This is a genomic window from Allobosea vaviloviae (genome assembly GCF_001298265.1).
GTDB lineage: Bacteria > Pseudomonadota > Alphaproteobacteria > Rhizobiales > Beijerinckiaceae > Allobosea > Allobosea vaviloviae_B.
The window spans coordinates 169144-223613 of sequence record NZ_LGSZ01000047.1 but is presented as its reverse complement, the minus strand read 5'-3'; the positions used below and the strand labels follow the sequence as shown (position 1 = coordinate 223613).

Below are 54470 nucleotides of genomic sequence, written 5' to 3'. Positions count from 1 at the left end.
ATCGTCTGGGGCTTTCCGCGCCGCCCGCACGGTACGATCACCACGCAGATCGAGCGCTCGAACAAGAACCGCGAGAAGATGATGGTCGTCGGCGAGGAGCGCGGGCGCGAGGCGATCACGCATTTCACCGTGATCGAGCGCTATCCGCCATTGCTGAAGGGCACTGAAGAGACCGAGCCGCTGGCAAGCCTGGTCGAGTGCCGACTGGAAACAGGGCGCACCCACCAGATCCGCGTGCATATGAGCCATCTCGGCCATCCGCTGCTCGGCGACGCGCTCTACGGCTCGGGCTTTGCCACCAAGGCGAGCCGCCTGCCCGAGGCGGCGCGTGACGCGCTGACCGCGCTCGGACGTCAGGCGCTGCACGCCGCGGTGCTCGGCTTCGAGCATCCGGTCACCGGTGAGGAGCTGCTGTTTGAATCCGAACCGCCAGCCGAGTTTGCAAATCTGCAAGAAGCGCTCGCGAGGCTGTGAGCCGATCTGGCCTGCCTGCCCACTTTCCGCCAATCTGTCTTGGGATATACTGACTGTCGGATGCGGATGGCCAAGGGGGCGCCGCTAATGACCGGCCTGGCCCGAACCTATGAAGGGTTCCCGCGTTGGGTCTGGTCATGACATCCGAACCTGCGCGAAGGTTGATCGCGCGGTGGGTTTGCCGCGAAGCGGGAGCCCGACAAGGAGAACGAGCATGGCGAGTGCCTCGCTGCCCGTCCTGTCCGCCGAGGGTGGACTTTCACGTTATCTCGACGAGATTCGCAAGTTCCCGATGCTGGAACCGAATCAGGAATTCATGCTGGCCAAGCGCTGGCGGGAGCATGGCGACCGCGAGGCGGCTCACAAGCTCGTCACCTCGCATCTGCGGCTCGTCGCCAAGATCGCCATGGGCTATCGCGGCTACGGCCTGCCGATCGGCGAGGTCGTCTCCGAGGGCAATGTCGGCCTGATGCAGGCGGTCAAGCGCTTCGAGCCCGACAAGGGCTTCCGGCTCGCGACCTATGCGATGTGGTGGATCAAGGCCTCGATCCAGGAGTACATCCTGCGGTCGTGGTCGCTGGTGAAGATGGGCACCACCGCCAACCAGAAGAAGCTGTTCTTCAACCTGCGCAAGGCCAAGAGCAAGATCTCGGCGCTGGGCGAGGGCGATCTGCGCCCCGAGCAGGTCAAGGTGATCGCCACCAAGCTCGGCGTCAACGAGCAGGACGTGATCGACATGAACCGCCGCCTCGGCGGGGATTCATCGCTGAACACACCTTTGCGCGAGGACGGCGAGGGCGAATGGCAGGACTGGCTGGTCGACGACAGCGAAAGCCAGGAGCGCCGCCTCGCCGATTCCGAGGAAGCCGACAACCGCCATTCGGCGCTGCGCGAGGCGCTCGACGTGCTGAACCCGCGCGAGCGCCGCATCTTCGAGGCGCGCCGCCTCGCCGACGACCCGATCACGCTGGAGCAGCTCTCCGAGGAATTCGGCGTGTCGCGCGAACGAGTCCGCCAGATCGAGGTGCGTGCCTTCGAGAAGGTGCAGGACGCGGTCAAGAAGGCGCTGGTGCGGATTGAATCGCCGCGGGCGGCTTTGCCGGCGGCTTGACGGCTTCAGCTTCTGGTCGAGTTTAAGGGGCGCGGTTTCCGCGCCCCTTTTTCTTGGGCGTCCCGCCTGTGATGGTGGCAATCCGAAAGCGCGCCGTCATCCCGGGCGCAGCGCAGCGGAGACCCGGGATCCATTCCGGAACTTCTCCGATCGGCGTTCCGGAATGGATCCCGGATCGGCGCCGCTTCGCGGCTTGTCCGGGATGACGGTGGGGTTGTTGTTCCCGCCCTTCAATACAGCGCCGGCAGGGGTTGGAGCGGCAGGCGGATCGGGCCGAGATAGACGCGGCCCTCGCGCAGGACCACGGGCGGCAATGCGGTGAGGCCGGGCGCTGCACCGGGCAATTGCGCGCTCAGGCGGCCGCCGAGCAGGCCGCCGAGACCGGCCGCGATGCCGCCGACGGGGATGCCGGCAATCTGGCGGATTCCTGCCAGCGAGGCCTGGATCTGGCCGGCCGGGCGATGGGTCTGGTCGATCAGGAACTGGCCGGTCGCCTCGATGCGGGCCGGGCCTTTGATCGAGACCAGTTTGGTGAGTTCGATCTGCCCGGCGCCATTGCGCCAGGCTTCGAGCGCGTCGGGATTGAGCCCGATCCTGAAGGCTTGGGTCTGCGTCAGCGTCGCCTGGATGTCGACGTCGCCAGGCTCTGTCGTGCCCATCAGTGCATCGAGCGCAGGCAGGACCGAGCCCTTGGCGGCGATGGCGAGATCGACGGCCTGGTCGGCCGCCGGCCGCGTCGGGTTGCGGCGCAGATGCGCCTCCAGCGAGGTTGCCCGCCAGGTCTCGGGGCTGAGCCCCGGTGCGGTGAGGCTGGCGTTGGGGTCGGCGACCACCAGCGAAAGCCGCTCAGGGTCGCCGGCATTGTGGGTCAGGCTGGCCTCAAGGCGCGACCAGGCGAGGTCGAGCTTGCGGCCTTCGGGCAGCGTCGCCTGCAGCGGGCCGGTGATCTGCGCGATGACGAGGTTGGGCGTGTAGATCTGGCCGACCGCCAGTGCCGGGCCGGTCTGGACACGAACGGCCTCGCCCCAGCGCGCCGAGGACAGCGAGAGCGCACCGCAGCGCAGTTCGACCCGGAAGGGGAAGCCACCGACGCTACGGTTCGTGCAGTCCCAGCTGCGGCCGAGCCCTGCCTCCTTGGCCAGCGCCGTATCGACGGCGTCGATGACGCGGCCGCGCACGACGAACCAGAAACCGGTCCAGGCGGCGGCGACCAGGGCGAGCGCGATGAAGGGGGCATAGAGCCAGGCACGGCTGCTGCGGCGTCTGGGGGCGATATCGGTCATGCGGTGGCGGTCCATTGCGCTGATGCAGGGAGATTGTTAGCTCCCGCCTGGGACGGACGCCAGCCGACCGTTTCGGGCAGCAACGGGTATCAAGCAGGCCGACAGGGCCAAATTATGGGATGCGCGAGGGATGAGCCACGCAAAGACATCCGAGTTCGGCGCATCGGAGATCTGGGTCTTCGGCTATGGATCGCTGATCTGGCGGCCGGGTTTCGATTTCGAGGAGAGCGTGCCTGCGCGCCTGCACGGCTATCACCGCTCGCTGTGCATCTTCTCGCATGTGCATCGCGGCACGCCGGAGCGGCCCGGCCTCGTCCTCGGCCTGGATCGCGGCGGCGTCTGCCGGGGGCTGGCCTTCCGCGTCGCGGCGGATCGTGCGCAGGAGACGGTGGAGTACCTGCGGGCCCGCGAGCAGGCGACGGCGGTCTATCTCGAACGCCACATGCCGGTGCGTCTGGAAGATGGCCGCAACGTCAAGGCGCTGGTCTATGTCGCCGACCGCCGGCACCTGCAATATGCCGGGCGCCTGCCGCGCGAACAGCAGCTCGAACTGGTGCGCCATGGCCGCGGTAGCTCGGGCGAAAATCCCGATTATGTCCTGCTGACCGACGAATCCCTGCGCAAGATGGGCATCTTCGATCCCGTCCTGGCGGGGCTTGCACAGGCGCTGGCGCCGGGTGCAGCGCCGCGCCCGAAGCTTTAACGCCCTCGCGACGGCTTGGCCGTCATTGCGAGCGTAGCGAAGCAATCCAGGGGCCGTCGGGCCCTGCGGCCCTGGATTGCTTCGCTGCGCTCGCAATGACGATGAGGCCGGAGCAACCAAGCATACCGGGCTCACACCTCGGGCATCAGGTCGAGCAGCGCGGCTCGGCGGCTGATGCCGTCTTCGGCCAGGAGATGGACGTGGATCTCGCTGGCGCCGGCCGCTGCGACCGATTGCTGCCAGCGGGTCAGCGCGGCCTCGATGCCGAAGGGGCCGCTGTCGCGCGCCGCCAGGATGCGCCGGTCGGCCGAGACCGCCAGCAGCACGGCGTCGGTGAAGCCGAGCGCGTGTCCGTCGCCGATCGCGAAGATCGAGGCGACATAGCGTTGGCCGGAGCGGCCGCGCCAGGCGGTGAAGCGACGCTCGCTCAGCCCAGCGCTGCTGCGCATCGGGATTTCGCGCGCCGTCGGCGCTTCATCCTGCTCGGCAAAGAGGTCCTCTGCAAAGCGTCCCTGTGAGATGGGGGCCTGCGCGAAGAGATCGTTCTGGCGCAGATCGTGGTGGCGATAAGCGAGGGCAGCCATATCGTTCCTCCTTTGTTCTGAAAACAAAATGAGAACGAACGGGCTTCAAGTCAAGGTCCGCAGGTAGCTCTCTGAGCGGCGGGGATCAGGCCTGCTGCCGCGATGTGTCAGGAGTGTTGGCCAGCGGGTCGAGACCGAGCTGGGCGAGTTCGGCGCGGCCCTGGGCCAGCAACCGGTCGCTGGTGGTCTCGATGCGCTCCTGCAACAGGGCTTGGAACGCCACCTTGTCCAGTCCGGGCGCAATCGGCGGCAGGATTTCGAGGCGGATCGTGCCGGGCCTGCGCAGGAATTTGCGGCGCGGCCAGTACAGTCCGGAATTCAGTGCGATCGGAAGGCAGGGTAGTTTCAATTCGCCATAGAGATGGGCGACGCCGAACTTGTAAGCCGGCGGCGCTCCGGCCGGGCGGCGGGTGCCCTCCGGGAAGATCAGGAGCTGGCGGTGGTTGTCGCGCAGTTCGATCTTGGCGCGGCGCGTGACCTGGGCGAGCGCACGCGCCTTGCCGCCGCGATCGACCGGGATCATCCGGAACTTGTAGAGGCACCAGCCGAAGAACGGGATCCGCATCAGTTCGCGCTTCAGGATGAAGATCGGATCTTTGAAAAGCGTCATCAGCACGAAGGTTTCCCAGAAGGACTGGTGCTTCGCCGCGACGATGATGCCGCCCTGGGGAATGTTCTCGCGCCCGTGGATCTCGTATGTCGTCCCGGCGACCACCCGCATCAACCAGAGCGCGGTCGTGGCCCAGCCGACGGTGACCGCAAGCAGGGCCCGGCGCGGCAGCAGCAGCGCGGGAAACGCCGCCAGCACCAGCCAGAGGGCCAGGTTCACATAGAACAGGATGTTGAAGACGAGCGAGCGCAGGATCAGCATGGCGCGCAAAGACCTCGCCGGCCCGCCGCCGTCAAGCGCGGAGCACGGTGTCAGCCGTCGTGGCGGCCGTTTTTCAACTGGCTGCGTCTTTCCTGCTCCGGCCCCATCAGCTCCGCGGGCTTCTGCGAAACCGGCTTGCGGCCGCCGATGATGATCGAAAGCCGGGAGGTTTCCGGGTCGCTCTCGACCATGCTGCGCAAGCGGGCTGCGAGATATTTGCCGTATTCGGGCACGAGGACCCTGATCGTGCTCCAGCGGCTCCACCAGCCGCTGGTGTCGATCTGGTCCGTCACCACCGGATGAGGCACGAGCCGCACGCCGGGCATGGCATGGGCGAATTCGGCGATGACGCGCGGCATATGATAGTTCGAGGTCACGACGAGCAGCGAGCGGAAGCTGTGCTTGCGCAGCCAGCGGCGCGCCTCGATGGCGTTGCCGATGGTGTTGCGGGCGCGATAGTCGAGATCGACGCAGCAGGCGAGGAGCTCGCGTGCCGAGGGGTTGAGCTTGGCCAGCTCCTCGCGGCCGGTCTTTTCGTTGACACCCGATATGAGCAGGCGCGAACCGCGATCGGCTCCGAGCAGGCCTATCGCGTCACCGACACGCTGCGAACCGCCGGTGACAACGACGATCGCGTCGGTGCGGGGCACGGCGACCGGCTCGCGCCCGACGATGCCCGAGGCGAAGCGGACATAGCCGAGACACAGCACGATCGCAGCGGCGCCGGGCAGGAGCAGCATGGCCCACATGACGGCGCGCCAGACATTCGGGCGTGGGCGTGGAGCAACCGTCGCCGAAGCGACGGGCGTCGATATCTTGCCGCGCGCGGCATAGGCCACTTGCTCGTGCCTCGTTCCGATCATCGCCATGACATCCGCAGCCTAGAGCGGCAATCTGGCATAAGAACGGCAGGGCATGGGGCTGCCCTGCCTGAAAGCGTCAGCCGCTGCCGTGCGTGCCGGGTCATGCCGCCCCCCAGGCCAGCACGCGCAGATGATGCCTGACGGTGAAGCGCGAGACGAGCCCTGAGATGGCGGCCACCACCATCGCCACCAGAATGACCGCGATATAGCCGGACCAGCCGATTTCGAAGGCCCCGAACATCGCCTGGAGCTGCTCGGCTTCGGGTGCGGCGCTCCAGCGCGAGGACAGGAAGCCCATGATGGCGATGACGGAAATCGCGGCGAGCCCGCCGATGGCTCCGCCCCTGAGGCCGAGCCTGACGAAGCGGTTCTGGAATTCGCGCGCGATGAAAGCATCATCCGCACCGACGAGATGCAGGACCTCGACGCTGTCGCGGCTGCCGGCCATGGCGCCGCGCGTGGCGAAGGCGACGGCGAGCGCGGCTGCCGCCAGCACGAGCAGCACGATTGCGGCGCCGGACAGGATGATGGTGCTCGCCATGGTCGATAGCCTGCGGACCCAGAGGCGGTGATCGTCGAGGATCGCGGTCGGAACCTCGCGCCGCAGCGCCGCACTCAGGGCAGCAAGATCCGGGCCGGACCCTGATCTGAGCCTCAGCACGATCAGCCGGGGCACCGGCAGTTCGACGAGATCGAGCCCGGTGCCGAGCCAGGGTTCGAGCAGCTTGTCCGATTCGGCCCGCGGCACGGCGCGTACGCTGTCGACGCCCTGCGTGGCCTGAGCCATCGTCACGGCGCGGGCGATATCGGCCTCGATGTCGCGGCGGGAATCGGGTCGGATCTGGATCGTCATTTCGTTGGAGACCGCGCCGCGCCACTGCTCGGAGGCGCGGGCGGCGAGCACGGCGGCGCCCGCGCTCAGTGCCGCGAGGAAGGTCAGGATCGCGATCACCGCCATCAGCGCCCGTCCGGCCACCGTATCGACCGGGACCAGCGGCTGCTCGCGCCGCAGATTGCTCGGCAGCGCCCGCTCTGGCGGCTCGTATTCGAGGTCGCCCGATCCTGGATCCGACATGGCGTCCTGATTCGACATGGCGTCAGGAATCGACATGGAGATGGCCGTCGGCGAGGACGAGGCGCGGCGCGTCGTAGAGCTCCATCAGGCCAAGATCATGGGTTGCGATGATGACGGCAGTGCCGAGCGACTGCAGCTCCATGAACAGGCGCAGCAGCCGGCGGCCAAGGCCTGGATCGACATTGCCGGTCGGCTCGTCGGCCAGCAGCAATTCGGGGCGGCCGATCAGGGCGCGTGCGATCGCGGCGCGCTGCTTCTCGCCGCCCGACAGCACGGGCGGCACGGCATGCATGCGCTCGCCCAGGCCGACCCAGCGCAGGAGCTCGACGACCTCCGCCCGGTAGCTCGCCTCCTCCTTGCCGAGCACGCGCAGCGGCAGCGAAACATTCTCGTAGACGGTCAGGTGATCGAGCAGGCGGAAATCCTGGAAGACCACTCCCATGCGGCGGCGAAAGGCCGTCAGCGTCGCCGCGTCCAGCCGCGAGACGTCCTGCCCGAACAGGTTGACGAGGCCGCGCGTCGGCTTCAGCGCCATCAGGATGAGGCGCATCAGGGTCGTCTTGCCGGCGCCGGACGGCCCGGTGAGATACTGGAACGAGCGCGGCTCGATGCTGAAGTTGATGTCCTTCAGCACCTCCGGGCCCATGCCATATCGCAGGCCGACATTTTCGAACCGAACCAATCTCGATGTCCCTGCGCGTGCACCTCGCGAATCCGAAGGATCCGCGAATCTCAAGCCTCCGATCCTACACCTCTTGCGCCGCCGATCGGAAAGCCGGCGCATGCGGAGCATGGTGCAGAGTTCTTCACGGGGCGTTAACCATAAACCACGCCAATGAAGCAGGCCTCCACGGCAGCGGGCGTCGGCACCTGAACCGGCTGCCGGCTCGGTGAGGGCTCAAGCCACGATGCCCGCTCATGCGGGGCCTTCCACAACGCCAAAGGAGCCTGCGGCGACCGCCATGCTCATCGTCTGCCCATCCTGTGCCAGCCGATATGAACTCGATGCGGCCAAGCTCGGTCCCGACGGCCGCAAGGTCCGTTGCGCGAGCTGCCAGACGCTGTGGCATGTCATGCCCGAGGCCTTTCCGGACGCTCCGACCGCCGAAGAGACGCAGGCGCTGTTGAACGAAGAGCTCGCGCAGGCGGCTGCGATCGAGGCGGAGGTCTCGGCCGTCGCGGCCGAGAAGGGCGACGACATCGAGATCGACGCGGCGCCCGCCCCCGCGCCACGCAAGCAGGGAACCGGCCGTTCCGGCCGCAAGCCCTCTTTGAAAGGCGCAAAGACGCGTCTCGCCGGCGCCGCCATCCCCGCCATGCTGGGGCTCGCCGGGTTTGCCTTGCTCGGCCTCCTGGTCTGGCAGCGCGAACGCGCCGTGCGCAGCGCGCCGCAACTTGCCTCGGTTTTTGAGGCGGTCGGGCTTCCGGTGAACGTCCGCGGCCTGAAGCTGGGCGCGATCGAGAGCGGCCTGATCGAGGACAGCGGCGGCCGCTTCCTCGTGGTCGAGGGGGATGTGACCAACATCGCCCGCGTCAATACGGCGGTGCCGCCGATCGAGGTCTCGGTGAAGGATGGCGCCGGGCAGACGCTCTACAGCTGGAAGACCGACCCGCCGCGCGCCGAGCTGGAACCATCCGAGCTGATGCGCTTCAGGGCCAGGCTCGCGGCGCCGCCCGCGACCGGTCAGACCGTGCTGGTGCGCTTTGCCGCATCGGGGGCGGTCGGCGCCGCCGGCACGCATTGATGCTTTTCGCCTGACGCTGACATGCCCTTTCGGCGTGAAGGCCTATCCAGTTCCCGTCAAGCGCTCTAAATCTGCTGACAGGGCGAACCCGCCAATGAACCGCACCATGTCCCACGGCTCTCACAGGCCGGGCGGCGACGTGCCGCGAAAGGACGACGAGACCATGCCCGAACCCAGGCGCATCAGGGTGCTTTACGACGAGGCCGCGATCGCGCGCCGCAACGAGGAGATGGCGCAGGCCATCGCGGCGACGGCGCCCGCGGATCTGCTCGTGGTGGCCGTGCTCAAGGGCAGTTTCATGTTTGTGGCCGATCTGATCCGCGCCATGCACCGGGTCGGGATGACGCCGCAGGTCGAGTTCGTGCATCTGTCGAGCTATCGCGCCGCGACCGTATCGTCGGGCCAAGTCGAGATCCTTCGGGACGTGCAGAGCGATGTGCGCGGGCGCGAGGTGCTGCTCGTCGACGACATCCTCGAATCGGGTCGCACGCTCGCCTTCGCCAAGGACCTGCTGGCGGCGCGCGGGGCGGCGAAGGTGTCGTCCGCCGTGCTGCTGGAGAAGCCGGGCAAGCGCGCCGTCAACATCACCGCCGACTATGTCGGCTTCGAATGCCCGGATTATTTCGTCGTCGGCTACGGCATGGACGTCGCGCATGCCTACAGGCAGTTGCCCTTCGTCGGCGTCATCGAGACGGCCGACCAGGCCGGCCTGCCCGGGATCTGAGCCGATGTCGCGCATTCTGGTCGTCGATGACGAGGAACCGCTGCGCACGCTGGTGGCGCGCGGGCTGGGGCTGGACGGGCATAGCTGCCTGACGGCCTCCGACGGTGCCGAGGCGCTTGACATGCTGATCGCCGAGGGCGGACGCTTCGACCTGTTGCTGACCGATATCCGCATGCCGCTGATGGACGGAATCGCGCTGGCGCTCGCCGCCAAGCAGGCCTTTCCCGACCTGACGATCATGCTGATGACCGGCTATGCCGAACAGCGCGAGCGCGCCCGCAGCCTCGAGGCGATCGTCTCCGAGGTGATGACCAAGCCCTTCACCATCGCCGATCTCAGGGAAACGGTGATGAAGGTGATCGAGCGCTCGATCGGCTGACGCCAGGCGGCGGCCTCAGCGATTCAGCCACCAGATCGAGGCGTTGAGCAGGGTCGCGAACGAGACCCAAGCGAGATAGGGCCAGAGCAGCAGCGCCGCGAGCCGGTCGATCGGTCTGAAGGCCGCAATCGTGACGAGGATCATCGCCAGCAGCGGCAGGATGACCAGGATGCCGCCGAGCGGACTGTTCAGGCCGAAGAAGACGCAGGACCAGGCGAGGTTGAGCGCAAGCTGGATGTGATAGGCGACGAGCGCCCAGCGCTTGTCGAGCGGCTGCCTGAGGATGCGAAAGACTGCATAGGCCATCATTGCGAAAAGCGTCGTCCAGACCGGCGCGAAGATCCAGTTCGGCGGATTGAAAGGCGGTTTGGCGAGGCCCGCATACCAGCCCGGTATCTGCGGGACTGTGGCCGCGCTGCCCAGTAGCGATGCCGCGACGACGGGTAGAATTGCAAATATCAACGCCACCCAGGGCGAAGAGCGGAGTTCGGACGGCTGTCTCGGGAGTGTTTTCATGTTCTGAAGATGATGCCGGTCCGGTTGGCCGGCAAGACTGGTGGGCCTGAGTTGCACGGGGCTCCGGACGGTAGGCCTTCGGATACGGAACTTTCCCGAGACCGAGGATGGCCGACTTGAGTTCGCTGGCCTTGCGTATGCCGGCCTAGTTGTGCCGTCCAGGGCGGACCACCGCGGCGGCGCGAACCCGGCCATTCTGCCTTGGCCCGACCACTTCGCGCATGGCGACATAGGTGTAGAACGACGCGACATTGGGATCGTCGTGAAAGACCTCGCGCGCAAAGGCGGCATAGGCTTCCATGCTTTCCATCTGAAGCTGGAGGACGAAATCCGCGCCTCCGGTCACATAGGAGGCTTGCCGAATCTCCGGCCGCGAGCCCAGTTTGCGCGCGAACTCGTCGGCGAGCTGCGAACCCCGCACGAGCGAAATCAGCACATGGATCGTGACGGGTACGCCGAGCACCGCCGGGTTCACGATCGAGATATCGGCGGTGATGATCTTTTCGGCCCGCAACCGGCGCAGGCGTCGCAGCACCGCGCTCTGCGACAGCCCGACACGCTCCGCCAGGATGCGCGCAGGAGTCTGGTTGTCGCGCTGCATTTCCTCCAGCAGCGCATGATCGAAACGGTCGAGGGTGGCGATTTTCGTCACAGTGAATTTCTCCGTGACGGAAATAGTCGTCTTCCGGTGAAAAACGCCAATTAAAATCGCTGCCTTTCGCTAGAGTGCTCGGGGCCGCTCGTGCAGGCGGGATGGCCGCATCCGGCGAGGACGATTTGGAGAGATCATGAGCAGCAAGAATTGGAGCCCGCGGAGCCTCGCCGCGCAGGCGATGGGCAAGATCGATCCGACGACCAAGGGCGTGGTGCCCCCGATCCATATCTCGACGACCTATATCCGCGACGAGGACAATGGCTATTCCGGCGGCTTCGTCTATGGCCGGCCCGACAACGAGACGACGCGCGAGGCCGAGAGCGTTCTGGCCATGCTGGAACAGGCGAAGGCCGGTGCGCTGCTGTTCGGCTCGGGGATGGCTGCGGCCACCGCCGTGTTCCAGGCGCTGTCACCGGGCGACCATGTCGTGGCGTCCAAGGTGATGTACTGGGCGCTGCGCTCCTGGCTCCTGACCGAGGCGACGCGCTGGGGCCTCGTCATCGATTTCGTCGAAACCGATGATCTGGCGGCGCTGGCCGCCGCCGTGAAGCCCGGCAAGACCAAGCTGGTCTGGGCCGAGACGCCCTCCAACCCGCTCTGGACGATCACCGACATCGCCGCCGCAGCCGAGATCGCCCACAAGGCAGGCGCCAAGCTTGCGGTCGATTCGACCTGCGCTTCGCCGGTCCATACGCGCCCGCTGCAACTGGGTGCCGACATCGTCATGCACGCCGCGACCAAGGTCCTGAACGGCCATTCCGACGTCGTCGCAGGCGCGCTCTGCGCCCGCGAGGACGACGAATTCTGGAACCGCATCAAGACCGTGCGCAAGGGCCAGGGCGGGATTCTCGGGCCGTTCGAGGCCTATCTTTTGATGCGCGGCATGCGCACGCTGCATGTCCGGCAGGAGCGCCAGAGCGCCTCGGCGATGACGCTGGCGCAGAAGCTGTCGGCCCATCCGCTGGTGGCGCGCGTGCTCTATCCCGGCCTGCCGCAGCATCCAGGCCACGACATCGCCGCGCGGCAGATGGAGGGCGGCTTCGGCTACATGCTCTCTGTCCAGGTCGTCGGCGGCGAGGCGGCAGCGGTGAAGGCGGCGGCGCATGTCGAGCTCTACAAGCGCGCGACCTCGCTCGGTGGCGTCGAGAGCTTGATCGAGCATCGCGCCTCGATCGAGGGCGCCGGCTCGCCCTGCCCGCCGGACCTTCTACGGCTCTCCACCGGCATCGAGGATATCGAGGATCTCTATGCCGATCTGGACCAGGCACTGAAGGCGGGACACGCATAGGGCATCAAGCGCGTCATGGTCGGGCCCGACCCGACCATCTCGGAAACCAGCAGGCTGGTCTAAGAGATTCTCGGGTCTGCGCTTCGCTCCGCCCGAGAATGACGGCCTTAAGTCAAACCCAGATCGTCTTCGCGACGGCCAGCAGCCGCGTGCGATTGGCTAGGCCCGTGCGGCCGCCATTGATCAGCTTGGTGACTCGCACGACGTCGTCGGCGTCGGCCGCGACATTGATGTCTCGCTCGCGCCAATAGGCGAAGGCGATGGCAAGCGAAATCGAAGGCTCCATCGCGCGGTCGGGATCGTGTTCGAGATCGACGCCGATCAGCGCGCCATAGCGGCGGTAGTTGAAGCGGCCGGGCAGTTGGAAGATGCCGCGGCCATGATAGCGCGCGCCATCGCCGGGCATGGTGTTGCCGAGATCGCGGCGGCCGTCATAGCGCTTGAAATAGGCCGGGCCGCCATATTCCGTGAGCGTGTGGAAGCCGTCGCTCTCATGCGCCGCCTGGGCGAGGAAATGACAGAGGCGCAGGCGCGTGGCGATGTCGTAGCGGGCCGCGAGCCGGTCGAAGCTCTCCGCGATCGGCGCGATGATGGCCGGCTTGCCGGAGGGTACAAGCCGCCGCAGCCGGTCCGCGGTGACGGCCAGCGGGCCGGAGGGCGGCGCGACGGGCGCCGTCGGCCCCCTGCTTCCTCGCATCGACATGGATGGTTCCTCCTCGAAAGGAGGCCATCTTCGCGGCGGGAGCAGATGCGGGGATAAGCGCTGGCGCTTGTCCCCGTGAGCGGAGCGGTTTCAGCCGCCGATGGCGGTATACTGCGTCTCGATCGAGGAGGCGTGGGCCTCGTGATCGAAGCCGTAGATGTGGATCGAGATCGCATCGCCGGTGCCGAGATTGCGCATGCGGTGAATGTTGGGGCCCGTGGGCAGCATGCAGGCGACATAGCCGGCCTGGCGTTCCTGCTCCTCGGTCGGCACGGCGCGCTTCGCGTCGATGGCGCGATACGCGGTTTCCGTCACCGTGCCGCTGACGACGCCGAAGCAGCAGGAGCAGTGATGGTCGTGGATGCAGGTGGTCGCACCTGCCGCCCAGACGATCGCCCAGACGCTGACCGCATCGTTGCCGGCAAGCAGGTTGCGGGTATAGCCGCCGGCTTTGCGTTCGAGCGGCAGGCGCTGGACGAGGTCGGGCATCGCGACGAGTTCGCGCAGGACCTCGCTGGCGGCGGCGAGATAGTCGCGCGAGAGCGTGCCTTCATCCGTCCGCAGGCTGCGCAGGACGGCGCCCCGCCGATCCTCGTTCAAAAACCCCTGCATACCGTCACTCTCCTCGACCTCATCACCCGACAAGGATAGCGGAGCGGCGCGAAAGCGGTTTGCGATCTCGGCGTCATATCGGCGGGACGCGAAATCGATTGCCAATCTGAACAAGAAAGTTAGAAAATTATTGCGCCCATAGGCTCGCGGGCGGTGTTTGCATTCCGAATCGAATGGAGGGCCACATGGCCAAGCTGGACGCCTTCGACCTCCGCATTCTGGCGCGGCTGCAGGCGGATGCCAGCCTGCCGCTGGCGGAACTGGCCGAGGCGGTCGGGCTGTCGTCAACGCCCTGCTGGCGCCGGGTGCAGAAGCTGGAGGCGGCGGGCTATATCCGCAAGCGTGTCGCGCTGCTCGACCGCGCCAAGCTCCAGGCCGGCGTGACGGTCTTCATCGCCGTCAAGACGGCGCGGCATTCGATGGAATGGCTGGAGCGCTTCCACGCCGCCGTGCATGATTTGCCCGAAATCGTCGATTTCTACCGGATGAGCGGCGAGATCGATTATCTGCTCAAGGCCTGCGTGTCGGATATCGCCGCCTATGACGCGCTCTACAAGAAGCTGATCTCGCGGATCGACCTCAACGACGTGACCTCGATGTTCGCGATGGAGGAGCTGAAGTCCACCACTGAAATCCCTCTGGGATTCGCGAGCGGGCAGGGCTGAGGGCAGACACGAAAAAGGGAGCGGCGAACCGCTCCCTTCCTCCCCCAGCCGCATACCGTCAGTTCAGAAGCGATAGGTGATGCCGGTGCCGATCAGCCAGGGGTCGATCTTGACCTTGCCGGAGATGAGGCCGTTGTTGACCTTCACCTTGGGCTCGAGGAAGATCTTCTTCACGTCGAAGTTGATGCCCCAATGTTCGTTGAGCATGTAGTCGAAGCCGACCTGCAAGGCGAGGCCGAAGGTGTTCTGCAGGTCGAAGCTGGTGAAGCCGCCCTTGGCCTTCTCGTTGAAGAAGACGGTGTAGTTCACGCCGGCGCCGACATAAGGCTTGAAGGCGCCAAGACCGGTGAAGTGATACTGCAGCATCAGGGTCGGCGGCAGCAGCCAGGCGGAACCGATGCGGGTGCCTGCGAGCGTGCCGGCGCCCTTCACATTATGCGGGGTCACGCCGAGGACGAGTTCGACGGCGATGTTCTGGGTGAAGAAGTAGCTGATGTCGAGTTCGGGGACGACAGAGTTCGAGATGTTCACGTCCCCACCGACGATCGGGGCGCCGCCGAGCTTGAGCCTGGCGTCCTCCTGCGGGACCACGACGAGGGCGCGGCCGCGGATCATCCACGGGCTCCACTGGGTCAGGATCGGCGCGAGCGGCGCCTTCTTGGTGGACGGCAGGTCGGCGGCCTGTGCCGACGTCAAGGCCGTGCCGGCAAGCAGTGCGGCGCAGACGGAAAGACGGATGGTGCGTGACATGGCGAAGCCCCCAAGGATCGAGAGCGCGATGCGCGAGGGCGCGCCCGCAGCTCATGTCCTTCAACAGCCGCAATGGCGTCCGCATTGATTTGATCGAGATCAAAAACGGTGGAGCTGGCGCCGGCCTGTGACATTCGCGTCACAGTCGAATCGGGTCATTCAGGCCTTGGCGACCTTCTGGTAGTCCTTGATGTCGGAGAAGGTGACCTCCGGCGCGCGTTCGGCGTCGTATTTCAGCGTGAACTGGCTGGACGCCATGAAGACCGGGTCGCCGTCGAGATCGTCGGCCATCGATGACGGCTTCAGCCCGACGAATTTCTGCAAGGCCAGCTTGTCGTCGCTGGAGACCCAGCGCGCGATCGAGAACTGGCAGGGCTCGAAATCAACGGGAAGCGAATACTCGACATCCATGCGCTCCTTGAGCACGTCGAGCTGCAGCGCGCCGACGACGCCGACGATGGCGGGCGCGCCGTCATGGGGCAGGAAGATCTGGACGACGCCTTCCTCGGCCATCTGCTGCAGCGCCTCGCGCAGCTTCTTGGCCTTCATCGCGTCCTTCAGCTTGACGCGCCTCAGGATTTCCGGCGCGAAGCTCGGCACGCCCTTGAAGACCACATCCTCGCCCTCGGTCAGCGTGTCGCCGATGCGCAAGGTGCCGTGGTTGGGCAGGCCGACGATGTCGCCGGCATAGGCTTCCTCCGCGATCGAGCGATCGCGGGCGAAGAAGAACTGCGGCGCGTTCAGCGGCATCGGCTTGCCGGTGCGGACGAGCTTGGCCTTCATGCCGCGCGAGAGCTTGCCCGAGCAGACGCGCATGAAGGCGATGCGGTCGCGGTGGTTGGGGTCCATGTTCGCCTGGATCTTGAAAACGAAGCCGGTCATCTTGGCCTCGTCGGCCTGGATCGCGCGCTTGTCGGCGATCTGGGCGCGCGGGCTCGGCGCCAGCGCACCCAGCGCGTCGATCAGGTCGCGCACGCCGTAGTCGCGCAGCGCCGCGCCGAAGTAGAGCGGCGTCAAATGGCCCTCGCGGAAGGATTCGAGGTCGAAGGGCTTCAGGCCCTCGCTCGCCAGGAAGACCTCCTCGCGCCAGACATCGGCTGCGCCATTGGGCAGGAGCTCGTCGAAGAGCTTGTCGTCGGGGCCGGAGACCGCGAGGTCCTGCGCGCTCTCGTCGCCCTTCTGGTTGCGGCGGAAGGTATTGGCCTTGAGATCATAGGTGCCGACGAATTCGCGCCCGCGCCCGACCGGCCAGGTCATCGGCGCGACGTCGAGCGCCAGCGTGGTCTCGATCTCGTTGATCAGGTCGAACACGTCGCGCGTCTCGCGATCGACCTTGTTGATGAAGGTGACGATCGGGATGTCGCGGAGCCGGCAGACCTCGAACAGCTTCTTGGTGCGCGCCTCGATACCCTTGGCGGCGTCGATCACCATCACCGCCGAATCGACCGCCGTCAGCGTGCGGTAGGTGTCCTCCGAGAAGTCCTCGTGGCCTGGCGTGTCCAGCAGGTTGAAGACGTGGCCGCCATATTCGAAGGTCATCACCGAGGTGACGACCGAGATGCCGCGCTGGCGCTCGATCTTCATCCAGTCGGACGACGTCTGCCGGCGGCCGGCCTTGGCGCGGACTTCGCCCGCGAGCTGAATCGCGCCGCCGAAATAGAGCAGCTTCTCGGTCAGCGTGGTCTTGCCGGCGTCGGGGTGCGAGATGATCGCGAAGGTGCGGCGGCGCGCATGGGGGGCGGCGGCCGTCGCGGACGCGTCGAGGGTCTGGCTGTCGGTCATGGACGGTTGAGAACAGGATGGAGCCGGTGAAGTCAATCGGCGTCGATGCGATGGACGGCGCACCACCCAGCAGGCCGGGTCAGCAGGCCTTAACCCTTTGAGGGCATGATGGCGCCGGGACGGGGATGTCCATGCGCCCCGACCGGGAACTTTCTTCGCGATGTTTGGCCCACGCAAGATTTCGACCCAGATCTTCGGTGCGTTCGCCGTGTTCGCGCTGGCCGCCGGGCTTGCGGTCGCCATCGGCGTCCAGACGCTCGGCCGCTACGCCGCCATGACGACCGACATGGAGGCCGTCTCGGACCGCATCCTGCTGGCCGAGCGCATGAACGGTCTCGTCAATGCCGTGGTCATGGATTCGCGCGGGATTTACATGAGCGCGGATGCGACCGATGGCGAGCGCTTCGTCGCGCCTTTGCTGGGCAATCTTCTGGAGATATCAGACCTCGTCAAACAATGGCGCCGGCTGCCGGGCCGCGACGACCATGCGGCCTTCGAAGCCGTTGCGGTCCAACTCGAGACGTTCATTCGCTTCCGGAGCGATCTCGTCCGGCAGGCGCGCGAGCGAGGTCCCGCCGCTGCCAACGAGATCGGCAACAACGAGCACAGCCGAAAGGCGCTGAACGTCGCGTTGAGGCAAGTCGCGGCGCTGAACGAGAGCCGGAGCTACAGCACCGAAGCAGAGCGGGATCACCTGCAGCGTTACAGCATGTGGCTCCAGGCCGCAGGCGGGGCGGTTTTGATCGTGTCGGGGCTCGGCGTCGCACTGGCGCTGGTCCATTTTCGCGTCGCGCGCCCGCTGCGCCGCCTTGCCGCGGCGATGCATGGTCTGGCGCACTCCGAGGAGGTGACGGACATTCCCGGTGTCGGCCAGCGCGACGAGATCGGCGACATGGCGCGGTCGGTCGTCGTCTTCCGGGACAATGCCCGGGCGCGCGAGGCGCTCGAGGCCGAGAAGGGTGCCGTGGAGTCGGCCAGGGTTCAACGCCAGGCCAGGCGAGAGCAGCTGATCGCCGATTTCAACGAGAGGATCGATGCCGTCCTCCATACGGTTCGCGGCAGCGCAGCCGAAATGGAGCAGACGGCGCGCAGCCTGAGCGGCGTTGCCACGGCCGCGACGTCCCAGGCGAGCGAGGCGCGCGGAGCGGCCCTCGACGCCTCCGACAACGTCCGCGCCATCGCCGCGGCGTCCGAGGAGCTGTCTGAATCGATTGCGGACATTGCTGAACGGATCGGGCAGGCCGATGGCGTCGTTCGAACCGCCGCGCGCGATGCGATGCAGGCCAGCGGCAACGTCGCCAATCTCATGGAGGCTGCCGGCAGCATCGCCAAGGTCGTCGGCCTGATCCGCGACATCGCCGCGCAGACCAATCTGCTCGCGCTCAACGCGACGATCGAGGCCGCGCGTGCGGGCGAGGCCGGGCGCGGCTTCGCGGTGGTCGCCGGCGAGGTCAAGCTGCTGGCGAGCCGGACCGCGCAGGCGACCGACGAGATCGCCGACCGGATCACCACCTTCGAGAGCGAGACGCAAGCCGCGGTCGCGGCGATCGAGACGATCGCCAGCGTCATGGGCAATGTCGCGCAGCATACGGTCGCGATCGCAGGCGCGACGGCCCAGCAAATGGCTGCGACCTCCGAGATCGCCGGCGCGGCTCAGGCGACCGCGTCAGGCACCGCCAGCGTCGCACGGCAGATGGAGGGCGTGACGGCGACCTCGCAGACGGCGATGCAGTCGGCAAACCAGGCGCTGTCGACCGCCGAGAACCTGGCGCGGGAGGCCGAAGGGCTGCGCATCGCAGTCGGCACGTTCTTCGCCGACATGCAGGCGGCCTGATCTGATTCGTCCCGATCTCCCGCTGCCATTGGTACGGCATCGGACGCCCAACATGATTCAAAGCCCGATGGAGCGGATGACAACCCTCAGTTCTTCAGCCGGTAGCCGGTCCTGAAGATCCAGCCGACCACGGCGATGCAGGCTGCGAGGAAGACCAGCGTCATGCCGAGGCTGACGGCGACGCCGACATCGGCCTTGCCGAAGAAGCTCCAGCGGAAGCCGCTGATCAGGTAGACGACCGGATTGAACAGCGCGACCGTGCGCCAGAGCGGCGGCAGCATCTCGATCGAGTAGAACGAGCCGCCAAGGAAGGCGAGCGGCGTCACCACCAGCAGCGGGATGACCTGAAGCTTCTCGAAGCCATCGGCCCAGATGCCGATGATGAAGCCGAACAGGCTGAAGGTGACGGCGGTCAACACCAGGAACATCAGCATGAAACCGGGATGCTCGATCCGCAGCGGCACGAAGAAAGTCGCGGTGAGCAGGATGATCAGGCCGAGAACGATCGATTTGGTCGCGGCCGCGCCGACATAGCCGATCACCACCTCCCACCACGCCACGGGCGCGGAAAGCAGTTCGTAGATCGTGCCGGTGAATTTCGGGAAATAGATCGCGAAGGACGCGTTGGCGATGCTCTGCGTCAAGAGCGTCAGCATGATCAAGCCGGGCACGATGAAGGCGCCGTACTGGACATCGTCGATCGCCTGCATGCGCGAGCCGATGGCCGCGCCGAAGACGACGAAATAAAGCGAGGTGGAGAGCACCGGCGACACGACGCTCTGCAAGGGCGTGCGCAGGGTGCGGGCCATCTCGAAGCGGTAGATCGCGGCGATCGCCGGCCAGTTGATGCCGGGAGGGCTCGTGTCGAGCGTTTTCATGGGCGATCCCTCACCAGGCTGACGAAGATGTCCTCGAGCGAGCTCTGGCTCGTGCGCAGGTCGCTGAAGCGGATGCCGGCCTCGCTCAGGGCCTGGAGCAGGGTCGTGATGCCGGTGCGCTCCGCCTTGGTGTCGTAGGTGTAGGTCAGCTCCTCGCCATCGCCTGACAGCGCCAGATCGAAGCTGGAGAGCGTTGGCGGAAGCTCCGCCAGCGGCGCCTGCAAAGTCAGGGTGAGCTGCTTGCGGCCGAGCTTGCGCATCAACTCGACCTTGTCCTCGACCAGGATGATCTCGCCCTTGCTGATCACGCCGACACGGTCGGCCATCTCCTCGGCCTCCTCGATGTAATGCGTCGTCAGGATGATGGTGACGCCGTTGTCGCGCAGGCGGCGCACGAGCTGCCACATGTCCTGCCGCAGCTCGACATCGACGCCGGCGGTCGGTTCGTCCAGGAAGAGGATGCGCGGCTCATGCGCCAGCGCCTTGGCGATCATGACGCGGCGCTTCATGCCGCCCGAGAGCGTGCGGATCTGGCTGTCGCGCTTGTCCCAGAGCGAGAGGTCCTTCAGCACCTGCTCGACCAGGCCTGCATCCTTGCGCTTGCCGAAAAGGCCGCGGCTGAAGCCGACGGTGGCGCGCACCGTCTCGAAGGCGTCGGTGGTCAGCTCCTGCGGCACCAGCCCGATCGCGGCGCGGGCGGCGCGGTAGTCCGTGACGATGTCATGGCCGTCGGCCTGCACCGCCCCCGTCGTCGGATTGACCAGCCCGCAGATGATGCTGATCAGCGTGGTCTTGCCGGCGCCGTTGGGGCCGAGCAGCGCGAAGATCTCGCCCTTGCGGATGTCGAGATCGACCGACTTCAGCGCCTGGAAGCCCGACGCATAGGTCTTGGTGAGGCCCGATACCGAAATGATCGGCGAAGCCGTGATCCGAGAGGGCGCGATATGGGAGGGCGTAATCTGAGACATGGCCGGCATATAGGGCGGTTCCCGCGACGTTGCGATGGCAGGCAGACGCAACCCGACGATGCGCCCCGTGTGCGGGTGGCATGAAGCGATGTGCTGTCAGAACGTGTCGGCATCGCCAGACCTTGCGGCGAACATGCCTTGTCAACGAACATGGCCTGCAAACAAACATGGCCGGGACGAGCCCGGCCATGTCGATAGTGCTGAGAACCGATGAGGCTCAGCGAATGAAGAACCAGAGCAGGATGATGATCGGGATCGGAACGCCCAGGAGCCAGAGAGCAATCGAACGCATTGGTGCACCCCCATTTTGCAGTGTGTGACAAGACTGCGGGGGCAACGCGATTGCTGTCGGAAAGGTTCCTGACGGGACCGGCTGAAGATGCCGACCGGTCTCGTCAGGCGCCGGGGTGCCAGAGCGGGCGGTAGCCGCAGGCGAGGGCGGCCAGCGTCGAGGGCGGCGTGAGCACCCTTGCGATGCCCTGTGGCGGCTTCAGCCGCTCGACATAGCCGGACGGTGACCAGAGCAGCGCATGCCCATCCTTGAGCGCGAGGAAGCCTGGAGCGTCCTCGCGCAGGATCATGCTCCCCGCGGGAAGATCGACGACAGGCACGAGGTGAAACCTCGGGTTACGTCCGTCGCGCCGCTCGGCATCGAGGCGGCGGTCGATCTCGGGAAAGGAGGGTGTGGCGGCCAGCCCGGTGCCGCGCATCATCGCGGCGCGATAGGCAAGCGCATCGCTGCGGCGGCATTCCATGCAGGGGCGGTGGCCGGCGGCGAGCGCCGTGACCTCGTCGCAGAAGAACAGCTCGGTATAGCTTTGGCCCCAGACCTGCCTGCGGCGGCCCTTGAAGGCGAGGACGCAGCAGATCCATTGCCGGCTTACATAGGTGCGCTGTGGCAGGTCCTGCGTCTGAGGATCGTGGAAGCGCCCGCCGCGATTGCCGAAGAGCAAGCCGCGCGCCGGGTCGGCGAAGAGGCGGCCGTCAGGGGCGACGCGATTGGGCAGGGGCATGGATCGAGTCCGGCTACGGCAGTGCGGGGGGGGCCATTTTAAACGTCGGCCCGTCTCCACGCGACAGGGGCGTGCGTCGACAATCGCGCTGCGGCATCGTTGGGACTGGCTCCCCCGGCGCGGATGGCGCAAGCTCACCTCCAAGCGAGGCCGAATGGCCGGCGGGAGGATCTTGCATGGCAGGGGCGGGTCAGGACAGGGGGGTGCAGCTCGTCGCGCATCACGAGCGCGGCGCCATCCTCGGCGAGGTTCATGCCCGGCCCTTCGCGCCGCTGGAGACGCCGCGGCGGCTGCTGCATTTCGCCTTCATGACCGATTCCCGCCAGGCGGCGGCCGATCGTGCGGCGCTCGGCCGCTTCTGCGCCGAGCGCGGCGTGCCGGGGCCTCTCGACGAAGCCAAGCACCACCGCGCCCGCTTCGGTGAAACCAGCCTTCGCTGGGAGCAGCACAGCGAGTTCACCACCTATAGCTGGGAGCTGCCTGGCACGGAGGCGACGCCCTTCCTGCCGCCGACCGGCGCGCTGCCGCATGGCATGCGCGGCCTGCCGCAGCCGGGGCCGCATCTGGTCTCCGCCGACCTGCATCTGATGCCGGCCGCGGCCGAGCCCGATCTAGGGGGCCTGTTCGATCCCGCGAGCCTGGCTGCTGCACTGGTCGATAATGGCGGTGCGATCGCGGCGACGGATTTCCGGGCGGGGGCAGACGGCTTCGTGCGCATTCTGGTGCTCGACCGCGAACTGACCCCGGCGCGGGCGGGCGCGCTGGTGCAGCGCATGCTCGAGATCGAGACCTATCGCACGCTCGCTCTTCTCGGCATGCCGGAATCGCAGCGGATCGGCCCTTCCGTGCGCAGCGCAGAGGAGACGCTGGTGCGCATCGCCGGCACCATGACGCAGACCGACGGGCTGGCTGCCGACAATGCGTTGCTCGACGAGATGACAGCACTCGCCTCGCGGCTGGAGGCAGAAGCGGCCTCCGCGAACTACCGTTTCGGGGCGAGCCGCGCCTATGACAACATCGTCCAGCAGCGGCTGGTCGCGATCGGCGAGCAGGGCCATGGCGGCTGGCCGACCATCGCCGCCTTCCTGGCGCGACGGATGGCACCGGCGATGCGCACCTGCCAGATGCTGCAGGAGCGCCAGGCCGATCTGGCGACCAAGCTGGCGCGCGCCGCCAACCTGCTGCGCACCCGCGTCGACGTTGCGCTCGAACAGCAGAACCGCGACCTGCTGGCGGCGATGAACGAGCGCACGCGGCTGCAATTGCGGCTGCAGCAGACGGTCGAGGGGCTCTCCGTCGCGGCGATCGCCTATTACATCGTCAGCCTGTTCGGCTATCTCGCCAAGGGGGCCAAGGATGCCGGCTGGCTCAAGATCGAGCCCGGCCTCGCGACCGCGCTGTTCGTGCCGGTCGCGCTGCTGGGCGTCTGGGCGGCGGTGCGGCGCATCCGCCGGGGCCATGGCGAGGGCTGAGCACCCCCGCCGCCCCGCCTCAAACCTCCTTGAAGCCGTAGTCGGGAATGCCCTGTTCGTTGCCATAGTATTTATAGGGCAGGAACTTGCCGGACATGCCGATCTTGACGCGGTCGCCCTTCGGGTTCGGCTCGCGCTCGAACTCGATGTTGAAGTCGATCGCCGACATGATGCCGTCGCCGAACTCCTCCTCGATCAGCGCCTTCCAGGCGGGACCGTTGACCATCACCATCTCGTAGAAGCGGTAGATCAGCGGGTCGGTCGGCGGCATCGGCGTGCCCGTGCCGCGATAGGGCACCTCGTTGAGCATGCGCTTTTCGTTCTCGGTCAGGCCGAAGAGGGCGGCGGCCTTCTCGGCCAGCGGCTTGACCAGCTTCATCTGGCCGAGCAGCGCGCCGACGATCAGCACCTCGGACATGCCGCCGATCTCTTCGGTAATGTATTTCCAGCTCCAGCCCTTCTCGCGCTTGATGTCGAGGATCTTCTCGGTGAGCTCTTCGCGCTTCATGGGGTCGGTCTCCTTGGCGTGTTTGTTGTCGTTCGAGTCGAAAGTCGCGCCGTCATCCCGGACGCAGCGAAGCGGAGATCCGGGATCCATGCCTGAACGGTTCCGGCATGGATCCCGGGTCGACCTGCGGTCGCCCGGGATGACGCCGCGTATGTACGGGCGGTCATCACGCCGCCTTGCGGCCGGCGTCGGGGCCGCTGCCACCCGCGGTCGGCCGCACCACCGGCGGGTGGCGGCGGTCGTAGCCTTCGGGAACAGCGTCCTTGAAGGTCTTCGAGCGGCTGACGAGGAAGTCGATCAGGTGGTTGCGGATGGCGTAGTAGTCGGGGTGATGATGCACCTCCGTCCGCACGCGCTCGCGCGGCAGCGGGTTCTCGACGATCTCGGCGATCATCGCCTGGGGGCCGTTGGTCATCAGCACGATGCGGTCGGCGAGATAGATCGCCTCGTCGACGTCATGGGTGATCATGAAGGCGGTCTGGCCGGTCTCCAGGCAGATGCGTCGGACCTCGTCCTGCAGCGTGCCGCGCGTCAGGGCGTCGAGCGCCGAGAAGGGCTCGTCCATCAGCATCATCTTGGGCTCGATCGAGAGCGCGCGGGCGATGCCGACGCGCTGCTTCATGCCGCCCGACAGTTCGGAGGGCTTCTTCAGCTCCGAGCCCTTGAGTCCGACCTTCTCGATGAAGGCCATGGCGTGGGCATCGACCTTCGCCTTCGGCCAGTCGCGGTGCCGGGCGGCAACGGCGTACGCGACATTGCCGAGCACGGTCCGCCAGGGCAGGAGCGAATGGCCCTGGAAGATCACGGCGCGGTCGAGCGAGGGGCCCTCGATCGCCCGGCCGTCGACGATGGCCGCGCCGTCATCGGGCGCATCGAGCCCGTTGAGGATGTTGAGCACGGTCGTCTTGCCGCAGCCGGAATGGCCGATGATGCAGGCAAACTCGCCCTTCTTCATCGAGAACCACAGGTCCTCGAACACCGTCGTCATTCCGCCGCCAGCTTTCGGATAGCGACGAGCGATACCCTCGATCGAGATGAATTTCGGGTTGGGCGTGGGATCGGTCATCGCATCAATCCGGATAGGTCACGGCGCGCTGCAACCACGCCAGGGTCTGGTCGAGGATCATGCCCATCACCCCGATCACGGTGATGGCGACGATGACGTTTGTGATCGAGAGGTTGTTCCACTCGTTCCAGACGAAATAGCCGATGCCGGTGCCGCCCACGAGCATCTCGGCGGCGACAATGACCAGCCAGGCGATGCCGATCGAGATGCGCATGCCGGTCAGGATCGTCGGCGCCGCCGCCGGGAGGATGATGGTGAAGGCGCGCCTGATCGGGCCGACCTCCAGCGTGCGGGCGACGTTGAGCCATTCCTTGCGAACGGCGGAGACGCCGAAGGCGGTGTTCAAAAGCATCGGCCAGACCGAGCAGATGAAGATGACGAAGATCGCCGAAATACCGGAATCCTTGATCGTGTAGAGCGCCAGCGGCATCCACGCCAATGGAGAAATCGGCTTCAACACTTGGATAAACGGGTCGAGCGCCTTCGAGATCAGCGGCGACATCCCGATCAGGAAGCCGAGCGGAATTGCCAGCAGCACGGCGAGCGCATAGCCAAGCAGTACGCGCGCCAGCGACCAGGCAAGCTGGATGCCGAGCCCCTTGTCGTTGGGGCCCTTGTCGTAAAACGGGTCCCTGAGATGGCCCCAGATCGTGCTGATGACATCGAGCGGCCCGGGCATCGCCGATTTGCCCTGCGTGGCCTGCTGGCCCAGCAGCTTGGCGTATTCGGGGTCGTTATTGCTCGCCGCTCCGCTGCTGCCCGATTGCACGGCGACATGCCAGCCAAGGAGAAAGACGACGAGGATCGTCAGTGACAGCAACGCCGCCCTGAGGTTCAGACTGGCGCTCACAGGCCGAGCTCCGTCAGGCCGGGATGGTCAACTGGCCGGGCGCCGAGCGGCCAACGGAACAGCCGGTTGACCTCGCTAATGGAGACGTCGTTGATCGAGGCCTCGCGGCGGGCCATGCGGCCATCTTCGGCGAACTGCCACTGCTCGTTGCCATGGGAGCGGAACCAGGCGCCGGCCTCGTCATGCCATTCATAGGCGAAGCGCACCGCGATACGGTTGCCATGAAAGGCCCAGACCTCCTTGATCAGCCGGTACTCCTGCTCGCGCGCCCATTTCCGTTCCAGAAAGGCGGCGATCGCCTCTCGCCCCGAGAAGAATTCCGAACGGTTGCGCCAGCGGCTGTCGGGCGTATAGGCGGCGGCGACCCTGGCGGGATCGCGGCTGTTCCAGGCGTCCTCGGCGCCACGCGCCTTCTGGGCCGCGCTCTGCGCGGTGAAGGGCGGCAGCGGCGGGCGCGGCGGTTCGGCTTGAGGTTGCGTCACGGCTCAGCTCCGCTTGATCGCGAAGCTCTTGATGTAGTCCTCCGGCTTGGCGGCATCGAAGGTCTTGCCCATCACGACGATGGTCTTCGAGCCTGATGCCGGCGGGGTGAGCCCGACCTCCTGCATCAGCTTTGCCGTATCGGTCTGGAGGAAGACCTCCCGGGCGACCTTGGCGTAGTCGACCTCGCCCTTGATCTGGCCCCAGCGCTTCATCTGCGTCAGAATCCAGACGGCGAAGCCTTCCCACGGGAACGGGTCGAAATCGATGCGCTTGGGGTCGCGCTTGATGTTGCCGAGACCGTCCGCATAGGTCCCGGTCAGCACCTGCTCAACCACGGTGACCGGCTGGTTGAGGTAGTTGGCCGGCGCGATGGCTTCGGCGATCTGCTTGCGGTTCTCGGCCTTGGAGGCAAAGGCGGTCGCGTCGATGATCGCCTTGAGCAGCGCGGCATAGGTGTTGGGCGTCTGCGTCACGAATTCGCGCGAGGCCGCGAAGGCGCAGCAGGGATGCCCGTCCCAGATCTCCTTGGAGAGAATGTGGATGAAGCCGACGCCGTCAAAGACGGCGCGCTGGTTCACCGGATCGGGCGCGAGGAAGCCGTCGATATTGTCGGCGCGCAAATTGGCCACCATCTCCGGCGGCGGCACGGCGCGGATCTGGACGTCGGTGTCAGGGTCGATGCCGTTTTCGGCAAGATAATAGCGCAGCAGGTAGTTGTGCATCGAATAGTCGAAGGGCACGGCGAATTTGAAGCCCTTCCACGACTTCGGATCGCGCTTGTCCTTGTGTTTCATCGCCAGCGTGATCGCCTGGCCGTTGATGTTCTCGACTGCCGGCATCGTATAGGGGATCGGGTTCGAGCCCGCGCCCATCGAGATCGCCAGCGGCATCGGCGAGAGCATGTGCGCGGCGTCGTATTCCTTGTTGATCGTCTTGTCGCGCACCACGGCCCAGCCGGCGGTCTTGATGACTTCGACGTTCAGCCCATGCTTGGTGTAGAAGCCCATCGGCGAGGCCATGATGATCGGCGTCGCGCAGGTGATCGGGATGAAACCGACCTTGAGATCCTTCTTCTCCGGCACAGCCTGGGCGAAGACCTCGGTTGCCGCCGCGATCGGGAACAGGCTCGAGATCGCCGCCATCGCGGTGGAGGCGCCGACCTGCTTCAGGAAGAAGCGGCGCTGTTCGTCCTGCGGAAACAGCGCCCGCATCACCGCATTCTCGACCACGCGGGCATAGCGACCGTCCTCGCTGGCGGACACCTCGACGGCTTCAGCGCGGATCGCGCGCTCATGCGCTGACTGGCTCTCATGGCGGCCGCAATCGCAGCCCCTGCGGATCAAACGGCCGGCGTCGTACGGGTTCTTGAACAAGGCCATGGGCATGTCCTCCGGGTCTGATCAAATGAGCTGCTGGTCGGGTGATTTGGATTAGCAAGCAGCGGGCCAAGCCTGCCGGGTCGAACAGGCGTCGAGAAATCAAAGGCTTGCCGACATTCATTGCTTGACGAATTCTCGTAAATAACGAAAATCCGTGAGGTGATTAACGATATTTCGGGAAATCGGACCTGTGAGCGCTCATCCGCAGACCACCTGGCTGTTCGAGAGCATGGTCGATGCCGCCTTGGCCGTGGACGTGCTGTCTGGCCGCATCCTGGCGGCGAACGAGCAGGCGAGGCGGCTGCTCGCGACGCCTGACCGGGATCTCGTCGAGAGCTCGATCATCGCCATCTTTCCCGGCCAGGCGGCGGCGCTGACGGTGTTCACCGAAGCGGTGCTGCACAAGGGCAGCTATTGGACGCGTTCGCTGACGCCGCTTGGCGCGGATGGCGCGCAGATTCATGTCGAATGCATCGGCTCGCGGCTTTTGAGCCTGCCGGACCCCTCCATCCTCCTGACCTTCTACGATCTCGAACAGCGCCACCGGCGCGATCTCGATGCGCAGGCCGACGACCATGTCCGTGGTGGGATCGCGGAATGGCGACGCACCGAGCGGCTGTTCCAGGAGATCGAGCGCAGCAACCAGCTCATCCTGAGGGCTGCCGGCGAGGGCATTTTCGGCGTCAACGCCGAGGGCAAGACGACCTTCGTCAATCCGGCCGCCGAGGCCATGCTGGGCTGGGAGACCGGCGAGTTGATCGGCCGCGACATGCACGCCTCCGTTCATCATCACCGTCCCGACGGCAGCCATTACCCGCACCAGCAATGCCCGATCTACGCCGCCTTCCGGGATGGGGCGGTGCACCATGTCGAGGACGAGATGTTCTTCCGCAAGGACGGGACGGGCTTCTGGGTCGCCTACACCTCGACGCCGATCCGCGACCGGGGCCGGCTCGCAGGCGCGGTGATCATCTTCCGCGACATCAGTCAGCGCCACGAGGCCGACGAGCGCCTGCGTGCAGCGCTGGCCGAGGTCGACAGGCTGCGCGAACGGCTGCAGCGCGAGAATGCCTATCTGCAGGAGGAGATGGCGCTGGAGCGCAACCATCGCGGCGTCATCGGCCGCTCGGGCGCGATCCGGAAGATCCTGAGCCAGGTCGAGCTGGTGGCGAAGACCGATGCCGCCGTGCTGGTGACCGGCGAATCCGGCACGGGCAAGGAGCTGATCGCCAGCGCCATCCATGAGGCGAGCACGCGCAATGCCCGCCCGCTGATCCGGGTGAATTGCGCCGCGATCCCGCGCGAGCTGTTCGAGAGCGAGTTCTTCGGCCATGTCAGGGGCGCCTTCACCGGGGCGCTGCGCGACCGCGTCGGCCGCTTCGAGCTCGCCGATGGCGGCACGCTCTTCCTCGACGAGGTCGGGGAGATCCCGTTGGAGCTGCAGGGCAAGCTGCTGCGGGTGCTGCAAGAGGGCCAGTTCGAGCGCGTCGGCGAGGAGCGGACGCGGCATGTCGATGTCCGCATCATCGCCGCCACCAACAAGGATTTGCGCCGCGAGGTCCGCGAGGGCCGTTTCCGCGAGGATCTGTATTTCCGGCTCGACGTGTTCCCGATCGTCTCGGTGCCGTTGCGCGAGCGCGTCGAGGACATCCCGCTGCTGGCGCTGCATTTCCTCAGCGGGGCGGGGCGCAAGCTCAAGGTCGAGGGGCTGACGCTGAGCGAGGGCGATGTGCAGAAGCTCTGCGCCTATGATTGGCCGGGCAATGTCCGCGAATTGCAGAATGTCATCGAGCGCGCGGCGATCCTGGCCCGCAACGGGCGGCTGTTCATCGCGCTGCCGGAAGGCGGGCGCAGCGCTGCGGCGAGCCCGGCGCCCGTCCCGCTCTCGGGGGCGATCCTGACCGAAGCGGGGCGGCGCGAGCGCGACCGCGCCAGCATCCTGGCGGCCCTGGCGAGCGCGGGCGGCAGGGTGAGCGGGCCGAATGGGGCGGCGGCGATCCTGGGCATACCGGCGACGACCCTGGCCTCCCGGATCAAGACGCTGGGGATTTCCGCGCGCGACTGGACCGCGCCGGCTCCTGGAACTGCGGCTGATTGACCGGGTCTTTCCGACATCCCGTCAGCATCGTCTTAACGTTACGCCGAGGTAAGACCTATGGCGCAACCCAATTGAAGTATTTTCCCGGTCATCCAAAGGCCTGCGACATGCCTGTCGGAGATGTGAGGAAATGCTTCAGCGCCGATGAATGCCTATATTCCCCTGATCCTGTTCACGGTGCTGACCAATGCCGCAGCCCAGCTCATGCTGAAGCGCGGCATGACCGGCGTGGGTGCGCTTGACGTCGCCGGCGACGGGCTGGTCGCGACCGTCTTCCGGGTCGTCTTCAACCCCTTCGTCTTCGCGGGGCTGTGTACCTTCGTCGTCAGCATGGCCTCGCATCTCGTCGTGCTGTCGAAGGTACAGATCTCCTACGCCTACCCTTTCCTGAGCCTCGCCTATGTCGTGGTCGCGGCTTACGCCTATTTCGTCTTCAACGAGGACATGAGCGCCGCCCGGATCGCGGGCATCGGCTTCATCGTGCTCGGCACCATCTTCATCGCACAGAGTTGAGGGACGTCATGGATCTGCTCGTTCGCCTGTTCCTGCGCCTCGGCGCCCTGCTCGAGCCCAAGCGGGTGCTTGTTCCGATTCCCGTGCGGGTGCGCGATCAGCGCCCGCGCCTGCCGCGTTGAGCCGAAGAGACAGCGCGTGAAACACATCATCATCGGCGGCGACGGCTTCGTCGGCTCGCATCTGGCCGCCGATCTCTGCGCCATGGGCGAAGAGGTGCTGGTCGCGGATATCGTCAAGGGCCATCACGCCCATTACGCGACGGTGCCGTTCCACCAGATCGATGTGACGGATGCCGCCAGCGTCGCCTCGATCCCGCTCGACAAGGACGACCTCGTCTACAACCTCTCGGCCAAGATGCTGTCGCCGATCGTGACGCGGGCGGAGCGGCATGATTTCTTCTGGCCGGTGAACTATCACGGCACGCAGAACATCCTGACATGGATGGAGAAGGCGGGCGCCAACAAGCTCGTCCACTTCACCACCGACATGATCTACGGCCATTCGGTGACGGTGCCGCAGGACGAAGACCACCCGGCCCGGCCGCTGGGCGAATATGGCGAGAGCAAGCTCGCGACCGAGACGCTCGCGCAGAGCTATCGCGACAAGGGCTTCCAGATCCCGATCTTCCGGCCGCGGCTGATCATCGGGCCGGGGCGGCTGGGCATCCTCGTCAAGCTGTTCAAGCTGATCGACCTCAACCTGCCGGTGCCGATGATCGGATCGGGCAAAAACCCCTACCAGTTCATCTCAGTGTTCGACTGCGCCAGCGCCTGCGTCGCGGCGTGGAAGGCGGGCTTCCCCAACAGCGCCTATAACCTCGGCTCGGACGATCCGCCGCCGGTTCGCAAGCTGCTCGGCGATCTGATCAAGCATGCCGGCTCGAAGTCGATCCTGCTGCCGACGCCGGCTGCGCTGGTGAAGCTGACGCTGAACGCGCTCGATGCGATCAACATGCCGATCATGGACCCCGAGCAATACATGATCGCCGACGAGATCTGCATCCTCGACACCACCAAGGCCAAGCGCGAGCTGGGCTGGAAGCCGCTGCACCGCGACGAGGACATGCTGCTCGCCGCCTACACCGAATATCGCCGGGCCAAAGCGCCCTCCCAGCCCGCGCCAAGGAGTGTCGCCGCATGAGCATGCCCGCTTTCAAGCCCGCAGATGTCGCGATGACCGCGCCGGCCCGCCCGAAGCTCTACAGCGTCGAGGACGCCAAGCAGCTTGACGTGCAGACGGTCAAGCAGCTCTTCACCGACCACATCAATCCCGGCCAGGTGCATTTCCTGAAGCTGCTCGGCTTCGACAAGATCCTCGTCGATCGCGCGCAGGGCATGCACTACATCACCAGGGACGGCCGCAAGATTCTCGATTTCTTCGGCGGCTTCTGCTCGGTCGCCTTCGGCCACAACCATCCGCGCATCGTCGCGGCCCGCAAGAAGTTCCAGGACGAGGACCGCCATGAGATCTGCATGGCGTTCATGTCGCAATACGCCTCGGCGCTCGCGGCCAATCTCGCCGCGATCTCGCCCGGCGATCTCGACATGGTCTTTCTCGGCTCGACCGGGTCGGAGGCGATGGAGGCTGCGCTGAAGGTCGCCGAGCAGGCGCAGGGTCCCGCCAAGTCGAAGATCCTGCACGCGACGAACTCGTTCCACGGCAAGACCAAGGGCGTGCTCTCGGTCACGGATTCCCAGCTCTACCAGTCGCAGTTCAAGCTGGTCGAGAACCGGGTCAAGGTGCCGTTTGGCGATATCGAGGCGGTGCGCCAGGCGCTGGAGAGCGACCCGTCGATCGGCATCGTGGTGATGGAGACGATCCAGGGCGGCGGCGGCATCATCGAGGCGCCGCTCGGCTTCTGGCGCGAATTGCGCGCGCTCTGCGACAAGCATGGCGTGCTCTGGGTCGCCGACGAGGTGCAGTGCGGGCTTGGGCGCACCGGCCAGTTCTTCGCCTTCGAGCGCGACGGGGTGGTGCCGGACGTGACCGCGCTCGCCAAGGCGCTCGGCGGCTCCAAGGCCGCGATGGGCACGATGATCGCTCGCCGCGAGCTCTACATGAAAGCCTATGGCAAGCCCAAGACCGCGCTGATCCATGCCCAGGCGACCTTCGGGGGCATGGGCGAGGCCTGCATCTCGGCGATCGAGGGGCTGAACGTGCTCTATGAGGAAGACCTCATGGGCAACGCCCAGCGCCAGGGCGACTACCTGATCGCGCGGCTGAACGAACTGCGCCTCAAGCATCCGAGCCTGCTCAAGGAGATCCGCGGGCGCGGCCTGATGATCGGCGTCGAGTTCAACGACATCAGCGAGACGATGCCGTTTGGCCTCAAGCACATGGTCGCGCTGCTCGACGACAAGCTGAAGGGTTCGCTCTGCGGCTTCATCGGCGCGCTCCTGCTGAAGGATTACGACGTGCTCGTGGCCTTCACCGAGTACAACCGCAACGTCATCCGCCTCGAGCCGCCGCTGATCGCGACGCGGGAGGATTGCGACACCTTCATCAATGCGCTGGACGATCTGCTCTCGCGCGGCATCACGCGGATCGTGACGGATTACCTGCGCAAGGTGGCGGTGGCGAAGGGCTGACGCGCTTCGCAGGCATGTGTTGGGGAAGGGCCGGTTTGCCGGCCCTTTTTCGTTGCAGGTTGTGAATCAGAAGCGGCTCCCCGGATGACCGGAGAGCTGTTCTGCGATCGATTGGGTCTGCGAAAGCTCGTCCGAGGCGTGCGGTCCTGCGGGTTCCTGGCCCCGGGCCGCCGCGCCTCGATGCCTCAGTAGTAGCCGCAGACCCGGCGGTAGCCGACGACCTCGCCGTAGTGGTTGATGCGCTCGACCATCTCGCAGCTGCGGCCGCCATAGTAGCCGCTGTAGCCATAGGCCGGGCGGGTGGCGCCGGCGATGATGGCGCCGGCTGCGAGCGCGCCGACGATGCCGGCGCCCGCGCCCCAGCCATATCCGCGGCGGCCCCAGTAGCCGGCTTCGGCGGAGGTGGCGCTCAGGGTGGTGCCGAGCGTCAGGGCGGTCAGGGCGGCCATCGCGAGGGTCTTGAAGCGGGTCATCGTCTTGATCTCCCAAGAATGTGTCGGGGGCGAACCATTCGCCCTGCATGACCGTTGGTCGCGGCGGGCGGCGGAAAGGTTCAAGGCGATGCGACGATTTTTTGGGGCCGTTCAGCCCTCATCCTGAGGAGGTCGCGCAGCGGCCGTCTCGAAGGATGTTCCAGGAGGTTCCGAGTCCGCTGGAGCATCCTTCGAGACGCGCTCCTGCGGAGCGCTCCTCAGGATGAGGGCTGGGGCGAGGTCCGCGTCCTCGGCACGACCTCAGCTGCCGGTGACCCGGCGCCAGAAGCTCGACGAAAATCCCGGATCGATATGCGCCGCGAAATCGCGCCAGTGCGGGAACGAGGCCTCGAAGACGGCCTGCGACATGCGGGCGTCCTTGTAGGGGTTCACGCGGCCGCCTGCAGCGAGTGTGATGCGATCGAGCTCGGCGAGCAGCGTGTCGGTGCGCGGACCGCGGTAGGGGAAATCGAGCGTCAGGGTCGCCCCGGCCAGCGGGAAGGACATCATCCCGGGGGAGGGAACGTCGCCGAAGAGCTTGAGCACGGTCAGGAAGGACGCCTCGCCGGAGGCAAGCGTCCGCCGCAGCATCTCCTCGACCGCGACGCGGGCATGGGGCATCGGGATCGCGCATTGGAACTGGCGCAGCCCGCGCGGGCCATAGGCTCGGTTCCAGTTCCTGATCCGGTCGAGCGGATAGAAGAACGGGCGATAGGCGATGCGCCGGAGCTCCGGCGAGCGTGGCTGCATCGCGCGATAGAGCAGATTGAAGGCGCGCAGCGTCAGGCCGTTGATCAGCGGGACAGGCGGCGTGAACGGAAAGGACAGGCTGCGGCGCGGGCGGCTTTGAGGCTGATCGCTCGCCGGCGCGTGGTTGGCGCGGAAGAACACCCCGCGCCCGAAGTTGGCGCCCGACGCCAGCGCGTCGATCCAGGCGACGGTGTAGTCATGCGTCGCGTCAGATTGCGCTGCGATGGAAAAGAAGCGGTCGAGACCGTCGAAATGGATGGTTTCCTGCAGCATCTGCGCTGATGCCACTGGCATGAGCTGGAGCGTCACCTGCGTGATCAGGCCGGTCAGCCCCATGCCGCCGATCGTGGCGGCGAAGAGATCGCTGTTCATGTCGCGCGCGCAGGTCAGAACCTGGCCGTCCGAACGGGTGAGCTCGAAGGCGCGGACATGGCGGCCGAAGGTGCCGGCGCGGTGATGGTTCTTGCCGTGGACGTCGTTGGCGAGCGCGCCGCCGATCGTGACGAAGCAGGTGCCGGGCGTGACCGGCGGAAACCAGCCGGCGGGCATGACCAGCGCGAGCAGGTCGTCGAGCAGGACGCCGGCCTCGCAGGTGACGAGCCCGCTTTCGCGGTCGAAGGCGAGGATGCGGTCAAGGCTGCGCCCCAGGATCAGGCGGCCACCGTCGTTCAGGCAGGAATCGCCATAGGACCGGCCATTGCCGTAAGCCAGGACCGGCCCCTGCTGCGGTGCCGGCTCCGCCATCCAGGCTTGCGGCGACACGCGGTCGCTGCCGCGTGCGGTCAGGCCGCCCCAGGAGCGTATGTCCGGCGAGGGGGGACTCACGGCAGCAATGTCGCCGCGATCATGATCAGGACGACGCTTGCTCCGGTGACCTGGCTGCGCCAGTCGCGGATCATGAAGACGAGCGGGTCGTCCGGCATCTGGCCGCGCCGCGCCAGAAACCAGATACGGGCCATCTGGTAGAGGATGATCGGGCAGACCAGCCAGATCAGCTCAGGGTGGCGGTAGAGTTCCTTCACGGCGGCGCTGTCGACGTAGAGCGCCATGATTAGCGCGCAGGTGCAGCCCGAGGCCATGCCGAGTTGGGACAAAGCCTCGATGTCCTCGGCATGGTAGCCGCGCCCCGCCTTCTTCAGGCCGGACTGGTCCTGCGTCAGGCGAAGCTCGGCATAGCGCTTCACCAGCGCCAGGCTCAGGAACAGGAACATCGAGAAGGCGAGCAGCCAGGACGAGATCGGGATCGCGGCGGCCGCGTTGCCGGCGAGGATGCGCAGCGTGTGCAGGGCGGCGAGGCCGAGCACATCGACCAGCAGCTTGCGCTTCAGCACGAAGAGATAAGCCAGTGCCAGGACGAGATAGGCCCCAAGCGCCAGCAGGAAGAGACGCGGCTGGGGCAGCAGCCAGGACAAGGCGAAGGCGGCCGTCAGCAGCAGCGGCACGGCGGCATAGGCCTGTCGCTCGGTGATCTCGCCCGCCGCCAGCGGGCGCGTGCATTTTGTCGGGTGGCGACGATCGGCCTCGACATCGACGATATCGTTGAGGAGATAGATCGACGACGCCATCAGGCTGAACGCCACGAAGGCAACGATGCCATGCTGGAGGGCGGAGAAATCGAAGACGTCGTGATTGAGCAGGATCGGGATGAAAACCAGCCCGTTCTTAAGCCAGTGATGCGGCCGCATCGCCCTGATCATCGCGAATAAAGGCATGTCCTTGTCTCTTCTTCCCTTGCGCCGTTATTGTTTTCGGCCGAACGATGACAAGGTCCCGACCAGCGCTGCAAGGCAGCAAGCCGTTCTGGCCCTCCGTCTTCTTCGACGATAAATCCTAAATCCGGGTGGATGCTCGGCGCGTGGCGCACGCATTTCGCGGCCATGATTAACAGCCGGCTGAGGCCACGCTTAGATTGCCGATCCAGGCGGCCCGGGAAGGCCCTGCATGGCGCCGGCTTCCTAGCCGCCGCTCGCAAAAAAGCCCTGCCGCTGGGGGGCGGCAGGGCGTCGGTCTCGACGGGGCTCGGTGGATGCTGGGCGAAGTCGGCGCGTCAGACCTTCGCCGAGCTGGCGGCCGCGTCGATATTGGCGACGAGCTCCGCATCGAGGCCGAGCGAGCCTGCGAGGCCAGCGAGAAAGTCCCGCTCCTTGGGCGTATCGGGATTGATGGCGATCCGCGCCGCCGTGTAGATCTGCGCCGCCAGCTCCGGGCTTTCGGCGCCCTCGACCAGGGTTTCGACAGAGGCCGGGTTGGCCATTTCGTTGGCGAGCCATTCATTCGCCTCGGGGTCGAAGCCGGCTTCGCGCAGGCCGCCCAGAATGGCTGTGCGCTCGTCTGCATCGATCGCGCCGTCCGCCGCTGCGGCGGCGATCATGGCGCGGATGAAGACGAGGGCCGTCGCCTCGCTGGCGGCTTCCGGCTCGAAGCCGGTGCCGGCCGGCGCTGGCAGGAGCTCGGGGCTTCCGGCATCGAGGATCGGCTTGCCGGACTGATAGTTCTGATAGGCCTTGTAGGCGAGGCCGCCGATCAGGGCTATGCCGCCCAGGCGGGCGGCGGAGCCGACGACGGCGCGGCCGGTGGACGAGCCGAAGACGAGCGCGCCGAGGCCGCCGAGCACGGCCGTCGCCATCGCCGGGTTCTTGTCGAACATCGCCTTGGCTTGGGCGAGAACATCCTGCGCCGAGCGCCCGCCGGTGACCTGGTTCAGTGCATCGCCAGCCTTCTGCTGGACGCCGGTCTGGCGTGCGGCGTCGCCGACCCCTTGCGTGGCCTGCGTCAGGATCTGGCCCGCCATCCCCGCAAGCCCGCCAATGCCGCCGCCACGCTGCACCTGCTCGGCCAGACCGCCCAGGATCGCGCCGAGCCCGCCGGTCTGGCCCTGCCCGCCGGGCTTTCCGGCCTGCGTGCCGGCGCTGACCAAAGCATCAAGAAGGGATTTGGCGTTGAACATCAGGCTTTCCTCTTTGAACGCGGCCCCGGGGGCCGACCGCATCTAGGAACGACCGCGTCTGATCGCCAGTCATGATCCCCGAGACGGACGTCCCGCTCCTGACCTTGCGGCAAGGAGATGGCGACGACAATCTGAACCAATGGACAACACTGTCGGGCTGTTCGGATCGACCGGCGCCATCGACATCGCCCGCGCATGGACCCGCGGCAGCGCGATCAGGCCGTGCGGCGGTTTCCGCCTGGGCTGTCGAGCATGTGGTCATCTGGCCGTCACGGCAGCTTGCGCATCAGCAGCGGCGCGCCGACCGCGGGGTCCTTGCGCCATTGCCCGTTCTCGAAGACGAGGTCGGTGGTGTGGCCCTTGCGCGCGACGAGCGAGAGCCGCCCGGCGCTGTAACGCCAGCCGGCGGGATCGAAGATCGTCAGGCCGGTGTCCTGGCAGGAGCCCTCAAAAGCAGCACGCCCGCCGGCTGCCGAGCCCGGGCCAAGCACGAGCCGGCAGGCCTCGCGGTTTTGCTGGCGCATCACCGAATAGCGCCCTGGCAGCGTGTCGGCGGCCGGCGCCCGGCCGGAATCGACGATCGTCGGCCTCTGGGCCGCCGAGGCGGCCTGTGTCGCTGCGGTGGCTGCCGATTTGGCGCTGCGGGGATAGGATTTCGGGTCGAGGCGGTAGTCCCGGCCGTCGCCTCCCTTGGCCTGAAGCACGGCGGTCTGGCCGCTGCCGTCGAAGCCGAGCACGATCTTGCCCTGCGCATCCGCCAGAACCGGCAGGCCTTTGGCCGTGACGGTCCAGGTCGAGACCTCCGCCAGGATCGGCATGGCGCGGCGGCAGGTCGCGGGAAAGCGGACCTGGCGGCCGCCGCCCGCCGTTTCCGCACCTAGTATGATGGTGCAGCGGCGCGGCTGGTCGACCGCCTCCAGATCCCAGGCGCCCAGCAGTGGGCGAAGCGCGTCGGGCGCCTGATCGGCTCCCCGTGGCGGCATGGTCGTCTGCGCGCCCGCCGGGGCGAGCGAGAGGCAAAGCCCTGCCGCGACAAGCGGGAGGCGCAGACGCCGGCCCGCCATGCTCAGGCCTTCCAGGGGGTTTCGGCTACCGGCGTCAGCGGGCCCTTGCCGTCGAACCAGGACAGAAGGTTGTCGACGACGAGCTGGCCCATCTGTTCGCGGGTGTGGACCGAGGCCGAGCCGACATGGGGCAGCAGAACCGCATGCTCGATCGCAATGAGCTCGGCCGGCACGCGCGGCTCGTCCTCGAAGACGTCGAGACCGGCCGAGAGGATGGTCTTGTTCTGCAACGCCTCGACCAGTGCCTTCTCGTCGATCACGGTGCCGCGGCCGACATTGACGACGATGCCGTTGGGGCCGAGCGCCTTCAGGACCTCGGCATTGATGATGTGATGGGTCGAGGCGCCGCCCGGCGCGACCGAGATCAGCGTGTCGACATCCTGGGCCATCTCGACCAGCGAGGGATAGTAGCGGTAGGAGACGTCGGCCTGGCGCGTGCGGCCGTGATAGCAAACCGGCAGGCCGAAGGCCTCGACCCGGTGCGCCACGGCCTTGCCGATGCGGCCGAGCCCGACGATGCCGACCGTGCGCTTGCGCAGCGAGGTGGTCAGCGGATAGGGCGCCTTCAGCCATTTGCCCTCGCGCAGGTAGCGGTCGACCTGCGGCAGCTGCCGGACGGTGGCGATCAGCAGGCCAATGGCGAGGTCGGCGACCTCGTCGGTCAGCACGTCGGGCGTGTTGGAGACGACGAGGCCGCGACGGCCGGCTTCGGCGGCGTCGACATTGTCATAGCCGACGCCGAAATTCGCGATCATCTCCAGCTTCGGCAGCGCATCGAACAGCGCGCCGTCGATGCGGATATGGCCGCCGCCGGCGATTCCGCGCACGCGGCCGGAAATCTCGCGCAGGAAGGCCGCCTTGTCCTCGGCCTTCCAGAGTTCGTGGACAGTGAAATTCGCCTTCAGCTGCTCAGCCGCATAGGCGATGAGAGGGCCGGTCATCAGGATTTCAGTGGCATTGGGCCGGGTCATGGCGAGCGTTTCCATAGGCTTCTGTGGGATGGACGGGCGGCTTGATCAGAGGAATATGAATCGATTAAATGGTCGATATGGCGACGGAGACAAAGTTGCCAGCCGGTAGGATGGATGCTCGGCATCCCACCACGTCGCGTGCTGCCCGAAAAGCGCCGCTGACGCATATATAATATGACTTAATCACGCGGTTTTGTGGATCGTCGCCGATGTCGATGGCGTCAGGAAGGCGAGCGTGGTGTTCAGGCTGTCGATCACCAGCGCCGTCATCCGGGCCGATGCGAGATCGCCGTCGCGCTGGATGATCGCGTCCAGGACGCGTTCGTGATCGACCAGCGAGGTGATGAAGACCTCGCGGCCGTCGACCGATTTGAGCAGCATGGACCACTGCACGGTGGCTGCGACCGCACTCGCCAGGCATTGCAGCGTGGCATTGTGGGAGGCTGCGAAGACCGCCTCGTGGAAGGCGAGATCGGCGCGGATGGTGGCGTCCGCAAAGGGCGGGTTGTCGGACATGCCGCGATAGGCCGCCTCGATCCGCGCGATGTCGGCCGGCGTGCGGCGCAGCGCCGCCAGCTTTGCCGCCGCAGGCTCGGCGAAACGGCGCAACTCGAAGAGATCGCGGATGAATTTCTCGTTGGGGTCGGCCTCGAAATGCCATGACAGGACATCGGGGTCGAGCAGGTTCCAGCTGTCGCGAGGGGCAGCCCGCGTCCCGCTCTTGGGCCTGGCCTCGACCAGTCCCTTGGCGGTCAGCACCTTGACGGCCTCGCGATAGGCGGTACGCGAGACCGAGATGTCGGAGCGCAGATCGTCCTCGTTGGGGAGCAGTTCGCCGGCCTTGACGGCGCCGGTGATGATGGCGACCGCGAGCTTCTGGGCGACCTGGCCGAAGAGGCGGTCGGGGTTGAGGGTCGTCGGTCGCGAATAGTCGCGCACCCGCATCGTCTGGGGCCTCTCCCTGTGCGGCAACGTTGGTAACCCCGACTTTCTGCCGTGCGTCCAGCGCTTGACACGCCTGTCTATATCGTATGACTTTATCGCGGATGAAATCCGATGCAAGGCGCGGCGCTTTTCACCGAGAGCGCGGGGCCTGTCGTCGGCAAAGCTTCATCGATCGGTCGCAACAGACCAATACAGGATGCGATCCGGACTCTGCCCGAAGCGGCGGACCACCGGGTCCACGGGAAACGAAGCTTAGGAGAGGGCCCACATGGCCTCAGTGCAGATTGCCGACGTGCGCAAGGCCTACGGCGCGACGCAGGTCATTCACGGTGTCGACATCGACATCGACGACGGCGAGTTCGTCATCCTGGTCGGGCCGTCGGGCTGCGGGAAATCGACGCTGCTGCGCATGATCGCCGGCCTCGAGAACATCTCCGGCGGCGAGATCCGCATCGGCCCGCGCGTCGTCAACGATGTGCCTCCGAAGGAGCGCGACATCGCGATGGTGTTCCAGAACTATGCGCTCTATCCGCATATGACGGTCGCCGACAACATGGCCTTCTCGATGAAGCTGCGGAAGGCGCCGAAATCCGAGATCGACGAGCGCGTCGGCAAGGCCGCCGGCATCCTGGGCCTCGACAAGCTGCTCGATCGCTATCCGCGCCAGCTCTCGGGCGGCCAGCGCCAGCGCGTCGCCATGGGGCGCGCGATCGTGCGCGATCCGCAGGTCTTCCTGTTCGACGAGCCGCTCTCCAACCTCGACGCCAAGCTGCGCGTGCAGATGCGCACCGAGATCAAGGAGTTGCACCAGCGCCTCAAGACCACGACGGTCTATGTGACCCACGACCAGATCGAGGCCATGACCATGGCCGACAAGATCGTCGTGATGCATGACGGCATCGTCGAGCAGATGGGCGCGCCGCTCGAACTCTACGACCGGCCGGCCAATCTGTTCGTGGCGGCCTTCATCGGCTCGCCCTCGATGAACCTGCTGAAGGGCAAGATCACGGCCGGCGGCTTCGAGACCGAAGGCGGTGTGGTCTGGCCGATCGGCCAGCACCCGGCCGACTCGAATGGTCGAGCCGCCGTGTTCGGCATCCGTCCCGAGCATATCCAGCTCGATGCGAACGGCTTGAAGGCCGAGGTCGTGGTCGTCGAGCCGATGGGCTCGGAGACGCAGGTCGTGGTCCGCTGCGGCGGCCAGAACCTGACCTGCGTCTTCCGCGAGCGGATCACTGCCAAGCCGGGCGAGACGATCACGATCACGCCCGACACCAATGTCACGCATCTGTTCGACGCCGCGACCGGCAAGCGGATCGACTGAGGCGGAGTGGTTGGCGACGCGCATTGCGCTTTGCCGGCAGGAGACGAACCGAACAAGCGACGAGACGAACAGACAACGAGGCCCGCGCCATCCCAGAGACGGACGGGCCTCGAAACCGAAAACCGGACAGTCCGGTTCAAGACGGCCGACCCAAGAGCCGAAGAACCCAAAATCCCCAGGGAGGATACAGATGGACCTGAATCGCAGATCACTGATCAAGGGCGGCGCGGCGCTCGGCATGGGCGCCGGCACGAACCTGCTCGCCTATGCCAAGGCCTGGGCCCAGGCCTCGCCCTTCAAGGTCGAGCCCAACGCCAAGATCAACCTGATGCGCTGGAAGCGCTTCGTCGAAGCCGAAGACGTCGAGTTCATGAAGCTCGTCGCGGCCTTCGAGGCTGCCACGGGCGCCAAGATCACCGTCACCAACGAATCCTACGACGACCTGCAGCCGAAGGCGTCGGTCGTGGCCAACACGGGGCAGGGCCTGGACCTGGTCTGGGGCCTCTACTCGCTGCCGCACCTGTTTCCGCAGAAGTGCCTCGATCTCACCGACGTCTCGAAGTATCTCGGCGAGAAGCATGGCGGCTGGTTCCCGTCGGCCGAGGCCTACGGCAAGCTCGGCAACAAGTGGATCGGCATCCCGATCGCGGCCAGCGGCGGTCTGATGAACTATCGCATCTCCTCGATGAACAAGGCCGGCTTCAAGGAATTCCCCAAGGACACCGCCGGTTTCCTCGAACTCTGCAAGGCATTGAAGGCGAACAACACCCCGGCCGGCATGGCGTTCGGCCATGCGTCCGGCGACGCCAATACCTGGATGCACTGGCTGCTCTGGAGCCATGGCGGCAACCTTGTCGACAAGGGCAACAAGGTCATCATCAACTCTCCGGAGACCGCCAAGGCGCTCGAATACGGCAAGGCGCTCTACGAGACCTTCATCCCCGGCACGGCCTCGTGGAACGATTCCTCGAACAACAAGGCCTTCCTCGCGGGTGAATTGCACACCACCGTCAACGGCATCTCGGTCTATGTCGCGGCCAAGAAGGAAAAGCCCGAGATGGCGGCCGACATGGACCACGCCTATATGCCGATCGGGCCTGTCGGCAAGCCGACCGAACTGCATCTTCCCTTCACGATGCTGGCGTTCCAGTTCACCAAGGTCCCCAATGCCTGCAAGGCGTTCATCGCCTTCATGATGGATGCGCCGCAGTTCAACCCCTGGATCGGCGCGGCTCAGGGCTACCTGTCGCATTTCCTCGGTGAATACGACAAGAACCCCGTCTGGACCGCCGATCCGAAGACGACGCCGTTCCGCGACGTCGCCAAGCGCACGCTGACGCCGGCGGGGCTCGGTACGCTGGGCGAGAACGCGGCGGCAGCCATCGCCGACTTCGTCGTGGTCGACATGTTCGCGAACTATGTGACGGGTCGCGAGGACATCAAGGGCGCCATCGCCGGCGCCGAGCGGCAGGCCAAGCGCATCTATCGCTGAGCCGCGACAGCTGACGAAGGCGGCCCGCTTCGGCGGGCCGTCCTTCGCATCTCTTTCGCCAACGACATCACAGCCCGGCCTCTGGCCGGACCGATCTCCCGCATGAAACCGGATTCGCGATGGCCAACTCCGCAGCCGAGATGCCGGCCCGCCAGACTTCTTTCAGAAGCGAGCGCACGGCCTGGCAGAAACTGAAGGCCAGCCCCAACTGGCTTGGCTTCTGGTACATGGTGCCGGCCATGGGCATCCTGATCCTGTTCCTGGCCTATCCGCTGGGGCTGGGCGTCTGGCTGTCCTTCACCGACACGAAGATTGGCAGGGCTGGCGTCTTCATCGGGCTGGAGAACTACATCTGGCTTTGGGAAGACCGCGTGTTCTGGACCTCAGTGTTCAACACGCTGCTCTACACGACCGTCGCCAGCGCCGCGAAGTTCGTGATCGGGCTTTATCTGGCGCTGCTGCTCAACAAGCACCTGCCGTTCAAGGCGATGATCCGCGCCCTCGTGCTGATCCCCTTCATCGTGCCCACCGTGCTGTCGGCGATCGCCTTCTGGTGGATCTACGACGCGCAGTTCTCGATCATTTCCTGGTCGCTGCGCCAGCTCGGCTGGATCGACTACAACATCAACTTCCTCGGCGACGTCTGGAACGCCCGCTGGTCGACGATCTTCGCCAATGTCTGGCGCGGCGTGCCCTTCATCGCGATTACGCTGCTGGCCGGGCTGCAGACCGTTTCGCCTTCGCTCTACGAGGCCGCGACGCTGGACGGGGCGACGCCCTGGCAGCGCTTCCGCCACATCACCTATCCGCTGCTGACGCCGATCATCGCGGTGGTGATGACCTTCTCGGTGCTGTTCACCTTCACGGACTTCCAGCTGATCTGGGCGCTGACGCGCGGCGGCCCGGTGAACGCGACCCATCTGATGGCGACGCTCTCCTACCAGCGCGCGATCATCGCCGGACAGCTCGGCGAGGGCGCGGCGATCTCGACGGCGATGATCCCCTTCCTGCTCGCGGCGATCGGCATCGCCTGGTACGGGCTCCAGACACGCAAATGGCAGCAGGGTGGCAGCAATGAGTAACGTCGGAGCCATCCAGGACAGCGCCGGCCGCCAGGCCACGGCCGGCAGCACGGTCACGGCCGACCACAGCGAGGGCATGGGTTATCTGGAGACGCTGCCGCGCCGCGTCGTCACGACCTATATTCCGCTCCTCCTGATCCTGTTCGTGCTGCTGTTTCCGTTCTACTGGATGGCGCTGACGGCGGTGAAACCCGACCATCAGCTCATCGAGATGGACAAGGTCAGCCCGTTCTGGACCTGGGAGCCGACGTTCAAGCACATCCACAAGCTGCTGTTCGAGAGCGATTATCCGCGCTGGCTCTGGAACACGATGTTCATCGCGACCTGCGCCACCTTCATCTCGCTGGTCGCCAGCGTGCTGGCCGCCTATGCGATCGTGCGGTTGCGCTTCAAGGGCGCGGTCACCGTCGGGGCGCTGATCTTCCTGGCCTATCTGGTGCCGCCCTCGATCCTGTTCATTCCGCTGGCGACGGTGATCTACAAGGTCGGGCTGTTCGACACGCCGCTGGCGCTGATCCTGGTCTATCCGACGATCCTGATCCCGTTCTCGACCTGGCTCTTGATGGGCTACTTCAAGACCATCCCCTACGAGCTCGAGGAATGCGCGCTGATCGACGGCGCGACCCGGGCGCAGATCCTGATCAAGATCATCCTGCCGCTGGCGGTGCCGGGCCTGATCTCGGCCTTCATCTTCTCCTTCACCCTGTGCTGGAACGAGTTCATCTACGCGCTGACCTTCCTGTCCTCGACGCAGAACAAGACGGTGCCCGTGGCGATCGTGAACGAGTTCGTCGATGGCGACATCTATCGCTGGGGGTCGCTGATGGCAGGCGCGCTCGCGGGATCGCTGCCGCTGGTCATCCTCTACGCCTTCTTCGTCGAGCATTACGTGTCGGCGATGACCGGGGCCGTGAAGGAGTGAGCCTTCCCGGTTATCATCGCCGTCCGTTCCAACCGTGCCGTCATCCCGGACAAGCGGCGTAGCCGCGCAGATCCGGGATCCATGCCTGAACGGTTCCGGCATGGATCCCGGGTCTGCGCTTCGCTCCGCCCGGAATGACGGCGGAGATTTGAAAGCCCAAGCGAGATGCCGACCCAACCCACCTCCATCGCCTTCGTCGGGCTCGGCGCCATGGGCGCGCCGATGGCCGAGAACCTGGTCAAGCGCCAGTTCCGCGTCACCGGCTTCGACATGCGGGCGAGCGCACGCGAGGCGCTGGTCGCGGCCGGCGGACATGCAGCCGACAGTGCGAAGGCTGCGGCCGAAGGCGCCGAGGTGCTGGTGCTGATGGTGGTGAATGCCGCCCAAGCCCGTTCCGTGCTGTTCGAATCGCAGGCGATGGACGCTCTGGCGCCCGGCGCGCTGGTCATCCTGATGGCGACCTGTCCGCCGGGCGAGGTCGAGGCCATCGCCGCCGAGGTGGCCAGAAGCGGGCGGCATCTGATCGATGCGCCGGTCTCCGGCGGCGTCAACGGTGCGCGCGGCGCGACGCTGACGATCATGGTCGGCGCGCCCCAGGACCGTTTCGACCAGGCGCGCCCGGTGCTGGATGCGCTCGGCGACAAGGTCTTCCATGTCGGCCAGAAGCCGGGCCAGGGCGCGACGGTGAAGACCGTTAACCAGCTGCTTTGCGGCGTGCATATCGCGGTCGCGGCCGAGGCGTTGTCGCTTGCCGAGAAGGCCGGCATCGACGGCAAGCTGCTGTTCGAGATCATGGGCGGCTCGGCCGCCTCGTCCTGGATGCTCAGGGATCGCGGGCCTCGCATGCACGAGCCCGACCCGCCTGTCGCGAGCGCCGTCGACATCTTCGTCAAGGATCTCGGCATCGTGCTCGATGCCGGGCGCGCCGCCAAAACAGCGCTGCCGCTGGCGGCCGCCGCCCACCAGATGTTCCTGGCGTCGTCAGGGCTCGGCCATGGCGGACGCGACGATTCGCAGGTGGTGCGCGCCTATCGCGCGCTCAACGCCAAGCCGGCGAATGATGCGTGAGACGCCGGACTGCGCCTCAGCGTCGCGGTGGCGTGGTCGTGCCCCGGATGACGAGCTCCGGTTTGAGCAGCAGGCGGCGGGGAGGGGCGTCCGGCTCGGCGATGCGGCTGATCAGGAACTCAGCGGAGGTGCGCCCCATTTCGTCCTGAAAATTGCGGATCGTCGTCAGGGCCGGATACCATTGCGAGGCTTCCTGAACGTCGTCGCAACCGATGATCGAGAAATCGATTCCCGCCTCGCGCCCGCGATGGCGCAATCCGAGCATCGCGCCGAAAGCAGCCAGATCATTCATGCAGACGGCCGCGGTCGGCGGGTCGGGCGCATCCAACACGGCCTGGATCCCCTTCGAGCCGTTTTCGCGTGTGCCGTGCCCGGCATAGACGAGGCTTTGATCGACCGCGATTCCATGGCGGGCGAGGACGTCGCAATAGCCGCGATAGCGGTTCGCGCCGGTCGAGATGCGATGGTTGTGGCACAGGAAGGCGATGCGGCGGTGGCCGAGCCCGATCAGGTGCTCCATCGCGAGGATGGTGCCGTGGCGGTCGTCGGAGCCGACGAAATCGAGGCTGTCCGTGATCTCGCGGGAGAGCTGGACGATCGGGACGCCGGCCGCGATCAGATGCGCGAAGGTGTCGGGCGTGCTGCCGCCGGCGGCGCAGAGGATCATGCCGTCCGGGCGATACTCGGTGAGCGTGCCCAGCACACGGTCCTGCCGGGCGAGATCCTCGCCATAGGTGCCGAGCAGGATCGAGCGGCCATTGGCCGTCGTGGTCTCTTCGATCGCGGCGAGAAGTTCGGCGAAATAGGGATTGGTGATGTCGTGGAAGCCGACGCCGAGGATGTTGGTGCGGTCGGTGCGCAGCGAGGCGGCGCTGCGGTTGTAGCTGTAGCCCATCTCACGGGCCATCTGCTGGACGCGGGCTCTCGTCGCCTCCGCCACCAGGGGCGAGCCGCGCAGCGCCAGAGAGACGGTCGCCGTCGAGACCAGGAGCCGGTCGGCGATGATCTGAAGCGTCACACGGGCCCGTCCGCCCGGAACGGTTGCAGGCTTGACGGGAGAGCCGGCACTGAGGGGGTCGCTGATGGTCATGACGCTCTTCTCCGGAGGCGGACACATGATCTGGCGACCAGCTCCCGGTCGGGCGTTTACGTCACATAGACCCATCATTCTCATATAAACAGGAGCGATTGAACATGACAGGGATCAAAGAATCCATCGGCTTCATCGGCGTCGGCCTGATGGGGCAGGGCATGGCGCAAAGCCTGCTCAACAAGGGCTTTTCGCTGACGGTGATGGGACACCGCAATCGCAAGCCGGTCGAGGAGCTCGTTGCTGGCGGCGCGAAGGAGGCGAAGACTCCGAGGGAACTGGCCCAGAACGCCACCATCATCTTCCTCTGCGTCACCGGCTCGGCCCAGGTCGAGGCGGTGGTCAACGGCCCCGATGGCATCATTGCGGGCGCCAAGCCCGGCACGGTCGTGATCGACTGCTCGACATCGGACCCAACGGTCACGGTCAGGATCGCCGCGGAGCTGGAGGCCAAGGGCCTGCATCTGGCCGATGCCCCACTCGGCGGAACGCCGGCCCAGGCCGCGCTCGGCCAGCTCTCGGCCATGGTCGGCACGACGCCGGAGATCTTCGCGCGCATCAAGCCCGCGATCGAGGCCTGGGCGCAGAAGGTCGTGCATCTCGGCCCGGTCGGCGACGGCCACAAGATGAAGCTGCTCAACAACTTCCTGTCGATGGGCTATGCCGCGATCTATGCGGAGGCGCTGACGCTGGCCTCGAAGATCGGGATCACGCCGCAGACCTTCGACAGCGTGCTGCGCGGCAGCCGGATGGATTGCGGCTTCTACCAGACCTTCATGCAGTATGTGCTCGAGCGCGACCGCGACGCCCACAAGTTCACCCTCGTCAACGGGCTGAAGGATGTGCGCTATCTCGAAAGCGTGGCGAACGCGGCCGGCGTCCCCAACCCGATCGGCAATGCTGTGAAGAACAGCTTCGCCACGGCGGTGGCCGCCGGCAAGGGCGACGACTACGTGCCGATGTTGTCGGACTGGGTGGCGTCGCAGAACGGCATATCCCTGGCCGGGAAGGGCTGACGTCCGCCCGCTCAGGAGCGGGCGAGCAATGCGGCGAGGCTCTCGGCAAGGCCGGTGCTGGCGATCGGCGCCGGCCGCGCGAGATCGCCGCTCGCCGGCTTCACCGGGGGATCGCGCAGCGCCGCCAGCACGGCCTGCATCCCCGCCTCGACCGAGCAGATCACGGGGATGTCGAGATGCGGCTGGACGCGGGCCGCAAGCCCCGCAAGGCCGGCGCCACCGAGGATGACGGCGCCGGCGCCGTCACGCTGCGCCGTCACCCGGCAGGCCTGCGCCAACAGGGCGATGGCGCTGTCGGGGTCGCGCGCGATCTCGGCGCCGGTGGGTGCCACGGTCTCAATCGCCGCGAGTCGGTCGCCAAGTCCCATGACGGTGACGAATTCTCGCAGCATCGGCCCCCAGCGCTCGCCGCCGGTGACGATCGAGAAGCGCTCCGTCAGCTTCGCAGCCGCAAGGCAACTCGCCTCGGCCATGCCGATGACAGGCACATCAGCCAGTTCCTTCAGCGCCAGCAGGCCGGGATCGCCGAAGCAGGCGAGATAGACCGCATCGCAGTCATGGCCATGCTCGGCATAGGCTTCGAGTGCGGCGTGGCCGGCGATCGTCGCTGCCGTGCGACTGGCAATATAGCGCGCGCCGAACCGGCCGGTGACCGGAACGAGCGTCGTGCCATCAGGCAGATGCGGCGCCAGCACCCGCGCCATCAGGGCGGTCACCTCAGATGTCGTGTTGGGATTGAGCAGCAGGATGCGCAAGGACGGCCTCGATGATGGCGGCCGGCGGGCGGCACGGGCATTGCCTCATTGTGGCGCATGACGCCGGTCTTGTCGCCGTCGCGCGGCCGGCCCGGCAGATAGGGGTGCTCGACAGGCCGATGGCTGCGGGCATCCTAGGAACGAAGGACGCCTGCGCCGGCCGACCGGGGCTAGCGGGGCAGGCCAAGGCCGCGCAAACGCGGATGGCACTTGCGATCCGGTCTCATCCGGGCAGATCTGGACATTGCGATGTGACCTAAGGATATGATGGCCGACAGGCAGCTCTATTGTCCATTTTCCTCGCTTTTCAAGACAGATCTCGCTTCAGCTTTCAATTGCACCGTGTATCGGGGGATATGATGTCAGCCTATGAAGGTGAAGTTCTCAATTCGTGCGGAACGGTGAAGCTGGACTTCTCCGTCGCCTCTGTCGTTGCAGTCAGTGGGTCAGGTCCCAATGTCTGCGGGCATCTGCTCGTCTATGCCGGGGGAGGCGGCGGCACCTATTTCCATGTCGCCGGCTCGACCGTGAAAAATCTCCTGACCGCTTATCCGCACTATATGAGCGAGGCGGGATATCGCCGCTACCTCAAGGAAAACAAGAAAACCGAGCTGCGGCGCGTCAATGTGAAATTGAGCAATCCCGATGGCGCCAGCCTCTATATCGAGGAGCTGATGTCGAAAAAATGGACCTGGGGCGTGCTGCCCAACAACTGCGTGGCCTTCGTCGAGGAGGTTCTCGCCGCAGGTGGCGGGGACTGGGGTGGTTCGTACAGCAACTGCCCAGCCTTGGCCGTCAAGGACACGATCGAAGTGCAGGCGCAGCAATATCTCCGCGGGCTGGAGCGGAGCATTCTTGCGAGCTACGGCTACTGAGGTTTTGGCCATGTTGCGTCGCAACAAAAGCCGCTATGGCTGCGTTCATGACGCGTGCCGGAGCCATCATGGACCGGCCGGCGCAGGAGCGCATCATGCCCAGCCTTTCCGAGACGATCGCCCGCCTGAGTGCTGCCAGGGGCATGGGACGGCCTGCGATGCAGTCGTCGCGCCTGCGGGAACTGACAGGGTTCGGATCCAATCCGGGAGCGCTCAAGGCGTATCACCATCTGCCCGACGGTCTCGCGCCGGGCGCGCCGCTGGTCGTGGTGCTGCATGGCTGCACCCAGAATGCGGCCGAATACGACCATGGCTCGGGCTGGTCGCAACTCGCCGACCGCCATGGCTTCGCGCTGCTCTATGCCGAGCAGCAGCGGGCGAACAATCCCAATCTCTGTTTCAACTGGTTCGCGCCAGGCGACATCCAGCGTGATCGCGGCGAGGCGTCGTCGATCGCGCAGATGATCGCTGCGATGATCGAGACGCATGGTCTCGATCATCGCCGGGTCTTCGTCACCGGCCTGTCGGCCGGCGGCGCGATGGCGGCGGTGATGCTTGCGACCTATCCCGAGCTTTTCGCCGGCGGCGCGATTATCGCCGGGCTGCCCTATGGCTGTGCCGCGACCATCCCCGAAGCGCTGGAGCGCATGCGCGGCCAGGGACTGCCGCGTGACGCGGCGCTGCAGAACGCCGTTTCCAATGCGTCTGGTCATGCGGGGCCTTGGCCGACGCTCTCGGTCTGGCATGGCACGCAGGACCACACGGTCGCGCCTGCGAATGGCGAGGCGATCCTGTCGCAATGGCGCGGCGTCCACGGACTTGCACCGGCACCGAGCGAGAGCACTACCGTGAGCGGTCACACCAGGCGGATCTGGCGCGACGCGTCAGGCGTGGCCCGGATCGAGGCCTTTGCGATCACCGGCATGGGCCATGGCACGCCGCTCGACGCCGCAGACGGCATCGGCGCGCCCGGCGCCTTCATGCTGAACGCAGGCATCTCGTCGACGCGCCACATCGCGGCGTTCTGGCAATTGGCCGAGCCGGTTCGTCAGGGGGAGCAGCCCCGCGCCGCGATCGAAAAGAGTGTCCCGGCCTCGCTCCAGCATCAGAATGCCCGCCAGAGGCCGGATGCAGCCGCACCTGCCAAAGCGGCGGCATCCGGGCCTGCAAAGGTCATCGAGGAGGCGCTGAGGGCGGCGGGTCTGATGCGCTGACCGCCTGACGTTCGGCCTGATCCGTCGAGGGGGCGCCAGCGCTGTCCGCGCGGACGCCCCGCGTCCTGCCCAGTGTGGCGAAGCCGGGCTTCGGCAGGAACGATCCGCCTCCATGCCCGTTGCTTGGTGGCGACGTTGACGAACCCGAGCCCACGCATCATGACCATTGAAACCAGCGACGAATACGAGGCCGCGATCGAGCGCCTGAAAGAACTGGGCCAGGATCCGACTGAGGGCCCTGATCAGGATGAATTCCTTGATCTCACCGCAGCCATGCTTGTCTATGAGACGAGTGGTGCCGCCATGAGGGGAGCAAGCGGATGATCGACGTCAAGAAGCCCATCGTGCGCTGCGCGGACGACTATGAGCGCGCCGTTGAGCGCGCGGCCGAAATCGGCACGCCTCCCGAGGGATCGGCGGAGGAGGCAGAGCTGTTCGCGCTTGTCGATGCGATCGAGAAATGGGAAGCCCGGCACGAGGATGAGAGCGAGAACTGGGAATAGCGTCAGGCCCGTGCTGCGGTCGTGAACACATTCCACCGCGGCGTGCATGCGATCGGCCCCATCGGCATCGATCAGAGTGCCGCGCCGCCCCTTCGAGATCGGGAGATCCGGCCGTTCAATGGTGCCCCTGGCCGGAATCGAACCAGCACTCCTTGCGGAACTCGATTTTGAGTCGAGCGCGTCTACCAATTCCGCCACAGGGGCCCTTTGCGGGCGGCGCGACTATAGCGATCGGTCTGGTCCGGTCAATCTGTCGCGGCGCAGCAAAAAGCTCTGGCGGCGGATGGACGTGTCAAAGCCCGACCGTTAGAGCAGCGGCATGATCAAGCGCCTCTACGAATGGACCATGTCGCTGGCTGCGAGGCCGCGGGCCGAGATTTGGCTCGCCATCGTCGCCTTCGTGGAGAGTTCGTTCTTCCTCATCCCTGCCGATGTGCTGTTCGTGCCGATGGCGCTGGCGCGTCCGCGGCGGGCCTACAGGCTGGCGCTGATCGCGACGGTGTTCTCGACGCTGGGAGGCATCGCCGGCTACGCGCTGGGCTACTACGCGTTCGACATCCTGGCGAAGCCCGTTCTCGCCTTCTATGGCAAGCTCGGCGCCTTCGATGCGCTGCAGGCCTGCGTTCAGGGCGACCAGCAATTGCTGCTGATCCTGCTGACCACCTCGGGGCTGGCGCATCTGCCGCCGATCAAGGTCGTCACCATTCTGGCCGGCGCCGTCCATATCGGGCTCGTCTTCTTCGTGCTCTCCTGCATCATCGCGCGCGGCGCCCGCTTCTTTGCGCTCGCCTTCCTGCTGCGGCGCTATGGCGAGGCGATCCGCCATTTCATCGAGCGTCGCCTGAAAGTAATCGCGGTGGTGGCTGCGGCTGCGCTGATCCTGCTGTATTTCGGCCTCAAGCTGGTTGCAGGATCGGGCCAGCTTCTCTCCTGCTGAGCCGACAGCCATGACCAGTTTCCCCTTCGACGCCGAGACGCATGGCAGCCGGTTCATGACGCGCTTGCGCCTCATCGGTACGATCGGACTTGCAAGCGCGGCTCTCATCGCGGGGGCATGGTATTTCCAGCTCGTGGTCGGGTTGGTGCCGTGCAAGCTCTGCCTGGAGCAGCGCCTGCCGCATTATGCCGCGATCGGGTTGTCGCTCGCGGCCCTGGTCCTCGCCCGCTCGCGCCGGCTGCAAGGGCTGGTGCTGCTCGGGTTGGCGGCGCTGATGGCCTGGAGCGCCGGTCTCGGCGCCTATCACGCCGGCGTCGAATGGGGCTGGTTCCTCGGCCCGAGCGACTGCGGCGGCGGCGTCGCGTCGGCGCCCGGCGTGCAGGATTTCATGAAGCAGCTCCAGACGACGCGGGTCGTCGCTTGCTCGGAGGCGGCCTGGCGCTGGCTTGGGCTGTCGCTCGCTGGCTGGAACGCGCTCGCTTCGCTTGGGCTTTTGGCGCTGTCCGTGCTCGGCCTGAGCCGCCGCGCATAGCGCGGCGGCCGGCTCACGGCTCCAGTTCGGAATCCCAGTAGAGATAGTCGAGCCAGCTCTCGTGCAGGTAGTTCGGCGGGAACAGCTTGCCGTTGCGGTGCAGGTCGTTGACCGTCGGGGCGTAGGCCTTCTGCATCGGGAACATGTCGACGATCGCCGGCATCTTGTCGCCCTTGCGCAGATTGCAGGGCGAGCAGGCCGCGACGACGTTCTCCCAGGTCGTCAGGCCGCCCTTTGAGCGGGGAATGACGTGGTCGAAGGTCAGCTCGTCGCGCGTGCCGCAATACTGGCAGGAGAAGCGGTCGCGCAGGAAGACGTTGAAGCGGGTGAAGGCCGGCGTGCGCGAAGGCTTGATGTAGGTCTTCAACGAGACGACCGAGGGCAGCCGCATGTCGAAGCTCGGGCTGCGGACGACCGTGTCGTATTCGGAGACGATGTTCACGCGGTCCATGAAGACCGCCTTGATCGCGTCCTGCCAGCTCCACAGAGAGAGTGGATAGTAGCTCAAAGGCCGAAAATCGGCATTGAGGACCAGCGCCGGACAACCGTCCGGTGAGGCCATCGGATGCATTACATGCGCCGTCACCCGTATCGCGCCTCCGCTCCTGCAAGCCGCACGAATCCCGTCGGGGATTAGTGTAAGCGCGACACGACAGGAATGTGAAGGGGATGCGGCGTTTAGGCCGTCGGCAACCGTGTGGAGCGTCGCGTGTCGGTAGAACGCGGCGTCATCCCGGACAAGCGGCGCAGCCGCGCCGATCCGGGATCCATGCCGGAACGCAGTTCGGAGAGGTTCGGGAATGGACCCCGGGTCTACGCTGCGCTCCGCCCGGGATGACAGCGCTTCCTCATCAGACGCAGTTCCCGCTCCGAGCTCAGCGCGTCGGAACCGGCTTCTCGCCGCGGTAGTCGTAGAAGCCGCGCTTGGTCTTGCGGCCGAGCCAGCCGGCCTCGACATATTTCACCAGGAGCGGGCAGGGGCGGTACTTGGAGTCCGCCAGGCCGTCATGCAGCACCTGCATCACCGAGAGGCAGGTATCGAGGCCGATGAAATCGGCGAGCTGGAGCGGACCCATCGGATGATTGGCGCCGAGCTTCATCGCGGTGTCGATCGCATCGACCGATCCGACGCCCTCATAGAGCGTGTAGACGGCCTCATTGATCATCGGCAGCAGGATGCGGTTGACGATGAAGGCCGGGAAATCCTCGGAGACCGAGACGGTCTTGTGCAGCTTGCCGACGAACTCCTTGGCGAGCTCGAAGGTCTGGTCGTCTGTGGCGATACCCCGGATCAGCTCGACGAGCTGCATCAGCGGGACCGGGTTCATGAAGTGGATGCCGATGAAGCGCTCGGGCCGGTCGGTCGCCGCCGCCAGCCGCGTGATCGAGATCGAGGAGGTGTTGGAGGCCAGCATCGTCTCGGGCTTGATGTGCTGGCAGACGGCGGTAAAGATCTTGCGCTTGGTCTCCTCGCTTTCGGTTGCGGCCTCGATGACGAGGTCGCAATCGGCAAGGCCTTCCAGCCCGGGAGCGGCCGTGATCTTTGCCATGGCGTCGCGGCGGATCTCGTCGCCGATCGCGCCCTTGGCGACCTGGCGGGCCATGTTGCCGTCGATCGTCGCCAGCGCCGCCTTGATGCGATCTTCGGCGAGGTCATGCAGCCTGACCTCGAAGCCGGCGACCGCCGCCACATGGGCGATGCCGTTGCCCATCTGGCCCGCGCCGATGATGCCGATCGTCCTGATCGCCTTAGCCGACATGGTCTGTTCCATCTCCGGTGTCATCGCCGCCGCTTTCGGGAGCGATGCGGGCTGCCTTATGCGGCAGCCCTGTGGTCATTGGTCGCCGCGGACGTCCGCTGCCGCGCCGATTTGCCGCTTACTTGCCGATCTCACTTGCCGATTTTGGCGAGTTCGGCGTCGAGTTCGGGCAGCAGGGTGAAGAGATCGCCGACGAGGCCGTAATCGGCGACCTGGAAGATCGGCGCCTCCTCGTCCTTGTTGATCGCGACGATGACCTTGCTATCCTTCATGCCAGCGAGATGCTGGATCGCGCCGGAGATGCCGACCGCGAT

General features: G+C 66.2%; 58 protein-coding genes and 1 tRNA gene (2 of these 59 only partly in view). 26 read left to right on the top strand and 33 right to left on the bottom strand.

Going from position 1 to position 54470, the window contains the following annotated elements:
• Window positions 1–474 carry the final stretch of an RluA family pseudouridine synthase gene (locus tag AE618_RS16015; protein WP_054210049.1) on the top strand. 570 nt of this gene lie to the left of the window's left edge, so only the last 474 of its 1044 coding nucleotides appear in the window; its start codon lies beyond the left edge, outside the window; the stop codon is at window positions 472–474.
• Window positions 475–688: 214 nt separating this feature from the next.
• On the top strand, window positions 689–1585 hold the full coding sequence (rpoH, locus tag AE618_RS16010) for an RNA polymerase sigma factor RpoH (protein WP_054210048.1): 897 nt from the start codon (window positions 689–691) through the stop codon (window positions 1583–1585).
• A 230-nt stretch (window positions 1586–1815) separates the two neighbouring features.
• On the opposite strand, the gene AE618_RS16005 is transcribed toward rpoH, so the two are convergent.
• A complete protein-coding gene (locus AE618_RS16005; RefSeq protein WP_197280803.1) occupies window positions 1816–2868 on the bottom strand; it encodes a DUF2125 domain-containing protein in 1053 nt (350 codons plus the stop codon).
• 130 nt (window positions 2869–2998) lie between these two features.
• Between AE618_RS16005 and AE618_RS16000 the strand changes: the two genes are divergently transcribed.
• Entirely contained in the window at window positions 2999–3571 is a 573-nt protein-coding gene (locus tag AE618_RS16000) for a gamma-glutamylcyclotransferase (protein WP_054210046.1), read from the top strand.
• A gap of 131 nt (window positions 3572–3702) precedes the next feature.
• Here the strand turns inward: AE618_RS16000 and AE618_RS15995 are convergent, their stop codons facing one another.
• The 5 genes from AE618_RS15995 to ftsE form a co-directional block, all read right to left on the bottom strand.
• Window positions 3703–4155 (bottom strand): hypothetical protein, encoded by a 453-nt coding sequence (locus tag AE618_RS15995; protein WP_054210045.1) that lies wholly within the window; start codon window positions 4153–4155, stop codon window positions 3703–3705.
• 85 nt (window positions 4156–4240) lie between these two features.
• On the bottom strand, window positions 4241–5026 hold the full coding sequence (locus tag AE618_RS15990) for a lysophospholipid acyltransferase family protein (protein WP_054210044.1): 786 nt from the start codon (window positions 5024–5026) through the stop codon (window positions 4241–4243).
• A gap of 50 nt (window positions 5027–5076) precedes the next feature.
• Window positions 5077–5895 (bottom strand): YdcF family protein, encoded by an 819-nt coding sequence (locus AE618_RS15985; protein ID WP_156330304.1) that lies wholly within the window; start codon window positions 5893–5895, stop codon window positions 5077–5079.
• Between the two features lie 94 nt (window positions 5896–5989).
• Window positions 5990–7000, bottom strand: coding sequence for a cell division protein FtsX (locus AE618_RS15980; RefSeq protein ID WP_248310897.1), 1011 nt, complete (start codon window positions 6998–7000; stop codon window positions 5990–5992).
• Window positions 6987–7646 (bottom strand): cell division ATP-binding protein FtsE, encoded by a 660-nt coding sequence (gene ftsE / locus AE618_RS15975; RefSeq protein WP_282568518.1) that lies wholly within the window; start codon window positions 7644–7646, stop codon window positions 6987–6989. The genes AE618_RS15980 and ftsE overlap by 14 nt, the downstream gene beginning before the upstream one ends.
• Before the next feature lie 280 nt (window positions 7647–7926).
• Here ftsE and AE618_RS15970 point away from each other — a divergent pair, with 280 nt between their 5' ends.
• The 3 genes from AE618_RS15970 to AE618_RS15960 all read left to right on the top strand — a co-directional run bounded on the left by AE618_RS15970 (window position 7927) and on the right by AE618_RS15960 (window position 9812).
• A complete protein-coding gene (locus tag AE618_RS15970) occupies window positions 7927–8709 on the top strand; it encodes a zinc-ribbon domain-containing protein (RefSeq protein ID WP_054210042.1) in 783 nt (260 codons plus the stop codon).
• 163 nt (window positions 8710–8872) lie between these two features.
• Window positions 8873–9433: a hypoxanthine phosphoribosyltransferase gene (hpt, locus tag AE618_RS15965; protein ID WP_054210114.1), complete on the top strand. Its 561-nt coding sequence runs from the start codon at window positions 8873–8875 to the stop codon at window positions 9431–9433.
• Window positions 9434–9437: 4 nt separating this feature from the next.
• Complete coding sequence (locus tag AE618_RS15960) at window positions 9438–9812, top strand: response regulator (protein ID WP_054210041.1); 375 nt, start codon at window positions 9438–9440, stop codon at window positions 9810–9812.
• A 15-nt stretch (window positions 9813–9827) separates the two neighbouring features.
• On the opposite strand, the gene AE618_RS15955 is transcribed toward AE618_RS15960, so the two are convergent.
• Together AE618_RS15955 and AE618_RS15950 are read right to left on the bottom strand one after the other, a co-directional pair.
• A complete protein-coding gene (locus AE618_RS15955; protein ID WP_054210040.1) occupies window positions 9828–10328 on the bottom strand; it encodes a TspO/MBR family protein in 501 nt (166 codons plus the stop codon).
• 145 nt (window positions 10329–10473) lie between these two features.
• A complete protein-coding gene (locus AE618_RS15950; RefSeq protein WP_082365308.1) occupies window positions 10474–10980 on the bottom strand; it encodes an Lrp/AsnC family transcriptional regulator in 507 nt (168 codons plus the stop codon).
• A 136-nt stretch (window positions 10981–11116) separates the two neighbouring features.
• Between AE618_RS15950 and AE618_RS15945 the strand changes: the two genes are divergently transcribed.
• Window positions 11117–12271, top strand: a complete 1155-nt coding sequence (locus tag AE618_RS15945) for a trans-sulfuration enzyme family protein (protein WP_054210039.1) — start codon at window positions 11117–11119, stop codon at window positions 12269–12271.
• 112 nt (window positions 12272–12383) lie between these two features.
• Here AE618_RS15945 and AE618_RS15940 read toward each other — a convergent pair whose 3' ends face one another.
• Window positions 12384–12974, bottom strand: a complete 591-nt coding sequence (locus AE618_RS15940) for a glycoside hydrolase family 19 protein (RefSeq protein ID WP_054210038.1) — start codon at window positions 12972–12974, stop codon at window positions 12384–12386.
• Between the two features lie 90 nt (window positions 12975–13064).
• On the bottom strand, window positions 13065–13586 hold the full coding sequence (locus tag AE618_RS15935) for a cysteine dioxygenase (RefSeq protein ID WP_054210037.1): 522 nt from the start codon (window positions 13584–13586) through the stop codon (window positions 13065–13067).
• A 185-nt stretch (window positions 13587–13771) separates the two neighbouring features.
• Here AE618_RS15935 and AE618_RS15930 point away from each other — a divergent pair, with 185 nt between their 5' ends.
• Complete coding sequence (locus AE618_RS15930; protein WP_082365307.1) at window positions 13772–14251, top strand: Lrp/AsnC family transcriptional regulator; 480 nt, start codon at window positions 13772–13774, stop codon at window positions 14249–14251.
• A 63-nt stretch (window positions 14252–14314) separates the two neighbouring features.
• Here the strand turns inward: AE618_RS15930 and AE618_RS15925 are convergent, their stop codons facing one another.
• Together AE618_RS15925 and AE618_RS15920 are read right to left on the bottom strand one after the other, a co-directional pair.
• On the bottom strand, window positions 14315–15001 hold the full coding sequence (locus AE618_RS15925) for an OmpW/AlkL family protein (protein WP_054210035.1): 687 nt from the start codon (window positions 14999–15001) through the stop codon (window positions 14315–14317).
• A gap of 159 nt (window positions 15002–15160) precedes the next feature.
• Entirely contained in the window at window positions 15161–16783 is a 1623-nt protein-coding gene (locus AE618_RS15920) for a peptide chain release factor 3 (protein WP_054210034.1), read from the bottom strand.
• A gap of 160 nt (window positions 16784–16943) precedes the next feature.
• Between AE618_RS15920 and AE618_RS15915 the strand changes: the two genes are divergently transcribed.
• A complete protein-coding gene (locus AE618_RS15915) occupies window positions 16944–18617 on the top strand; it encodes a methyl-accepting chemotaxis protein (RefSeq protein WP_054210033.1) in 1674 nt (557 codons plus the stop codon).
• An 86-nt stretch (window positions 18618–18703) separates the two neighbouring features.
• Here AE618_RS15915 and AE618_RS15910 read toward each other — a convergent pair whose 3' ends face one another.
• The 3 genes from AE618_RS15910 to AE618_RS15900 form a co-directional block, all read right to left on the bottom strand.
• The gene (locus AE618_RS15910; RefSeq protein ID WP_432704506.1) at window positions 18704–19495 is read right to left on the bottom strand and encodes an ABC transporter permease; all 792 of its coding nucleotides are present in this window, start codon (window positions 19493–19495) and stop codon (window positions 18704–18706) included.
• Window positions 19492–20463 (bottom strand): ABC transporter ATP-binding protein, encoded by a 972-nt coding sequence (locus AE618_RS15905; protein WP_054210111.1) that lies wholly within the window; start codon window positions 20461–20463, stop codon window positions 19492–19494. The genes AE618_RS15910 and AE618_RS15905 overlap by 4 nt, the downstream gene beginning before the upstream one ends.
• A gap of 395 nt (window positions 20464–20858) precedes the next feature.
• Window positions 20859–21476, bottom strand: a complete 618-nt coding sequence (locus AE618_RS15900; protein ID WP_054210032.1) for a hypothetical protein — start codon at window positions 21474–21476, stop codon at window positions 20859–20861.
• Between the two features lie 176 nt (window positions 21477–21652).
• On the opposite strand from AE618_RS15900, the gene AE618_RS15895 reads away from it, so the two are divergent.
• Window positions 21653–22948, top strand: a complete 1296-nt coding sequence (locus tag AE618_RS15895; RefSeq protein ID WP_054210031.1) for a DUF3422 family protein — start codon at window positions 21653–21655, stop codon at window positions 22946–22948.
• Window positions 22949–22967: 19 nt separating this feature from the next.
• Here the strand turns inward: AE618_RS15895 and cynS are convergent, their stop codons facing one another.
• From cynS to AE618_RS15870, 5 genes are all read right to left on the bottom strand, one after another.
• Complete coding sequence (gene cynS, locus AE618_RS15890) at window positions 22968–23456, bottom strand: cyanase (protein WP_054210110.1); 489 nt, start codon at window positions 23454–23456, stop codon at window positions 22968–22970.
• A 166-nt stretch (window positions 23457–23622) separates the two neighbouring features.
• Window positions 23623–24522 (bottom strand): ABC transporter ATP-binding protein, encoded by a 900-nt coding sequence (locus AE618_RS15885; protein WP_054210030.1) that lies wholly within the window; start codon window positions 24520–24522, stop codon window positions 23623–23625.
• Window positions 24523–24526: 4 nt separating this feature from the next.
• The gene (ntrB, locus tag AE618_RS15880; protein ID WP_054210029.1) at window positions 24527–25372 is read right to left on the bottom strand and encodes a nitrate ABC transporter permease; all 846 of its coding nucleotides are present in this window, start codon (window positions 25370–25372) and stop codon (window positions 24527–24529) included.
• Window positions 25369–25854 (bottom strand): DUF1348 family protein, encoded by a 486-nt coding sequence (locus tag AE618_RS15875; protein ID WP_054210028.1) that lies wholly within the window; start codon window positions 25852–25854, stop codon window positions 25369–25371. The genes ntrB and AE618_RS15875 overlap by 4 nt, the downstream gene beginning before the upstream one ends.
• 3 nt (window positions 25855–25857) lie before the next feature.
• Window positions 25858–27234 carry a CmpA/NrtA family ABC transporter substrate-binding protein gene (locus AE618_RS15870; protein ID WP_054210027.1) on the bottom strand — a complete coding sequence of 459 codons (1377 nt, stop codon included), beginning with the start codon at window positions 27232–27234 and terminating at the stop codon, window positions 25858–25860.
• Between the two features lie 229 nt (window positions 27235–27463).
• Between AE618_RS15870 and AE618_RS15865 the strand changes: the two genes are divergently transcribed.
• The 4 genes from AE618_RS15865 to AE618_RS15850 all read left to right on the top strand — a co-directional run bounded on the left by AE618_RS15865 (window position 27464) and on the right by AE618_RS15850 (window position 32436).
• The gene (locus AE618_RS15865; RefSeq protein ID WP_082365326.1) at window positions 27464–29332 is read left to right on the top strand and encodes a sigma 54-interacting transcriptional regulator; all 1869 of its coding nucleotides are present in this window, start codon (window positions 27464–27466) and stop codon (window positions 29330–29332) included.
• A 144-nt stretch (window positions 29333–29476) separates the two neighbouring features.
• Entirely contained in the window at window positions 29477–29845 is a 369-nt protein-coding gene (locus AE618_RS15860) for a transporter (RefSeq protein ID WP_054210025.1), read from the top strand.
• A 138-nt stretch (window positions 29846–29983) separates the two neighbouring features.
• Entirely contained in the window at window positions 29984–30988 is a 1005-nt protein-coding gene (locus AE618_RS15855) for an NAD-dependent epimerase/dehydratase family protein (protein ID WP_054210024.1), read from the top strand.
• Window positions 30985–32436, top strand: a complete 1452-nt coding sequence (locus AE618_RS15850) for an aspartate aminotransferase family protein (RefSeq protein ID WP_054210023.1) — start codon at window positions 30985–30987, stop codon at window positions 32434–32436. Before AE618_RS15855 ends, AE618_RS15850 begins: the two co-directional genes overlap by 4 nt.
• Window positions 32437–32621: 185 nt before the next feature.
• Here AE618_RS15850 and AE618_RS15845 read toward each other — a convergent pair whose 3' ends face one another.
• The 7 genes from AE618_RS15845 to AE618_RS15815 all read right to left on the bottom strand — a co-directional run bounded on the left by AE618_RS15845 (window position 32622) and on the right by AE618_RS15815 (window position 39586).
• Window positions 32622–32909, bottom strand: coding sequence for a hypothetical protein (locus AE618_RS15845; protein ID WP_054210022.1), 288 nt, complete (start codon window positions 32907–32909; stop codon window positions 32622–32624).
• Between the two features lie 261 nt (window positions 32910–33170).
• Window positions 33171–34484, bottom strand: a complete 1314-nt coding sequence (locus AE618_RS15840; RefSeq protein WP_248310896.1) for an FAD-binding oxidoreductase — start codon at window positions 34482–34484, stop codon at window positions 33171–33173.
• Window positions 34481–35371 carry a UbiA family prenyltransferase gene (locus tag AE618_RS15835; protein WP_082365306.1) on the bottom strand — a complete coding sequence of 297 codons (891 nt, stop codon included), beginning with the start codon at window positions 35369–35371 and terminating at the stop codon, window positions 34481–34483. Before AE618_RS15835 ends, AE618_RS15840 begins: the two co-directional genes overlap by 4 nt.
• A 335-nt stretch (window positions 35372–35706) precedes the next feature.
• Window positions 35707–36606: a tellurite resistance TerB family protein gene (locus tag AE618_RS15830; RefSeq protein WP_197280802.1), complete on the bottom strand. Its 900-nt coding sequence runs from the start codon at window positions 36604–36606 to the stop codon at window positions 35707–35709.
• Window positions 36607–36875: 269 nt separating this feature from the next.
• Window positions 36876–37670 (bottom strand): AprI/Inh family metalloprotease inhibitor, encoded by a 795-nt coding sequence (locus tag AE618_RS15825; RefSeq protein WP_054210020.1) that lies wholly within the window; start codon window positions 37668–37670, stop codon window positions 36876–36878.
• Window positions 37671–37672: 2 nt separating this feature from the next.
• The gene (locus AE618_RS15820) at window positions 37673–38641 is read right to left on the bottom strand and encodes a 2-hydroxyacid dehydrogenase (RefSeq protein WP_054210107.1); all 969 of its coding nucleotides are present in this window, start codon (window positions 38639–38641) and stop codon (window positions 37673–37675) included.
• Window positions 38642–38824: 183 nt separating this feature from the next.
• The gene (locus tag AE618_RS15815) at window positions 38825–39586 is read right to left on the bottom strand and encodes a FadR/GntR family transcriptional regulator (protein WP_054210019.1); all 762 of its coding nucleotides are present in this window, start codon (window positions 39584–39586) and stop codon (window positions 38825–38827) included.
• 268 nt (window positions 39587–39854) lie between these two features.
• On the opposite strand from AE618_RS15815, the gene AE618_RS15810 reads away from it, so the two are divergent.
• From AE618_RS15810 to AE618_RS15790, 5 genes are all read left to right on the top strand, one after another.
• Entirely contained in the window at window positions 39855–40910 is a 1056-nt protein-coding gene (locus tag AE618_RS15810; protein ID WP_054210018.1) for an ABC transporter ATP-binding protein, read from the top strand.
• 190 nt (window positions 40911–41100) lie between these two features.
• Window positions 41101–42402 (top strand): ABC transporter substrate-binding protein, encoded by a 1302-nt coding sequence (locus AE618_RS15805; RefSeq protein ID WP_054210017.1) that lies wholly within the window; start codon window positions 41101–41103, stop codon window positions 42400–42402.
• Window positions 42403–42521: 119 nt separating this feature from the next.
• Complete coding sequence (locus AE618_RS15800; RefSeq protein WP_054210016.1) at window positions 42522–43484, top strand: carbohydrate ABC transporter permease; 963 nt, start codon at window positions 42522–42524, stop codon at window positions 43482–43484.
• 76 nt (window positions 43485–43560) lie between these two features.
• Window positions 43561–44406: a carbohydrate ABC transporter permease gene (locus AE618_RS15795; RefSeq protein ID WP_248310905.1), complete on the top strand. Its 846-nt coding sequence runs from the start codon at window positions 43561–43563 to the stop codon at window positions 44404–44406.
• A gap of 165 nt (window positions 44407–44571) precedes the next feature.
• Window positions 44572–45474 (top strand): NAD(P)-dependent oxidoreductase, encoded by a 903-nt coding sequence (locus AE618_RS15790; protein WP_054210014.1) that lies wholly within the window; start codon window positions 44572–44574, stop codon window positions 45472–45474.
• 16 nt (window positions 45475–45490) lie between these two features.
• Here the strand turns inward: AE618_RS15790 and AE618_RS15785 are convergent, their stop codons facing one another.
• Window positions 45491–46564 carry a LacI family DNA-binding transcriptional regulator gene (locus AE618_RS15785; RefSeq protein WP_082365304.1) on the bottom strand — a complete coding sequence of 358 codons (1074 nt, stop codon included), beginning with the start codon at window positions 46562–46564 and terminating at the stop codon, window positions 45491–45493.
• A gap of 104 nt (window positions 46565–46668) precedes the next feature.
• Here AE618_RS15785 and AE618_RS15780 point away from each other — a divergent pair, with 104 nt between their 5' ends.
• Window positions 46669–47580, top strand: a complete 912-nt coding sequence (locus AE618_RS15780; protein ID WP_156330303.1) for an NAD(P)-dependent oxidoreductase — start codon at window positions 46669–46671, stop codon at window positions 47578–47580.
• An 11-nt stretch (window positions 47581–47591) separates the two neighbouring features.
• Here AE618_RS15780 and AE618_RS15775 read toward each other — a convergent pair whose 3' ends face one another.
• Entirely contained in the window at window positions 47592–48335 is a 744-nt protein-coding gene (locus AE618_RS15775) for an aspartate/glutamate racemase family protein (RefSeq protein ID WP_054210012.1), read from the bottom strand.
• Between the two features lie 287 nt (window positions 48336–48622).
• Here AE618_RS15775 and AE618_RS15765 point away from each other — a divergent pair, with 287 nt between their 5' ends.
• The 4 genes from AE618_RS15765 (at window position 48623) to AE618_RS15755 (ending at window position 50927) form a co-directional block, all read left to right on the top strand.
• A complete protein-coding gene (locus AE618_RS15765; RefSeq protein ID WP_210166460.1) occupies window positions 48623–49210 on the top strand; it encodes a hypothetical protein in 588 nt (195 codons plus the stop codon).
• Window positions 49211–49305: 95 nt separating this feature from the next.
• Entirely contained in the window at window positions 49306–50424 is a 1119-nt protein-coding gene (locus AE618_RS15760; protein ID WP_054210105.1) for an extracellular catalytic domain type 1 short-chain-length polyhydroxyalkanoate depolymerase, read from the top strand.
• Between the two features lie 159 nt (window positions 50425–50583).
• Complete coding sequence (locus AE618_RS28040; RefSeq protein WP_156330301.1) at window positions 50584–50748, top strand: hypothetical protein; 165 nt, start codon at window positions 50584–50586, stop codon at window positions 50746–50748.
• On the top strand, window positions 50745–50927 hold the full coding sequence (locus AE618_RS15755; RefSeq protein WP_054210009.1) for a hypothetical protein: 183 nt from the start codon (window positions 50745–50747) through the stop codon (window positions 50925–50927). The genes AE618_RS28040 and AE618_RS15755 overlap by 4 nt, the downstream gene beginning before the upstream one ends.
• 119 nt (window positions 50928–51046) lie before the next feature.
• On the opposite strand, the gene AE618_RS15750 is transcribed toward AE618_RS15755, so the two are convergent.
• Window positions 51047–51131: transfer RNA gene (locus AE618_RS15750), tRNA-Leu, on the bottom strand.
• A gap of 115 nt (window positions 51132–51246) precedes the next feature.
• Here AE618_RS15750 and AE618_RS15745 point away from each other — a divergent pair.
• A complete protein-coding gene (locus tag AE618_RS15745) occupies window positions 51247–51864 on the top strand; it encodes a YqaA family protein (protein WP_054210008.1) in 618 nt (205 codons plus the stop codon).
• A 10-nt stretch (window positions 51865–51874) separates the two neighbouring features.
• Window positions 51875–52396, top strand: coding sequence for a disulfide bond formation protein B (locus tag AE618_RS15740; RefSeq protein WP_248310895.1), 522 nt, complete (start codon window positions 51875–51877; stop codon window positions 52394–52396).
• 13 nt (window positions 52397–52409) lie between these two features.
• On the opposite strand, the gene AE618_RS15735 is transcribed toward AE618_RS15740, so the two are convergent.
• The 3 genes from AE618_RS15735 to AE618_RS15725 form a co-directional block, all read right to left on the bottom strand.
• On the bottom strand, window positions 52410–52967 hold the full coding sequence (locus AE618_RS15735) for an HNH endonuclease (RefSeq protein WP_054210007.1): 558 nt from the start codon (window positions 52965–52967) through the stop codon (window positions 52410–52412).
• A 304-nt stretch (window positions 52968–53271) separates the two neighbouring features.
• Window positions 53272–54168 carry a 3-hydroxybutyryl-CoA dehydrogenase gene (locus tag AE618_RS15730; RefSeq protein WP_082365303.1) on the bottom strand — a complete coding sequence of 299 codons (897 nt, stop codon included), beginning with the start codon at window positions 54166–54168 and terminating at the stop codon, window positions 53272–53274.
• A gap of 119 nt (window positions 54169–54287) precedes the next feature.
• Window positions 54288–54470, bottom strand: partial view of an electron transfer flavoprotein subunit alpha/FixB family protein gene (locus AE618_RS15725; protein ID WP_054210006.1) — the end only. Its footprint extends 762 nt past the window's final position; the window shows 183 of its 945 coding nt (coding positions 763–945); its start codon lies off the right edge, out of view — the gene reads right to left on this strand; its stop codon occupies window positions 54288–54290.

Coding starts and splice junctions, on each gene's coding strand:
- AE618_RS15915 (WP_054210033.1), top strand. CDS start 16,944: ATGTTTGGCCCACGCAAGATTTCGACCCAGATCTTCGGTGCGTTCGCC.
- AE618_RS15930 (WP_082365307.1), top strand. CDS start 13,772: ATGGCCAAGCTGGACGCCTTCGACCTCCGCATTCTGGCGCGGCTGCAG.
- AE618_RS15745 (WP_054210008.1), top strand. CDS start 51,247: ATGATCAAGCGCCTCTACGAATGGACCATGTCGCTGGCTGCGAGGCCG.
- AE618_RS15865 (WP_082365326.1), top strand. CDS start 27,464: ATGGTCGATGCCGCCTTGGCCGTGGACGTGCTGTCTGGCCGCATCCTG.
- AE618_RS15920 (WP_054210034.1), bottom strand. CDS start 16,783: ATGACCGACAGCCAGACCCTCGACGCGTCCGCGACGGCCGCCGCCCCC.
- AE618_RS15905 (WP_054210111.1), bottom strand. CDS start 20,463: ATGTCTCAGATTACGCCCTCCCATATCGCGCCCTCTCGGATCACGGCT.
- AE618_RS15990 (WP_054210044.1), bottom strand. CDS start 5,026: ATGCTGATCCTGCGCTCGCTCGTCTTCAACATCCTGTTCTATGTGAAC.
- AE618_RS15795 (WP_248310905.1), top strand. CDS start 43,561: ATGGGTTATCTGGAGACGCTGCCGCGCCGCGTCGTCACGACCTATATT.
- AE618_RS15830 (WP_197280802.1), bottom strand. CDS start 36,606: ATGTTCAACGCCAAATCCCTTCTTGATGCTTTGGTCAGCGCCGGCACG.
- cynS (WP_054210110.1), bottom strand. CDS start 23,456: ATGAAGCGCGAAGAGCTCACCGAGAAGATCCTCGACATCAAGCGCGAG.
- AE618_RS15845 (WP_054210022.1), bottom strand. CDS start 32,909: ATGACCCGCTTCAAGACCCTCGCGATGGCCGCCCTGACCGCCCTGACG.
- AE618_RS15805 (WP_054210017.1), top strand. CDS start 41,101: ATGGACCTGAATCGCAGATCACTGATCAAGGGCGGCGCGGCGCTCGGC.
- AE618_RS15985 (WP_156330304.1), bottom strand. CDS start 5,895: ATGGCGATGATCGGAACGAGGCACGAGCAAGTGGCCTATGCCGCGCGC.
- AE618_RS15730 (WP_082365303.1), bottom strand. CDS start 54,168: ATGGAACAGACCATGTCGGCTAAGGCGATCAGGACGATCGGCATCATC.
- AE618_RS15940 (WP_054210038.1), bottom strand. CDS start 12,974: ATGTCGATGCGAGGAAGCAGGGGGCCGACGGCGCCCGTCGCGCCGCCC.
- AE618_RS15900 (WP_054210032.1), bottom strand. CDS start 21,476: ATGCCCCTGCCCAATCGCGTCGCCCCTGACGGCCGCCTCTTCGCCGAC.
- AE618_RS16000 (WP_054210046.1), top strand. CDS start 2,999: ATGAGCCACGCAAAGACATCCGAGTTCGGCGCATCGGAGATCTGGGTC.
- rpoH (WP_054210048.1), top strand. CDS start 689: ATGGCGAGTGCCTCGCTGCCCGTCCTGTCCGCCGAGGGTGGACTTTCA.
- AE618_RS15910 (WP_432704506.1), bottom strand. CDS start 19,495: ATGAAAACGCTCGACACGAGCCCTCCCGGCATCAACTGGCCGGCGATC.
- AE618_RS15860 (WP_054210025.1), top strand. CDS start 29,477: ATGAATGCCTATATTCCCCTGATCCTGTTCACGGTGCTGACCAATGCC.
- AE618_RS15785 (WP_082365304.1), bottom strand. CDS start 46,564: ATGACCATCAGCGACCCCCTCAGTGCCGGCTCTCCCGTCAAGCCTGCA.
- AE618_RS15960 (WP_054210041.1), top strand. CDS start 9,438: ATGTCGCGCATTCTGGTCGTCGATGACGAGGAACCGCTGCGCACGCTG.
- AE618_RS15955 (WP_054210040.1), bottom strand. CDS start 10,328: ATGAAAACACTCCCGAGACAGCCGTCCGAACTCCGCTCTTCGCCCTGG.
- AE618_RS16005 (WP_197280803.1), bottom strand. CDS start 2,868: ATGACCGATATCGCCCCCAGACGCCGCAGCAGCCGTGCCTGGCTCTAT.
- AE618_RS15800 (WP_054210016.1), top strand. CDS start 42,522: ATGGCCAACTCCGCAGCCGAGATGCCGGCCCGCCAGACTTCTTTCAGA.
- AE618_RS15790 (WP_054210014.1), top strand. CDS start 44,572: ATGCCGACCCAACCCACCTCCATCGCCTTCGTCGGGCTCGGCGCCATG.
- AE618_RS15735 (WP_054210007.1), bottom strand. CDS start 52,967: ATGCATCCGATGGCCTCACCGGACGGTTGTCCGGCGCTGGTCCTCAAT.
- AE618_RS15835 (WP_082365306.1), bottom strand. CDS start 35,371: ATGCCTTTATTCGCGATGATCAGGGCGATGCGGCCGCATCACTGGCTT.
- AE618_RS15740 (WP_248310895.1), top strand. CDS start 51,875: ATGACCAGTTTCCCCTTCGACGCCGAGACGCATGGCAGCCGGTTCATG.
- AE618_RS15970 (WP_054210042.1), top strand. CDS start 7,927: ATGCTCATCGTCTGCCCATCCTGTGCCAGCCGATATGAACTCGATGCG.
- AE618_RS15885 (WP_054210030.1), bottom strand. CDS start 24,522: ATGACCGATCCCACGCCCAACCCGAAATTCATCTCGATCGAGGGTATC.
- AE618_RS15995 (WP_054210045.1), bottom strand. CDS start 4,155: ATGGCTGCCCTCGCTTATCGCCACCACGATCTGCGCCAGAACGATCTC.
- AE618_RS15850 (WP_054210023.1), top strand. CDS start 30,985: ATGAGCATGCCCGCTTTCAAGCCCGCAGATGTCGCGATGACCGCGCCG.
- AE618_RS15895 (WP_054210031.1), top strand. CDS start 21,653: ATGGCAGGGGCGGGTCAGGACAGGGGGGTGCAGCTCGTCGCGCATCAC.
- AE618_RS15820 (WP_054210107.1), bottom strand. CDS start 38,641: ATGACCCGGCCCAATGCCACTGAAATCCTGATGACCGGCCCTCTCATC.
- AE618_RS28040 (WP_156330301.1), top strand. CDS start 50,584: ATGACCATTGAAACCAGCGACGAATACGAGGCCGCGATCGAGCGCCTG.
- AE618_RS15935 (WP_054210037.1), bottom strand. CDS start 13,586: ATGCAGGGGTTTTTGAACGAGGATCGGCGGGGCGCCGTCCTGCGCAGC.
- AE618_RS15810 (WP_054210018.1), top strand. CDS start 39,855: ATGGCCTCAGTGCAGATTGCCGACGTGCGCAAGGCCTACGGCGCGACG.
- AE618_RS15980 (WP_248310897.1), bottom strand. CDS start 7,000: ATGTCGATTCCTGACGCCATGTCGAATCAGGACGCCATGTCGGATCCA.
- AE618_RS15760 (WP_054210105.1), top strand. CDS start 49,306: ATGCCCAGCCTTTCCGAGACGATCGCCCGCCTGAGTGCTGCCAGGGGC.
- AE618_RS15755 (WP_054210009.1), top strand. CDS start 50,745: ATGATCGACGTCAAGAAGCCCATCGTGCGCTGCGCGGACGACTATGAG.
- AE618_RS15925 (WP_054210035.1), bottom strand. CDS start 15,001: ATGTCACGCACCATCCGTCTTTCCGTCTGCGCCGCACTGCTTGCCGGC.
- AE618_RS15825 (WP_054210020.1), bottom strand. CDS start 37,670: ATGGCGGGCCGGCGTCTGCGCCTCCCGCTTGTCGCGGCAGGGCTTTGC.
- AE618_RS15945 (WP_054210039.1), top strand. CDS start 11,117: ATGAGCAGCAAGAATTGGAGCCCGCGGAGCCTCGCCGCGCAGGCGATG.
- AE618_RS15815 (WP_054210019.1), bottom strand. CDS start 39,586: ATGCGGGTGCGCGACTATTCGCGACCGACGACCCTCAACCCCGACCGC.
- hpt (WP_054210114.1), top strand. CDS start 8,873: ATGCCCGAACCCAGGCGCATCAGGGTGCTTTACGACGAGGCCGCGATC.
- AE618_RS15870 (WP_054210027.1), bottom strand. CDS start 27,234: ATGGCCTTGTTCAAGAACCCGTACGACGCCGGCCGTTTGATCCGCAGG.
- AE618_RS15780 (WP_156330303.1), top strand. CDS start 46,669: ATGACAGGGATCAAAGAATCCATCGGCTTCATCGGCGTCGGCCTGATG.